This window comes from Brevundimonas sp., from assembly GCF_041688735.1.
Taxonomy (GTDB): domain Bacteria; phylum Pseudomonadota; class Alphaproteobacteria; order Caulobacterales; family Caulobacteraceae; genus Brevundimonas.
The window spans coordinates 1-54,893 of record NZ_JBDNHO010000015.1; the positions used below are offsets into that span (position 1 = coordinate 1).

A 54,893-nucleotide genomic window follows, 5' to 3' on the forward strand; every position below is an offset into this window, starting at 1 on the left:
ATCGAGAACATGTTCGGCAGGCTCAAGGACTGGCGGCGCATCCACACCCGCTACGACCGATGCGCACACACCTTCATGTCTGCCATCACTATCGCCGCCACGGTGATCTTCTGGCTATGATCAATGAGTCCTGAGCCTAGCAGGCGCGGTCGCCAACGGCGGCCTAGTTGTGGGGGATCCCGACGGCAATCCCGATCCGATCGGGGTCAGATAGAATTGTCTCGCTGAGGTCTTGAAGCAACAGGAGGGGCGGCCTCATTGGGCCGCCCCTCCGCTAAAGCCGCCTATGAAGTTCGCAGCGAGAAGTCGAAAGCCGTATGGGCACCGTTCGGGGCCGACACGTTAACCAGTCGGGTCGGAAATTCCGCCGATCCGGCTACCGATTAAGTTTAGCGGTACAATCGTCCGCTCCCCACCCAAAGCTGTCATTCGGAGAGTCCGCTTCCGGATTGGGCGCAAAGACGTAGCCGCCGGGTTTCAGCGGACCCCTTCCTCCACCCGCCAGGGGAGAAGGGAAACGGTGACGCTGACCCTCGCGAACATAGTCGGGTTGGCGCGAAAATCTTCCACTCGATCAACGCCCTGTCCCTTTCCAGAACTCTATTCCTGACCCCCCTGAAATCGCGCGCATAATTCCCTCATCCCGTCGGTGGGGAGGGCGTCGGATCCAACGCCCCGATGTCGGCGGGCTGTGGTCGAGCGAAGAAGCCCGGGGGATGGAGACTTCGGGGGTCCTTGTGGTCGGTGATGGATGCCGCCTGCCTGCTCGCCGCGCGCTGAAGGAGTGGACCGCCGACACCGTCATGTCCCTCCCGCGTCGACGACAGCAATGTCGGCGGCGGTGATCCGGTAAGGCCCGAAGCAAGGGCCGCCAGCCGGAGGGCGCGTGGAAAACGGCTACGCGGGGCGGTCTGTCTCGTCGAAACGGTAAATCTATCCAAGCACCGGGCGAGGCCCGGCCGCCCCGCGCCCTCCCCAACCGCTTGTCCGCCGGCGGCGCAAAGCCATGCCCGGAGAAAGGGCCCCGACCTATGCGTCACGTCGGTTCATTGTCCCGGAACGGACGGCGGCCTATCTTGCGGGCATGAGTATGCGCTGGACCCCCGAGAGCTGGAGACAGAAGCCCGTCACGCATATGCCGACGGACTATCCGGACGCGACCGCCCTGGCCCGCGTCGAGGACGAGTTGCGCGCCATGCCGCCGCTGGTCTTCGCGGGCGAGGCGCGTCGCCTGACGTCGAAACTGGCCGAGGTGGAAGCGGGCAAGGCCTTTCTGCTTCAGGGCGGCGACTGCGCCGAGAGCTTCAAGGAGTTCTCGACCGACAACATTCGCGACACCTTCCGCCTGATCCTGCAGATGGCCGTGGTCCTGACCTTCGCGGGCCGCAAGCCGGTCGTGAAGGTGGGGCGGATCGCCGGCCAGTTCGCCAAGCCGCGCTCGTCTTCGCTGGAGACGATCGGCGACCAGACCCTGCCCAGCTATCGCGGCGACATCATCAACGGCATGGCCTTCACCCCCGAAGAGCGCATACCCGATCCCCAGCGCCTGCTGCGCGCCTACAATCAGTCGGCCTCGACCCTGAACCTGCTGCGCGCCTTCGCCGGTGGCGGCTATGCCGACCTGTACAACATCCACCGCTGGACCATGGGCTTCGCGGCCGACAGCGCCTACGGCGCCAAATACCGCGATCTGGCCGACAAGATCACCGAGGCCCTGGCCTTCATGGAGGCCGTCGGCGTCACGCCCGAGAGCCATCCCGACCTGAGCCGCGTCGAGGTCTTCACCAGCCACGAGGCCCTGCTGCTGAACCTTGAAAGCGCCCTGACGCGTCTGGACGGCAATACCGGCGAATGGTTCGACACCTCGGCCCACATGGTCTGGATCGGCGAACGCACCCGCCAGCTGGACGGGGCCCACATCGAGTTCGCGCGGGGCATCAGAAACCCGATCGGCCTGAAATGCGGACCGACGATGGAGCCGGACGATCTGCTGGCCCTGATCGACGTGCTGAACCCCGACAACACCCCCGGACGCCTGACCCTGATCGGCCGCTTCGGCGTGGACAAGGTCGGCGATCGCCTGCCGCGCCTGATGAAGGCGGTGAAGGCCGAGGGCCGCCGCGTCGTCTGGTCGATCGACCCCATGCACGGCAATACGCTCAAGGCCGGCAACGGCTACAAGACCCGGCCGTTTGAGCGTATCCTGGGCGAGGTGCGAGGCTTCATCAACGTGGCCGAGGCCGAGGGCGTCCACCCCGGCGGCGTCCATCTGGAAATGACCGGCCAGAACGTCACCGAATGCATCGGCGGGGCCCAGGCCTTGACCGAGGATGACCTGTCCAACCGCTACCACACCCATTGCGACCCGCGCCTCAACGCCGACCAGGCGCTGGAGCTGGCCTTCCTCGTGGCCGAACGGCTGAAGGCCGGACGGCGTTCGCAATCAGAGGCGGCATAGTGGTCGCGGGCGTCGGCGGACCCGAAAATGACGCCACGCGCGGTCGCTGCGCCTATCAGGGCGCGCCGGGCGCGTTCAGCCACGAAGCCTGCACCGATCTTCGACCGTGGGACGAGGCGGTCGCCTACGACACCTTCGAAGCGGCGATCGACGCGCTCAAGGCGGGAGAGGTCGGCTGCGCCCTGATCCCGGTCGAGAATTCGACGATCGGGCGGGTCGAGCCTGCGGCGTCTCTGGTGGACAAGGCCGGGCTGACAATCGTGTCCGAGGTCTGGCGGCCGATCCGTCTGGCGCTGATGGCACCGAAGGGCACCAACCTGCGCAGCGTCAAGACCGCCGAAAGCCATCCCGTCGCGCTGCGGCAATGCCCCGATTCTCTTGCGGCCCTGGGGATCGAGCCGGTCGAGGCCTTTGACACGGCGGGCGCGGCCCGGGCCGTCGCTGAAGCCGGCGACCTGACCCGCGCCGCCGTCGCCCCGGCGCGGGCGGCGGAAGTCTACGAATTGTCGATTCTGCGCAACGACATCCAGGATTCGGCCGACAACCGCACGCTCTTTGTCCTGCTCAGCGCCGCACCGGGTTGACGGCGCACGATCCGTGCGTCCATTGAGGCTCATGGTCCATCCTCAAGCCCTCGCTGCGACGGCATTGACCCGCGTTTTCGCGGTGGCGGGCCTGTATCCCTACGGCTTTCGATACGCCGGCTGAGGCTTTCGGGACGTCGTCCTGACGGCCTCGCCGGCGACCGCCCCGCGACGGGGCGGCGGCTCGCAAAACCCCCACGCCGCATCGACATCCGAAAGCCTGATCCCGTGCCCCATGCCCTGACGACGTCCGCCCTCCAGCACATCCGGCCCGCCTTGCCCGACGTCTCCGCCGAACAGATGGCGCTCGCCGCCCTGCGTCACGAGATCGACCTGCTGGACGACCAGTTGCTCGACCTGTTCCAGAAACGACTGTCCATCGCCGCCCGTGTGGGCAAGGCCAAGGACGCCCCGCTCGGCCCTCATGTGAAACTTCGCCCCGACCGCGAACAGGCCGTGCTCGACCGGGTCCTCTCCCAGGCCGATCCCGACCATCGCGAGGCGGTCGAAAGCCTGTGGCGGCAGATCGTCGGCTGGGGTCTGGCCCGTCAGGGGCGGATGGCGGTGCAGGTCTGGTCGCCCGTCGAGCCGACGCGGGCCTTCGACGGCGCGCGACTGCGCTTTGGCGCGGCGGCCGACATGCGCGCCGTGCGCGATCCCCAGGCCGCCTTGGCCTGGGCGGCGGAAGGCCAGGGCGTCGCGGTGCTGGCCATCAACGCGGGCGACCCGTGGTGGATCGGCCTGCGCCGCGAATGGAGCATGCTCAGCGTCTTCGACGGGTTTGGCGGCGATATCCCGACGGCGCTGGCGGTCGGTCGCATCGATCCGGCGGCCCTGCCGACCGGCCGCCGCGTCATCGTCGACGTCGGTGGTGACGCGGGGGACGGCGGCGGCATCCCCCGTCGGGGACTGGACACCCACCATGGCTGGACCCTCTCGCTGACCGAAGCGGCCCTGTCCGTCGGCTGTGACGAAGGCTGCGTCGGAGCGATCGGCTAGAGCGAAATCGGTCTAGCCCGCCGCCATATTGTCGATCAGCCGCGTCCGACCCAGCCAGGCGGCGGCGAGGACGCGCGCGGGTCCGTCGACGATCCCGCCCTCAAACGGCCTCAGGTTTTCGGACTTTCGCACGGCGACATAGTCCACGTGCGAGAACCCGGCGTTCAGCAGGGCCTCCTGCGCCTCGCGCTCGACGTCGCCCACGGCTCGTCCGGTCATGGTCCGTGCGGCCGCCTCGGCCAGCACGCCGTTCAACCGGCGCGCGATCGTCTGCTCTTCACCGGTCAGGTAGGCGTTGCGCGAAGACAACGCCAGCCCGTGGCCGTCGCGGACGGTCGGCATGCCGACGATTTCGGTAGGGATGTCCAGATCGATCGCCAGCCGACGAACAACCATCAACTGTTGATAGTCCTTCTCGCCGAACACGGCCACGTCCGGTCTGACCTGATTCAGCAGCTTGGCGACCACCAGGGCGACGCCGCCGAACATCTCTGGCCTCGCCACGCCCTCCAGTCCCTCGGCGGGCGCGCCGACGGAAACCGTCGTGGTGGCGTCGGCCGGATACATCTCCTCGACCGACGGCGCGTACATCAGGGCGCAGCCCGCGCCCGCCAGAAGCTCCGCGTCTCGGGTCTCCTGTCGCGGATAGGCGTCCAGATCCTCGTGCGCGGCGAACTGGGTCGGATTGACGAAGACGCTGGCCACCACCCGGTCGGCGCGAAGACCGGCCTCCTGCACGAGGGCCAAGTGGCCGTCATGCAAAGCGCCCATGGTGGGGACGAAGCCCACGGTGAACCCCTGCCGCCGCCAGTCGCTCACGGTCAGGCGCAGGTCCGCGATTGTCCGCGCGACGGGAAGGGCAGTGTGAGAGGCCATGGTGAACAGATTAACCTATTGCCTTAAGCGTTTTTGTTAACCGAGCTTCAAATCCCGGCGTGCCAATCTCCGCCTTATGACGCCGAGCCTCTTGATCCGTCCAGTGCTGGCCTGTTTCGCGGTCGCGACCCTGTCCGCTTGTGGCATGGTCGACAGCGATCCACATCGGTTCGAGAACCTGGCCCAAAGCGTGGCCGCCATCCCACTCAACGGACAGGCCCCGACGCGCGCTGCGACCGCGCCCCTGAAGTCTGCGGCCGACACGGGTCTTCGCCCGGCGCTCCGGGTCGAGGTCATGGACCCCCACGCCCTGTGGGACGCTCGCGACGGTGGACTGGGCGGCATGGCCCTCGAGGCCGCGCCGCAAGTCATCGCCGCCGCCGCGCCCGCCGTGTCTGACGCCATCATCCAGCGGGTCTCGACCCGGATCGATGGGGCCGTCGCCCGTGCCGGACTGCGCCCAGCGGTTGAGGCCCGTCCGGCCGTCGCCGCCAAGGCTCACCCGCTGGTCCAGATCGGCGCCTATTCCAGCCAAGGTTCCGCCCGCGCCGCCTGGACGCGGTTGCAGAAGGGCACCGCCTCTGCCGCGCTCGACGGCCTGACGCCGGTGTTCGAAGTCGTCGAGATCGACGGCCGCCGCCTGACGCGCTTGAAGGTGCGGGTTCCGGCCTCCGGGGCCGCAGCCGTCTGCGCCGCCGCCGGCATCGATGACCCGTGGTGCCGCCGCGCCGCCTGACGACGGCAATCGTCCGCATCCACAGGCCTGAGCGCCGCATTGCGTTGACGTGGCGGCCTCGTCCGACGATTCTGCCGTTCGTGGATCGCGCGGCGAGTCGGCGGTCGCCAACAGCAAGAGTCTCCATGTCTGACCCCACGGTCATCGTCGTCGGTAATGAGAAGGGTGGTGCGGGCAAGTCCACGCTCGCCATACACATCGCCACCGGTCTGCTGCACGCGGGCCGGCGGGTCGCCGTCATCGACCTGGACCTGCGCCAACGGTCGATGGCGAAATTCTTCGCCAACCGCGCCGCCTGGATGGCCGCCAACGAACAGGTCCTGCCCATGCCGATCGAGCCCGACATGGGCGACGGCAAGACGTTGGCCAAGGCAGACGAGGCAGAGCAGACCCGTATTTTCGAGGCCGCCTTCGCCCACGCCCGCGCCTCGGCCGACGTCATCCTGATCGACACGCCCGGCGGCGACACCCTGCTGTCGCGCATGGCCCACGGCCTCGCCGACCAGATCGTCACCCCGATGAACGACAGCTTCGTCGACTTCGACCTGTTGGGTCACGTTGATCCGGTCACTCTCGATCTGATCAAGCCCTCGATCTATTCAGAGAGCGTCTGGGAGGCGCGCAAACACCGCGCGATCAGCCAGGGCCGCAACGCCACCATCGACTGGATCGTAGTCGTCAATCGTCTCGCAGTCGCCGCCGCCCGCAACCGTCAACGTCTGGAAGAGCGGATTGAGAAGCTGTCCCGCCGTGTCGGCTTCCGCATGGGCCCTGGCCTGCGCGACCGCGTCATCTATCGCGAGCTGTTCCCGTTCGGCCTGACCGTCGCCGACCTGTCCAACGACGTTCGTCCGGTCTCGGTCTCGCTGGCCCACGTCGCCGCGCGGCAGGAGATGCGCAGCCTGATGCTGGCCTTGGGTCTCGATAGCGGCACGCTCGACGCGCCGCTCGACGCGGCGGCGTGAGCCCGATCTGGCTGGCCCTGGTCGGCATAGCCGTCTGGGCGCTGGTTCGTCTGGGACGTCAGAGCGAGGGCAGGGGGCGTGGCCATTGGCGCATCACCGCCACCCTGTTCAGCGCCGTCATGCTGGCCGGCGGGGTTCTGCTGGCGTTTCGCGGCGCCTGGCTGCCGGCCGCCGGCCTGATCGGCGCGGCCTTGTGGCTGACGATCGCGTCGCGTCAGAGGGTCGTGGTTGCGCGGCCGACGGAGACCCTGTCCGAAGCCGAGGCGCGATCGATCCTCGGCGTGCCCGCTGATGCGACGCCACAGGCCGTCAACGCCGCATGGCGCCACCTGATGGGTCGCGCTCATCCGGATCAGGGCGGCACCGAAGGCCTCGCCGCCCGCCTCAACGCGGCCCGGGACAGGCTTTTGAAAAGGTGACCCCAAAAAACCCGCTTATCCCGCTTTGCACAGGGACGAGCGGTAGGGATGTCAGGGTGCCGGCTTGGCGGCCTTCTTCACAGCGGGCTTTTTGGCCGGGGTCTTGCTGGCGGCCGGCTTCTTCACCACCGCCTTCTTCGCCGGTGCCTTCTTGCCCTTTGACGGAGCCGTCGCAGCGCGCGCGGCCAGCAAGGGCAGGGCCTCCTCCAAAGTCAGGTCTTCCGGCACCATGCCCTTGGGCAGGGTGGCGTTGATCTTGCCCGACTTCACATAGGGACCGAACCGGCCCGCCATGACGTGGATCGGCTCGCCCGTCTCCGGGTGAGCGCCCAGGTCCTTCAGCGGCACCGTGGCGGTTCCGCGACCGGCGAACTTGTCCGCCCGCTTCTCGGCCAGCAGCACGACCGCGCGGTTCAGCCCGACCTCGAATACCTCGTCGATGTCCGCGACGTTGGCATAGGTCCCCGCGTGCAGGATGAACGGCCCGTAGCGACCCAGCCCGGCCGTGATCATCTTGCCGTCTTCCGGGTGCGCCCCGACCTCGCGCGGCAGGCCCAGCAGGCGCAGCGCCGGTTCCAGCGTTAGCGACGCCGGCGACCAGCCCTTGGGCAGGGATGACCGCTTGGGCTTCTCCTCGCCTGGCGGCGTGGTTTCCACATACGGCCCGAACCGCCCGATCTTCAGCGACACCGGCTGACCCGTGACCGGATCGACGCCCAGTTCCCGGTCGCCGCCGTCCGCGCCGCCATCGGCCGCGTCAGGAGACGCCACCGGCCGCGTGTATTTGCACTCGGGATAGCGGGAACAGCCGACAAAGGCACCGAACCGGCTGGTCTTCAGACTCAGTTGGCCCTGTTTGCACAGCGGGCACTCGCGCGGATCTGACCCATCTTCCCGGGCCGGGAAGATGTGCGGGCCCAACGACTCGTTCAGGGCGTCGAGGATGGCAGTGGTGCGCAATTCGCCGGCTGCGCTCGTCGCTGCGTGGAAGTCCGTCCAGAACTCGCGCAGCAGCACCTTCCAGTTCAGATCGCCCGCCGAGACCTCGTCCAGCCGGGTTTCAAGCGCGGCGGTGAAGTCATACTCGACCCATTTGGCGAAGAACTCCTCCAGGAAGGCCGTGACCAGCCGCCCCTTGTCCTCCGGATAGAAGCGGTTCTTGTCCATGCGGACGTATTCACGGTCGCGCAGCGTGGTCAGGATCGATGCATAGGTCGACGGACGACCGATGCCCAACTCTTCCAGCTTCTTGACCAGCGTCGCTTCCGAATAACGTGGCGGCGGCTCGGTGAAATGCTGATCGGTGCGGATCGCTTCCACCTTGGAAACCGCGCCTTCCTTCAGCGCGGGCAGGCGGGTCGTATCGTCCTCGTCCTCGGCGCCGTCCTTGGGTTTTTCGTCGCGGCCTTCCTCATAAACCGCCAGGAAGCCGTCGAAGGCCACGACCTGACCTGTAGCGCGCAGGCCGGTCTGGCCGCTCGGCTCCTCGATCTCGACCGTGGTGCGGTCCAGACGCGCCGACTCCATCTGGCTGGCGATGGTCCGCTTCCAGATCAGTTCGTACAGCCGCTGCAGATCGCCATCGAGGCGGAGGGTCTCGGGCGCGCGGGCCATGTTGGTCGGCCGGATGGCTTCGTGCGCCTCCTGGGCGTTCTTGGCCTTCGTCTTGTAATAGCGCGGCGTTTCCGGAACATAGGCCGGGCCGAACCGCTCGCCGATGACCTCGCGCGCCTGGGCGATGCCTTCGGGGCTGACCGAAAGGCCGTCGGTCCGCATATAGGTGATCAGGCCCCCCTGATCGTCGACACCTTCATACAGCTTCTGCGCTGCCTGCATGGTGCGTTGCGCTGTGAAGCCCAGCTTGCGCGAGGCTTCCTGTTGCAGGGTCGAGGTCATGAAGGGCGGGGACGGCGCGCGCTTGACCGGCTTCTTCTCGACCGAGGCGATGGTGAAGGTCGCGGCGGCGATGGCGTCGCGCGCCGCCGTCGCCATGGCTTCAGAGGTAATGTCCAGCCGTTGCACCCGCTTGCCCGCGTGCTTTACCAGTCGGGCGGTGAAGGGCGGACTGTCGGCGGCCATGTCGGCCTCGACCGACCAGTATTCCTGCGCCTTGAACCGCTCGATCTCCATCTCGCGGTCTACGACGATGCGCAGGGCGACCGACTGCACCCGACCGGCCGAACGCGCGCCCGGCAGTTTGCGCCATAGCACCGGCGACAGGGTGAAGCCCACCAGATAGTCCAGCGCGCGGCGGGCCAGATAGGCCTCGACCAGCTCCATGTCGAGCTGGCGCGGATTGGCCATGGCCTCCAGCACGGCGGACTTGGTGATGGCGTTGAAGGTGACCCGCTCGACGTGCGTGTCGTTCAGCACCTTCTTCTTGGTCAGGATCTCCAGCACATGCCAGCTGATCGCCTCGCCCTCGCGGTCGGGGTCGGTCGCCAGTATGACGCGGTCGGCCCGCTTGGCGACTTCAGCGATCTCGCTGAGACGCTTGGAGGCCTTGGCATCGATCTCCCAGCTCATGGCGAAATCGTCATCGGGCAGGACCGATCCGTCCTTCGACGGCAGGTCGCGGACGTGCCCATAGGACGCCAGGACGGTGAAGTCCGGGCCCAGATACTTATTGATGGTCTTGGCCTTTGCGGGGCTCTCGACGACGACGAGATTCATGCGGGGAGGGCGCTTTCAGCGAGGCCGGGAAGGGGCGGGAACGTGGTTGTCGCGGGGGCCGCTGTCAATCGGCGCCGCAAATCATCTGGCGGGATCAGCTGGAAACCAGCCCGCCGGGCAGCAGCGTGGCCCTACCGGCGAGGCTCAATTCGAGCAGGGCGGCGGCGACCGGGCCGATCGGCGCGTCCAGTGCGCGCGCCAGTTCGTCCCGAGGCGTCGGTGTTGGCGACAACAGCGCGGCGACTTTTCCCATCAAGGCTTCATCCACTTTGTCAGGCGCGCCGGCGAAGGGGTCGTCCGCCGCCGGCTCGCGCAGGGTTTGCAGGGTGGAGAAGGCGCGCTCCACGTCCTCAAGCCCCTCGCATAGGATCGCGCCCTGTCGGAGCAGTTCATTCGGCCCCCGTGAGCGCGGGTCCAGCGGCGAGCCCGGCACGGCGAAGACGTCGCGGCCCTGTTCCGCCGCCAGACGGGCGGTGATCAGCGAGCCGGACCTCAGTTCGGCTTCCACCACGATGACCCCGCGCGACAGGCCCGAAATGATGCGGTTGCGCCGCGGGAAGTCCTTCGCCTGGGCACGGGCGCCCACGGGGCTCTCTGAGACAATGCAGCCCTGTTCAGCGATCTGGCGGTACAGGTCGGCGTTGTCGGGAGGATAGACGTCGTCCACACCGCCGCCCAGCACGGCGACGGTCCCGGTCGCCAGCGCCCCGGCGTGCGCCGCCCCGTCGATGCCGCGCGCCAGGCCGGAGACCACCACATGCCCGGCCTCCCCGAGCTGCTGCGAAAGACCGCGCGCGATCCTCTGACCGCCCGCCGAGGCGATCCGCGCGCCGACCACGGCGATACAGGGGCGGTTCATCAGGCCGAAGTCGCTCAGCGTCCACAACAACGGCGGCGGCGGGTCCAGCGCGGCCAGCGGTTCGGGAAACTCCGGATCGCCCAGGACCATCAATCGGGCGCCGATGCGAGCGCCGGCCTCCAGTTCGGCTTCGATGGAGTCCAGGCTAGGGATCGCATGTCCGCTCGACCCGCCGCGCCGGATCAGATCGGGCAGGGCCTCAAGCGCACGCCGGGCACCGCTGAACCGGTCCAGCAGTTGTCGGAAAGTGACCGGTCCGACCCCTTCCGTCCGCGCCAGACGCAGGCGGGCGAACCGCTCGGCCTCGGGCAGAGCGGCGGGCGGCCTCACGGCGTCTTAGCTCCGATGCGGGGCTCCGTCCCCTTCAGCAGGCGGGCGATATTCTCATGGTGCCGAATCCAGATCAGCGCGGCCGTGAAGATCACCAGCAGCGGGATGGGCGAGGCGGCAGGCAGGCCCAGGGCTTCGACCGGCAGCAGGGCATATACGGGCGAGGCCGCAGTGGCGATCAGGGCCGCCAGCGAAGACATCCGCAACAGCGCCGCGACCAGCAGCCACGTCGCGCCCGCCAGCAGCCCCAGCGGCCAGGCCGCGGCCAGCAACAGGCCGAAGAAGGTGGCGACGCCCTTGCCGCCCCTGAACCCCAGCCAGACCGGAAACAGGTGACCGATAAAGGCCGAGCCGCCCGCGATCGCCGCCGCGACATCGCTGTCGAACAGGGCCTTGGCGACCAGAAACGCCACCGCGCCCTTGCCGGCGTCGAGGAACAGGGTCGCGATCGCCAGATCCTTGCGGCCGGTGCGCAGCACATTGGTCGCGCCGATGTTGCCCGAACCGATCTGGCGCACGTCTCCGGCCCCGCCCGCGCGGGTCAGGATCACGCCGAAAGGAATGGACCCCAGCAGGTATCCGCCCGCCGCCACGAGCGCGAGCGTCCCCCATTCGAGTGCTTCTGGTGGGCCGACCAGATCCTGCAAACTGATTCGCTCCCTCTTAGCGTGCGTCGTGGACGATGCGTCCGCCGACGATTGTGAGCAAGACCCGACCTTGCAATCGGCGTCCGTCGAAGGGGGAGTTCTTGGATTTGGACTTCAAGGCGTCGGCGTCGATGACGACCGGTGCGCCGGGATCGAACAGGATCAGGTCGGCGGGCGCTCCCTTGTCGAGGACGCCGGCGTCCAGCCCCAGCAAGGTTGCAGGACCCTGTGTCAGCGGCCGCAGAATGTCGAGAAGCTCCAGCCCGTCCTCATGGTGCAGGGTCAGGGCGGCGGGCAACAGGGTCTCAAGCCCGACCGCGCCCGGTACGGCTTCCGCGAACGGGCGGCGCTTGTCCTCGGCCGGAGCGGGCGCGTGGGCCGAAGTGATGGCATCAATCAGGCCGTCACGCACCGCCTCGATTAGCGCCTGCCGGTCGCTCTCGGGCCGCAGCGGCGGGTCCAGCCGGTAGAAGGTGCGATAGTCGCCGATGTCGATTTCGTTGAAACACAGATGGTTGATCGACACGGAGGCGGCGACCTCCAGACCCTTGGCGCGCGCGCGCGCCAGCGTCTCCAGCGCTCCCTCGGTCGAGATCTGGTCGACCAGGAACCTGGCGCCGGTCTGTTCGACCAGGGCCAGATCGCGCTCCAGCTGGATGCGTTCGGCGATCGCCGGGGCCGAGGCCAGTCCCAGACGCATCGCCAGTTCGCCCGACGTCGCCACGGCACCTTCGCTCAGCCACGGATCGGCCGGACGGCACGAAATGAGGGCGTTGAAGGCGGCGGCGTAGCTCATCAACCGTTGCAGGGTGCGGGTGTTGGCGATCACCGCGTCGACATCGGTAAAATAAAGCGCCCCAGCCTCGTCCATCAGGCCGATCTCGGCCATCCGCACCCCATCGCGCGCCTTGGTCGCCGCCCCGGCGGCGCGGACATTGACCAGACCCAGCGCGGCACCGCGCCGCTGGATGAATTCGATCATCGCTGGATCGTCGATGGCCGGGTCGGTGTCGGGCTGGATGACGATGGTGGTGACGCCGCCCGCCGCCGCCGACAGGCTGGCCGACTTGAGCGTCTCCTTGGGTTCTGCCCCCGGCTCGCCAGCCTTGACGCGAATATCGATCAGTCCGGGCGACAGGCACAGGCCCTGCGCGTCGACGACGTCTACTCCCTCGGGTGCGGTCGCGCCGTGGCCGCGGCCGACTTCGCGGATCCGGCCGTCCTCGATCAGCACGGAGCCGGGACCGTCATACTCGGACGCGGGATCCAGCAGGCGGGCGTTCAGGATGGCGATCACGCTCATGCCGCGCCCCCCTCGCGCCGGGCCGAGAGCGCGGCCAGCACCGCCATTCGCGCCGCGACTCCCATCTCGACCTGATCCTGGATCAGCGACACGGTCAGGTCGTCGGCGACGTCGGAATCGATCTCCACGCCCCGGTTCATCGGCCCCGGATGCATGACCTTTGCCCCGGGATTGGCCCAGGCCAGCTTTTCGCGGTCGAGACCCCAGAAGCGGAAATACTCGCGGGTCGAAGGCACCAGCGCGCCCTCCATCCGCTCCAGCTGGAGGCGCAGCATCATGACCACGTCGCAGCCCTTCAGCCCCTCGCGCATGTCGTGGAAGACCTCGCAGCCCCAGCGGTCGGCGTCGCCCGGCACCAGCGTGGGCGGCCCGATCAGCCGCACTCGCGCGCCCATCATCGACAGCATTGCCACGTTCGACCGTGCCACGCGGCTGTGGGCGATGTCGCCGCAGATCGCCACCGTCAGCGCACCCACGTCCCCGAACGCCCGGCGCAGGCTCAGCAGGTCCAGCAGCGCCTGGGTCGGATGCTCATGCCGCCCGTCCCCGGCGTTGACGACGGCGCAACCGACCTTCTGAGCCAGCAGGGCCGCCGCGCCCGAGGCCCCGTGGCGCACCACCAGGACATCCGGCTTCATCGCGTTCAGCGTGGCCGCCGTGTCAATCAGTGTCTCGCCCTTGGCGGCGGACGAGGTGCGCGGGCTGAGCGTCGTCACGTCGGCACCCAGCCGCTTGGCCGCGATCTCGAACGAAGCGCTGGTGCGGGTCGAGTTCTCGAAGAACAGGTTCATCACCGTGCGCCCGCGCATCAGGTCCAGCGACTTGGCGGATTGACGGTTGAAGTCGACGAAGGCGTCGGCCAGGTCCAGCAGGGGTGGGACGGTGGCGGCGTTCAGATCACCGGCGGCGAGGAAATGATCGCGTGGGAACGGGGACAACCGCTCCATGATCGTTTCGGTGAGGCGGCCCTCGGGCATGGCGATCTGGCTCATCGAGACCCGCCTATAGGGCTGAGTCCGCCAGAACGGAAGCGCCGCGTCCTCAGAGGTAGCCAAACACGGCCAGCAGGATCAGGATGGTGAAGGCGCTGACTACGGTCATCAGGGGCACGACCCCCGCCATCAGCCCCAGGGCGATGGCCCCGAGCCCCATCAGATCAAGCGTGGCCATCAGCAGGTCCGGTCGTGGCACGCCCGCCAGATTGAGTGCTGCCCCGGTTCCGCAGGCCCAGATGATCGGATTTCGAGCCAGCGACGTCAGGGCCAGCCGCCAGCCGCCGCCCTGACCCGCGCGCCACCGCGCCAACGCCAGCAGGCAAACCACGTTCAGCGCCGGGGCCAGCACGCCGAAAGCCACCGCCGCCGTTCCCAGCCCCTCTTCGCCGAACACCGCGCCCGCGACGGGCAGGAAGACAAAGCCGTACCAACGGATCACGCCCTGGCCCACGCTGGTGAAGGCCGGATCGCTGATCCGCAGCAGCGGTTTGGCCAGCACGGTCAGCAGGGCCACCGTCAGGGCCACCGCCACCGTGGCCATGGCCACGGGCCCCGCCCCCCCGCCCGCGAAGTCGGCCCGCCGCAGCGCCGGGATCAGAAAGGCCGGGCAGAAGACGAAATAGGTCAGCCGTTCGACCGCGCGCCAGCCGTCGTCGGTAAGGAAGTCCCGCTTCTTTCAGACCCCAACCCAGGGCGATCATGGCGAAGAACGGCACGATTCCGGTGAGCAGGACGCTTATCGCGGGGGCGGGCTCCGCAGCCGGTCCAGCGCCCCCTGCAGTATCCAGGCGGCCGCGGTGCGATCCACCACGTCGGCGCGGCGCTTGCGGGTCAAGTCCAGTTCGCCGATCAGGAAACGCTCGACCGCGCTGGTCGAGAGCCGCTCGTCCTGGAAGGCGCAGGGCACGGCGCGGATGCGTTGCAGGTTGCGGGCGAAGGCGCGGCACGACTGCGCCCGCGGTCCCTCGGTCCCGTCCATGTTCAACGGCAGGCCGATCACCAGCCCCGAGGCCTTGCGCCCGTCCATCAGCTTGAGCACCGCATGGGCGTCATCGGTGAATTTCGTCTTGCGGACCAGCGACAGCGGGCTGGCGATCATCCGGGTGGCGTCCGACGCGGCCACGCCGATGGTCTTCTCGCCGAGGTCCAGCCCCAGCCATGGCGTGCCCGGCGGAGTGGAGGCGGCGAGGTCTTCGAGCGATAGAACTGTCACGGCTTGGCGGTAGGACTGGCGAGCCGCCCTGTCAAAGCGCAAGGTGGACTATCGTCGATGGGGGAACATCCGATGAAGCCAGTCACCTTCCTTGTCGCGTTGGCGGGCCTCGCCGCCTGTGACGCCCAGGTCGAAACCCGCAAGACGGCCGTGCCCGCCGCCGAACAGTCGGCCCCGACCGCCGCCGCCGCGCCCCTGACCGCCGCCGGCCCAGCCGCTATTGTCCAGCCCGACGCCGACGAAGGCCAGCAATGGGCCGCCGCAGTGGTCGAACTGACCCCGCTGACGCGCCAGGGCGACCGGACCGTCAAACTGTTCGGCACGGCCGGTGGCGATCCGGCCATGAACGGCCTCTACACACACATCGCCTTCTTCGATGCTCCGGCCGAGGGCTGGCGCGTGTTCCGCATCGGCGACTTCCTCGATTATCGCTTGCTGTCCGAGGCCCCGGGCCGGGTCGATCTGGAGATCGACGAAAGCACCATGGACGAGGCGTCCGGCAACATCGGCAGCCGCACACTGCGTGTCATCGTCGGCTGGGCAGTCGCCACGGACGGTGCCGCGCCTGCCACGGTGACAGTCACACCGGCGCAATAGCGTCAGAATCCTTGTGAAACCGGGGCCGGAACGCTAATCCCGCCCGTTCTGGTTTTCGCCCAGAGTTCAAAAATGTGGAGGGCCGTATGGCCATCGACGCCGCGACCGTGCGCCGTGTGGCGCACCTCGCCCGCATCAAGACCCCCGAGGACCGGCTTGAGCCGCTGGCCGCCGAGCTGAACGGCATCCTCGCCTGGATCGAACAGCTCAACGAGGTCGACGTCGACGGCGTCGAGCCTATGACGTCGAATGTGGCCCAGCCCCTGCGCCTGCGCGACGACGTCGTCACCGACGGCGACAAGGTCGCAGACGTGCTCGGAAATGCGCCGCGGTCCGCCGACGGCTTCTTCGTGGTTCCGAAGGTGGTCGAATAGAATGTCCGACCTGACCAGACTGACCCTCAAGGCCGCGCTCGACGGCCTCAAGGCCCGCGACTTCTCTTCGGAAGAGATCACTAGGGCTTTCGTCGCCAATATCGACGCCGCCAACCCGCGTTTGAACGCCTTCATCGTCCAGACCACGGACAAGGCCCTCGCCATGGCCCGTGCCTCCGACGCGCGGCTGGCGAAGGCCGAGGGCGGGGCGCTGGAAGGCGCGCCGCTGGGGATCAAGGACCTGTTCTGCACCGACGGCGTCCAGACGACCGCCGGCTCCAACATGCTGCGCGGCTTCGTGCCGCCCTATGAGTCCACCGTCACCGCCAACCTGTGGCGCGACGGCGCGGTCATGCTCGGCAAGCTCAACATGGACGAGTTCGCCATGGGCTCGTCCAACGAGACCTCGGCCTTCGGTCCGGTCGTGAACCCATGGAAGTCAACCACTTCCAACGCCGACCTGACCCCGGGCGGCAGTTCGGGCGGCTCGGCCTCGGCCGTCGCCGGCGACCTTTGTCTGGCCGCCACGGCGTCGGACACCGGCGGCTCGATCCGCCAGCCCGCGGCTTTCACCGGCACGGTCGGGATCAAGCCCACCTATGGCCGCGCCAGCCGTTTCGGCATGGTCGCCTTCGCCAGTTCGCTGGATCAGGCCGGGCCGATCACGAAGACGGTCGAGGACGCCGCCATCCTGCTGCGCTCCATGTGCTCGTTCGACGTCAAGGACTCGACCAGCCTCGATGTCGAGACGCCGGACTGGACCCAGTCCCTGAACAAGGGCGTCAAGGGCCTGCGCATCGGCGTGCCGAAGGAATACGTCGTCGACGGCATGCCCGCCGAGATCCAGGCGCTGTGGGACCAGGGCGTGGCCTGGCTCAAGGCAGGCGGTGCCGAGATCGTCGAGATCAGCCTGCCGCACACCAAATACGCCTTGCCAGCCTATTACATCATCGCCCCGGCCGAGGCCTCGTCCAACCTGGCCCGCTATGACGGCATGCGCTTCGGCCACCGCGCCGAGGGTACGACCAGCCTGACCGACCTCTATGAGACCAGCCGCGCCGAGGGTTTCGGCAAGGAGGTCCAGCGCCGCCTGACCATCGGGGCCTATGTCTTGTCGGCTGGATTCTATGACGCCTATTACGTCCGCGCGCTCAAGGTCCGCCGCCGCATCGCCATGGATTTCGACGCGGTCTGGGACAGGGTCGACGCCATCCTGACGCCATCCACGCCGTCGGCCGCCTTCGCGCTGGGCGACAAGCAGATCGACCCGCTGCAGATGTATCTGAACGACATCTTCACCGTCACCGCCAACCTCGCCGGCCTGCCGGGTATTTCGGTGCCCGCGGGCGTGGACGCAGGCGGCCTGCCGCTCGGCCTCCAGGTCATCGGCAAGGCGCTGGACGAGGCGACCGTGTTCCAGGTGGCCAGCGCGCTGGAGGATGCGGCGGGGTTTGTCGCGAAGCCGGAGAAGTGGTGGTGAAGCCGAAAACTCCCTCTCCCTTCTGGAGAGGGAGTCGAGGTGAAGGCGTCTAATCCTACGCCGCCGGGAGCGCCTTGAGGTCAGTGTCGATCTTGTTGATCAGCTCTTCGGTGACAGCGCCTTGGGACATCGGAGCGATCTGGATCAGGGTGAAATTCTCGAACTGTGACAGTCCCGGAAATTCCGAAATACCCGGCATGTGCTTTTCCATGACAGCCTTGGTCTGCGGATTGGCGAGCAAAGCCTTGATCGGGCTGTTGATCGTCGGCCGGGCAGCAGCCGGTGCGGTCTGGGGCGCGGCGGGCGCCGTCTGGGCGGCGGCGGTGCCGGCGAGGGCGAGGACAGCCAGAGCGGCCGCGGCGGCGAAGGTCTTGGTCATGGTCTTGGTGAACTCCCGATGAGAGCCGGAGCAAAGCCGGTTTCCGTGACGAGCTCAAGACGGGAACTTTATCTGCGCGTCGCTCGGCGCTAGGACAGCGGCATGACCGACACACCGACCACCTCCAAACTTATCCGGGGCCGGACTGGCCCTTGGAAAATCGTCATGGGGCTGGAAATCCACGCCCAGGTGGCGTCCAAGGCCAAGCTGTTCTCGGGCGCGGCCGTGGGCTTCGGCGCGGGGCCGAACGAGCAGGTGTCACTGGTCGACGCCGGCTTTCCCGGCATGCTGCCGACCCTGAACGGCCACTGCGTCGAACAGGCGGTCCGCACCGGCCTCGGCCTCAATGCGCAGATCAACAGGCGCAGCCAGTTCGACCGCAAGAACTATTTCTACCCCGACCTGCCCACCGGCTATCAGATCAGCCAGCTTTATTTCCCCATCGTCGGCGAGGGCGTCGTCGAGGTCGAGGCCGAGGACGGCTCCTTCTTCAACGTCGGCATCGAACGCCTGCATCTGGAGCAGGACGCGGGCAAGCTGATCCACGATCTGTCGCCGACCGACAGCTACGTCGACCTGAACCGCGCGGGCACGGCCCTGATGGAGATCGTGTCGCGTCCGGACATCCGTTCTCCCGAAGAAGCCGTGGCCTACGTCAAGAAGATCAGGACCATCCTGATCTATCTGGGCACCTGCGACGGCGATATGGAGAAGGGCAATCTGCGCGCCGACGTCAATGTCTCGGTCTGCCGCGAGGGCCAGTATGCCAAATACAAGGCGACCGGCGACTTCAGCCATCTGGGCACGCGCTGCGAGATCAAGAACGTCAACTCGTTCCGCTTCATCTCCCAGGCGATCAACTATGAGGCCCGTCGCCAGATCGAGATTCTCGAAGAGGGCGGCAAGATCACTCAGGAGACTCGCCTCTATGACGCGACGGCCGGAGAGACTCGCTCGATGCGCTCCAAGGAAGAGGCGATGGACTATCGCTATTTCCCGGACCCCGACCTGCTGCCGCTGGAGCTGGAACAGGCCTGGATCGACGGCATCAAGGCCTCGCTGCCCGAACTGCCGGACGAGAAACGCCGCCGGCTGATGGCCGACTACGGCCTGTCGCAATATGACGCCGTGGTGCTGATCTCGGAACGGGCCAAGGCCGACTATTTCGAGGCGGCGGCCCAAGATACCGGGAGTGGGCGCAGGGACGCCAAGCTGGTGTCCAACTGGGTGACGAATGAGCTGTCCGCCCGCCTCGCCGCCGACAATCTGGACTTCTCGGAAAGCCCGGTCCCGGCGGCGCACGTCGCCGAACTGGTGGCCCTGATCGAGGAAGGCGTCATCTCGTCGAAGATCGCCAAGGAGGTCTTCGACCACGTCTGGGCCGGCGAAGGCTCGCCGCGTCAGGTGGTCGAGGCGCGCGGTCTGGTCCAGGTCAACGACACGGGCGCCATCGAGAAAGCCGTCGACGACATCATCGCCGCCAACCCCGACAAGGCCGCCGCCGTGGCCGAAAAGCCCCAGGCCCTCGGCTGGTTCGTCGGCCAGGTCATGAAGGCCACCGGCGGCAAGGCCAACCCGGCGGCGGTGAATGACATCCTGAAGGCCAGGCTGGGTCTTTAGGGCCGGGGCCCCCTCCGTCTCGCCGGCGACGCCGTCGATCCACCTCCCCCGACGGGGGAGGATTCAAGCCCGCATTCCTCCCCTAACGGGGGAGGGGGACCGCGCGAAGCGTGGTGGAGGGGGGTCCGCAGCCGTCACTCAAACAACTCCCCGCTCTCCGCTGCCCCCTCCACCGCCTCCCGCGCCAGCGCCCGGGTCACAGGCTTGTGCAGGGCGTCCAGCCGCTCGACCACTTCGGCCGCCGCCGCCGCCGAGCGGTCGATCCTGCGCAGCAGATAGGGCACGACGTCCTTCTGCGGGCGGATGCCCCGCTCAGCGAACCGGGCGTCCAGCATGGCCGCCAGCACAGCGTCGTCGGGCGCCTCTATCGGGATGGTCCGGACCGCGTCCAGCCGCGAGCGCATGTCGGGCAGGGCCACCGCCCAGCTCGACGGCCCGGACCGCGCCACCAGCAACAACGCCCCGCCCGGGGCCTGGGCGAGGTTGATCAGATGGAACAGGGTCTCGTCATCGACGTCGCAAGCCGGATCCAGCAGCACCGGCCGCCCGTCCAGCTCCATCGGATCGATCAGCGCCGCCTCGGCCCCGTGAATGGCCACCGCCCCGACCCGTTCGGCCCAGACCTGCGCCAGCCGGCTCTTGCCGCAGCCCGCCGGCCCGCAGATCGCCATCACCCCGCCGATCAGGTTCGGCCAGTCCGCCACCGCTTCCACCGCAGAGCGATTGCAGTCCGACACCACGAACCCGACCTCGCCCTCGGGCAGGTCGCGTTGCAGCGGCAGGCGCATCTGGTCAGCGGGTGTCGGGCGGGCGGTCATTGCGGAACAGCTATAGCAGACGTCGGTCGAGGTTCCGTCCCCGCCGGTGGACAATGCCTTTCGGCTGTGGAGACTTCGTGGGGAATTCGGAGACAATTTCCCGGATAATTTCAGCGACAGGGAAGACAAACAATAGCCTTGTCCATCATCTGGCCAACCTTGACTTTCCGGGGTGATGATGCGCCCTTCCGGCCTCCCGAATTGCGGCCCTCGCCGCCCCTGATCCAAGACGAACCGCCCATGCATGCCTACCGCTCCCACACCTGCGGCGCCCTGCGTTTGACCGATGCAGGCTCGAACGTCCGACTGTCCGGCTGGGTGCACCGCAAACGCGACCACGGCGGCCTGTTGTTCATCGACCTGCGCGATCACTACGGCCTGACCCAGCTGGTGCTGCACCCCGAGACGCCGGGCTTCGAGGCTGTCGAACGTTTGCGCGCCGAGAGCGTGATCAAGATCGACGGCGAGGTCGTGGCCCGTTCCGCCGACACGAAGAACGCCAACCTGCCGACCGGCGAGATCGAGATCCGCGTCAAAGCCGTCGAAGTCCTGTCGGAAGCCGCCGAACTGCCGCTGCCGGTCTTCGGCGAGCCGGAGTATCCCGAAGAAATCAGGCTCAAGCACCGCTACCTCGATCTGCGCCGCGAGACCCTGCACAAGAACATCGTCCTGCGCTCGCGGGTGATCTCCTCGATCCGCCAGCGCATGGTCGGCCAGGGCTTCCTCGAGTACCAGACGCCGATCCTGACGGCCTCTTCGCCCGAGGGCGCGCGCGACTTTCTGGTGCCGTCGCGCCTGCACCCCGGCAAATTCTACGCCCTGCCGCAGGCTCCGCAGCAGTTCAAGCAGCTGCTGATGGTCTCGGGCTTCGACCGCTATTTCCAGATCGCCCCCTGTTTCCGCGACGAGGACCTGCGCGCGGACCGCTCGCTGGAGTTCTACCAGCTCGACGTCGAGATGAGCTTCGTCACCCAGGAGGATGTGTTCGCCGCGATCGAGCCCGTCATGCACGGCGTGTTCGAGGAGTTCGCCGACGGCAAGACGGTCGATCCCTACCCCTTCGTCCGCATTCCCTACCGGGAGAGCATCTCGAGATACGGCACCGACAAGCCGGACCTGCGCAATCCGATCGAGATGCAGGACGTCAGCGCGCATTTCCGCGACGGCGGGTTCGGCCTGTTCGCAAAGATCCTGGGCGCTGATCCCAAGAATGCCATCTGGGCTATTCCCGCGCCGAGCGGCGGCTCGCGCGCCTTCTGTGACCGTATGAACTCCTGGGCCCAGGGCGAGGGCCAACCGGGCCTCGGCTACGTGTTCTGGCGTGCCGCCGACGACCAGAACCTGGAAGGCCCGGGCGGTCCGATCGCCAAAAACCTCGGTGACGAAAAGACGGCGGCCATCGCGGCGCAACTGGGTCTGAAGACCGGTGACTCGGCCTTCTTCGTCGCCGGCGACCCGTCCGTCTTCTACAAATTCGCCGGCAACGCCCGCACCAAACTGGGCCAGGACCTGAACCTGATCTCGGACGACGAGTTCAAATTCTGCTGGATCGTCGACTTCCCGATGTTCGAATGGTCCGAGGAAGAGAAGAAGGTCGACTTCTCGCACAACCCCTTCTCGATGCCGCAGGGCGAGATGGAGGCTCTGCAGACGCAGGACCCGCTGACCATCCTCGCCTATCAGTACGACATCGTGTGCAACGGCTATGAGCTGTGCTCCGGCGCGATCCGGAACCACAAGGCCGAGATTATGCTCAAGGCCTTCGAGATCGCCGGCTATGACGCCTCGGTGGTCGAGGACCAATTCGGCGGCATGCTCAACGCCTTCCGCTATGGTGCGCCGCCGCACGGCGGTCTGGCCCCCGGCATCGACCGCATCGTCATGCTGCTGGCCAACCAGACGGCCATCCGCGAGGTCATCGCCTTCCCGTTGAACCAGCAGGGACAGGATCTGCTGATGAACGCCCCGGCTGAAGCGGCCGAGCGTCAGTACAAGGAACTGCACATCCGCCCTGCATTGCCCCTCAAGGGGTAGCGGTCGGGGGGATTGGGTCCGACGGTCAGGGCTCAGTTGCCGGCGATGACCAGATTTCGGCCGCGCGGCGGCCGCGGGGGAGCTGGCGGCGCGGGCGGGACTGGGCCGAGGCGAATGACACTCACGCCCCGGCAGGTTCGCGCGGTGAGGCCGCCGGGCAGTCGGGTCGAGGCGTCGCCGCAGGCCCGTCCGATCTGCTCCTGCGACAGGCCGCGCGCGCCGCTCAGGTCGGTTCCGCGCACGTCCGTGCGGTTCATCCCTGCCCCGCGGAAGTCCGCTCCGGCGAAGCTGCCGCCCGTCAGACGCGCGCCGTTGAGCGTGGCGTCGCGGAAGGAGGCCGAGCGGAAGTCGCCGTTGGACAGGTTGGACATCGAGACTTCGCTGTCCGAGAAATCGGCCGAGCGGGCGTTGACGTTGGCCAGGGTTACGGCGGTCAGGTCGGCGTCGCTCAGATCCGCGCTGGCCAGCACCGCGCCGTTCAGGTTCGCGCCAACCAGCTCCGCGCCCGACAGATCGGCGCTGCTGAAGCGAACGCGCACCAGGGTCGCGCCCGTGGCGTCGACGCCGGACAGGCTGGCGCTGGTGAAATTGGCACCGGTGAAATTGCCGCCGACCATCTCGGCGCCGTCCATATTGGCGCGCGAGAAGTCGCTGCCCGAGAAATTCGAACCGATCAGCTCCGCCCCGCGCAGGTCGGCCCCGACCAGGGTAGCATTGGTGAAGCTGGCGCCGTGAAAGGCGGCACCGGTCAGGTCGCGGCCCGACAGCTCGCAGCGATTGCAGGAGCCGCCCAGCGAGATCATGCGGGCGACGTCGCGGTCCTGATAGCCGTATTGGAAGGAGACGTCGCCGGCCACGGCGGGCGCGCCGGACGCGAGGGTGGCCAAGGCGGCGCCGAGCGCCAAGGCGGCGGCAGGGCGGCGACGGATCGGGGTCGTGCAGAACTTGGTCACGACCCGCTCATGCCTCCAAATGCCCGTCGTCCCTACTTAAATCGCGGTAAGGTCGGCAGGCGCGATCATGGCTTTTCAGCAGCAAGGAATGAACAGACCGCCGGGCAGGCGCGTCGCTTCGTCGCCGCAGGCCTGGTTCAGGCGACCCTGGGTCAGTCCACTCGCGCGCACCAGGGACGCGCCCGAGAGATTGGCTCCGGTCAGGATGGCTCCCGAGAAGTCGACGCCTTCAAGATAGGCCCCGACGAAGCTGGAGCTGGAGAAGACGCCACCGTAGGCCTCGACGTCGCGCAGGTCGGCGTTGGAGAAGCGGGCCCGGTTCATCGTCGTCACGCTGAGGTCCGCCTGCCGCAACCGCGCGCCAGAAAGATTCAGGCCGCGCGCCTCCATCCCGGACAGGTCGGCTTGGAACAGATTGCAGCCGGCGCAGCTCGAGCCGCCGCGCCCGAGCGAAATCTGGCCCGCGTTCTGGGCGGTGGCCGGCAGGGCGGCCGCGAGAACCGCGAAAGCGAGGGCCATGGTCAGGACGGGTCTCATGGCGATGCGCTCGCTGTCTCGACCGTTCCCGGCAAGACGAAGGCATTCTGGAGAGCAATCCTTGACTAACCCTGCATCGAAGGCGCGGCCCCGCAGGTGTCGCAGATCCAGCCCGCGCCTCTCTGTTGCAGCGAGAAATCCCCGCACGCCGGGCAGGCGACCGCCTCGCTGGCCCCCAGAGTCGGCGCGGCCTGTTCCCGCTTCTGGCCGAAGGGCAGGACGACGAGATTGTCCGGCGCGGCGCCTCGGGCGAACCCCTTGGAGATGAAGCGTGCGGCGGGAACCGTCCCGGGCAAGCCGTCCTCGCCCTTTCCCGCCCCCAGTCCGTCGGCGTTCAGACCCTCCGGATCGACGTTGGCCAGCTCGTGGCGGTCCAGATAGGACACGCCCAGTTCGCGGAAGATGTAGTCGAGGATCGACGTCGCCGAGCGGATCGAGTCGTTGCCGGTGACGCGTCCGGCGGGCTCGAAGCGGGTGAAGACGAAGGCGTCCACGAACTCGTCCAGCGGCACGCCGTATTGCAGACCGATCGAGATGGCGATGGCGAAATTGTTCATCAGCGAGCGGAAGGCGGCCCCTTCCTTGTGCATGTCGATGAAAATCTCTCCGAGCTCGCCGTCGTCGTACTCGCCGGTGTGGAGATAGACTTTGTGCCCGCCGACGGCCGCCTTCTGGATATAGCCCTTGCGGCGATCGGGCAGTTTGCGGCGGGTGCGGTCGCGCTCGACGACCTTTTCCACCACGCGCTCGACCGGTTTGGCGTCCGGCTCCCACCGGCGTTCACGCGACGGCTCGACATCCGGAAGGTCAAGCAAAGGGCCGCACGGGGCCTGATATCGCTGCAGGCGCGCAGCGAGCCGACCGTCACGCGACGCGTCGCTCAGCGCCCGCGCGGCCTGACCGGTCGTGGCCTGCCACGGCAGAGGCCGCGCCGCGACGTCGGGAACGGCGCTGAAGGCTTCCAGCAGCTGGCGAATCCCGGCCTCGAAAGCGGTGGGCTCAGTCAGGGCATGCAGCAGGTTTTCCGGCGCGTTCTTCCAGGCAGACAGGTCTCCATACCCGAACGCCCATGTCGTGGCCGCGTCGATCTCCGTGGAATCGAACGCCAGCCGCGCCAGCAGTTCGGTTTCACCCTCCTCGACGCCCAGCACGTCGCGCAGGAAGCCGGGGTCCAGCACCGGCGCGCGCAAGCAGTCCTCCAGCCGTTCGACGTGGCCGAGCGCGTTTTCCACGCTCTCCAGTTCCAGATCGGTGAAGCCCCGACCCCGCAAGGTGGCATGATCGACGCCCGGAGCGTCGACGAGCGTGCGCCGCCCGAACAGATGGCGCTCGGCGTCGTCGACGTCGCCGCCCTTGCCCAGGATCGCTTGCGCGAATGAAGGCCGCAGGCGACGCGCCACCCCGCCGTCCGCCGTCTGCCAGGTCTCGACGGCCGAGAACGGCGAGAGACCCAGCCTGAGATCGGCCTCCGCGTCATCCACGAACAGGCCGACGGCGACGTCCTCCGCCGCTTCCCGCACAATCATCGCCACGCGCTCGACGAAGCCGGAGACGTCGTCGTGCAAAACGGCGAGATCGGCCAGACCGCCTAGGCCGATCACGACGAGTCCGGTCCGACGGCCGGCGAGGGCGCGGCTCCAGAGGCGCACAAGATCGGCCAGGGCGACGTCGAAGGCGTCTCCGGCCACGGCCGCGAGCGCAGGCAGGGACAGTACAGCGGCCGCCGAACGGGACGCGGTCTGGATGACCTCCGCCGTCTCCCGGGCAAAGGTCAGGATCAGGTCGCCGTCGATCGCTCCGGCCGCGGCGGTCAGCGCCTCCGGTGCGCCCGAAGCGATCAGGGCGCGGTCGGCCAGGGCGACGACGGGCAGCGCGGCAGGCGCCGGCAGGGGCGCAGTGGCGAACGAGTCTCCGGCGATGGCGCGCAGGATGTCCGCATCCTTCGCGCCGGCTTTTCGCGCGGACAGGGCGGCGCGGGCGAGGGCGGGATTGCGGGACGGATCGGCGCAATCCCCTTGCGGGCCTTCGCAACGCGATACGGCGTCCGTGACCCCGGCCAAGGCGTCGGAGGCGGCCTCGACGGCCGCGGACGCGAGCCGTTCAGCACGCCGGCGGGCCATGACGGCCTCAAGCGCCCGGACCGCGCCCGGATCGGACAGGTCGAGGATGCCGGACAGCGTGCCGCTCGTCCGGGCGGGCGTCGCGATTCCCAGGATCAGCGTCGCAGCCAGATGCGTGGCCTCGACCTGCGACAGGCCTAGGCGCGAGCTCCACGACGCCGCCATCTGACCCAGCGGATCATCACCGGCGCACTCGAGGCCGAGATCGTCGGTGAGGTCCAGCCAAGCCTCGATCTGGGCGTCCGTCCAAGACTCCGGCGCGGCCACGACCGCGACGTGGTCGGCGCGTTCGATCTCGCGGTCGGGTCGGGGCGTCAGAGCGGCGAGGGAGGCGAAGGAAAAGCGCATGCGGTGGTCTCGGCGTGGCCGGTAGGCCAGCCTAACGGCGGTCGCGGGTTCTCTGCAATAAATCTGGAGTGTCCGGGGTGGGTTACCCCCAAGATGTTGAGGGCAACACCGTCGTGAGAGCGCTGGACTGAGTGCTGCGAGGTTTCTATGATCGGGTCCGACGCGCGGACTCGCTCCGCGATCCCGAAACGACTGGATTTCCCCACGTGTTAGGCAAGATCTTCGGCTGGACCAGCGGGGCGACGCTCGGCACTCTTTTCACCATCGCCAAGCGCGGGGAACTCGTCGGCACCGACGAGTTCGGCAACCGCTATTACCAGTCGCGCGACACCAAAAGCTATGACGGACGCCGTCGCCGTTGGGTGGTCTACAACGGCTATGCCGACGCGTCGAAGGTGCCGCCGGACTGGCACGGATGGATGCACTACACCTACGACGAACTGCCGACCGAGCACCCGCTTCCGCGGCGAGCCTGGGAGCAGGACCACCTGCCCAACCTGACCGGCACGCCCATGGCCTGGCGTCCACAGGGTTCGCTGTCCGGCGAGGGCAAGCGCCCGCCCGCGACCGGCGACTACGAAGCCTGGCGTCCGGAATGAACCGCAAGGGGCCCATCGTCGCGGGGGCGGCCGCGATGGCGCTGCTGGCGTCGGGCGCCGTCGTTGCGTCGGCGCTGAACGACCTGCCGCAGGACGCCGTGCCGATCCCCAATCCGACGGCCGGACTGAACACCCAGCCGGCGACGCCACCCGAGCCCGCACCGGAGGCGGCTCCGGCTCCGGCCGCGCCGATCGCCATCACGCCCGTGGGACCGACCATTCCGGCCGCAGTGGATCCCGTCGTCGGCGACGATGCGGTGGTCGCAGAGGAAGACGCCGGGGTCGCGGAGAAAGCGGTGGTGAAGGCCGAGGCGCCGGTCGCGCCCTCGCGCCGCCAGCGTGGTCGCGTCGCCATCATCGAGGCCGTGGACAAGATCACCGGCGTGCCGATGCGGTTTGAGGTCGAGGTCGACGGCCGTCCGGTGCGTTTCCAGAGGTCGCTGATCATCAAGGCCCGCGCCTGCGAGGTGTCGGCCTCGGATGAGCAGGTCGGCGATGCGATTGCCTATCTTGAAGTCAGCGTGCAGCCGCGGGGCGTGATCCGCGCCGCCGAGCCGCGGCAGATCTTCAGGGGCTGGATGTTCGCCTCGTCACCGGCCGTCAGCGGCTTGCAGCACCCGATCTATGACGCCTGGGTCGTCGGCTGCAAGGCATAGAAGATGGCCTCGGCCCCGGTCATCGGTTCGAACAGGGATCGCGCGTTCGGGCGTAACGCGCGAACGGACTTCAGCACTTTCAGATAGGTGGCCTGAGGCGTTGCGACGGCGCCGAACTGGCTGAGATGTTCAGTCTGGAACTGGGCGTCCAGCAGCCGCCAGCCGCCTCGCTTCAGCCGCGCCACAAGATGCACCAGGGCGACCTTGGACGCGTCGCGTTCGCGGCTGAACATGCTCTCGCCGAAGAAGGCCCCGCCCAAGGTGACGCCGTACAGGCCGCCGACCAGCCGCTCGTCCCGCCAGCACTCGATGCTGTGGGCCTGACCGCGCGCGTTCAGCTCGAGATACAGGCGACGGATCGGGCCGTTGATCCAGGTGTCCTCGCGTCCCGTGGTCGAGGCGGCGCAGGCGTCGAGAACCGCGCCGAAGGCGGTGTCGACGCGAATCTGAAAGGGATCGCCGCGCGTGGTCCGCTTCAGGCGGGTCGGGATGTGAAAGCCATCCAGCGGAATGACGCCCCGCTGCTCCGGCTCGACCAGGAAGATGCGGGGATCGTCGCGGGCCTCGCCCATGGGGAAGACGCCGGTCGCATAGCAGTTCAGCAGTTCATCGGGCCCGAAGGTGCCGAAAGGGTTGCTGGCGCTGAAGCCTTGGTCTTCCACCGGGTCTAGGCTGCGCCCTTCCGGCGTTTGGCCCAGTTCTCCAGCCAGTGAATGTCGTAGTCGCCGGACAGGATATCCGGCTCCTGCAGAAGTTTCTGGAAGAGGGGAATGGTGGTGTCGATGCCGCCGATGACCATCTCGTTCAGGCTGCGTTTGAGACGGGCGATGCACTCCTCGCGGTCGCGGCCGTGGACGATCAGCTTGCCGATCAGGCTGTCGTAATAGGGCGGGATCGAATAGCCGGCGTAGATTGCGCTATCCAGCCGCACGCCCAGGCCGCCCGGGGCGTGGAAGTCGGTGATGGTGCCGGGCGAAGGGGTGAAGGTTTCGGCGTTTTCGGCGTTGATCCGGCATTCGATGGCATGGCCGTTGAAGGTCACGTCCGACTGCTCGAACGACAGCGGCAGGCCGGCGGCGATGCGGATCTGCTCGCGAACCAGATCGACGCCGGTGATCATTTCCGTAACCGGATGCTCGACTTGCAGGCGGGTATTCATTTCGATGAAGAAGAACTCGCCGTCCTCCCACAGGAATTCGATGGTGCCGACGCCGAGGTAGCCGATGCTGGCGATTGCCTTGTTGACCGTCTCGCCGATGGCGACCCGTTCAGCCGCCGACAGGGCGGGCGAGGGGGCCTCTTCCATGATCTTCTGGTGGCGGCGTTGCAGCGAGCAGTCGCGCTCGCCCAGATGAACGACGTTGCCGTGGCTGTCGGCGATGACCTGAAGCTCGATGTGGCGCGGCTTCTGGAGGTAGCGCTCCATGTAGACGGCGCCGTTGCCGAAGGCGGCGGTGGCCTCGGACTGGGCCGTCTGGACGGCCTCGACCAGATCATCAGCGGTCAGGGCGACCTTCATACCGCGTCCGCCGCCGCCGGCGGCCGCTTTCACGATCAGGGGGAACCCGATGTCCTTCGACGCCGCGATGGCGTCCTCGATGGTCTCGACCTCACCGGCCGAGCCGGGCACGCAGGGGATACCCGCCTCCAGCACCGTCTGTTTGGCGGCGATCTTGTCGCCCATGACCCGGATGTGCTCGGGCTTGGGTCCGATGAAGGTCATGCCGTGGGCTTCGACAATCTCGGCGAAACGGGCGTTCTCGGACAGGAAGCCATAGCCGGGGTGGATCGCCTGGGCCCCGGTGATCTCGGCGGCGGCGATGATCGAGGGGATGTTGAGATAGGATTTGGCCGCCGGGGCCGGGCCGATGCAGACGCTCTCGTCGGCCAGCCGAACCCACATGGCGCCGCGGTCCGCCTCGGAATGAACGGCGACGGTGGAGATGCCCATCTCCTTGCACGCGCGATGGATGCGCAGGGCGATTTCGCCGCGGTTGGCGATCAGAACTTTCGTGAACACGGGCTCAGGCTTCCAGCAGGACGAGCGGCTCGCCGAACTCGACCGGTTGGGCGTCGCCGACCAGGATTTCCTTCACGACGCCGTCGCGGGGGGACTGGATCGGATTCATCGTCTTCATGGCCTCGATGATCAGCAGGGTCTGGCCCTTCTTGACCGTGTCGCCGGCCTGAGCGAACGGCGCCGCTTCGGGCGAGGCCTGCAGATAGACGGTGCCGACCATCGGCGATTTCACCTCTTCGCCCTGTTTGGCGACGATGGTGGCGGGGTCGGACGGCATGGACACCGGCGCGGCTGCGGCAGGCGCGGGGGCATGGACGACGGGAGCCGGGGCGTACTGGACCGGGGCCGCCATGGTAATCTCGCGAGCCACGCGGATCTTCAGATCGCCGCGCTCGACCTCGATCTCGGTCAGGTCGGTGTCGTTCAGGATGTCGGCGAGGCCGCGCACGAGGGCGGTGTCAATGTCGTCGCTCTTGAGCCTGGGCGCGGGCGTTTTGGGATCGGCCATCGGTCTTTGTGCCTCTTTACGTCGTCGTGTTCGAACGGCCCGCGGTCTGGCTGCGTTCCCGCGCCAGCTTCAGGGCGGCCTTGACGGCCAGTTCGTAGCTGAATGAGCCGAAGCCCGAAACCACGCCCGCCGCGACGGGCGAGACATAGGAGCGATGCCGGAAACGCTCGCGCGCGGCCGGGTTCGACAGATGGCATTCGACGATCGGGATCGTCAGGGTCTTCAGTGCGTCCAGCAGGGCCACCGAGGTGTGGCCGTAGCCGGCCGGGTTGATGACGAGGGCGGAGGCCTGTTCGCGGGCCTCATGCACCCGGTCGATCAACTCGCCCTCGTGGTTGGTCTGGTGGAAGACCACGGCGACCGTCCCGGCGGCAAGTTCGCACAGCGCCTTCACGTCGGCCAGCGTCTCATGGCCATAGATGTCGGGTTCGCGGACCCCAAGCAGGTTGAGGTTCGGGCCGTTCAGGACATAGAGGACGGTTTGATCGGGCATGCGCTCGAGGATGATGCGGCTTCGCGCCGGAATCGGACGGGCCTTTTAGCTGAGGCGTGGCGGTAATCAAACCGAACGCTTGCAAGATTGACCTAAGGGCATCGGACGGAATGTCCAAACGCTCGCGTCATGCATCTGGCGCTCGTCGCGGGATTGCGGCAAGGGGCGCGCTGCAAAGCCTGTGGAGACTGCCTTGGAACGGCTCAGACAGCTGGTGACGTCGCCCCGCACCGAGCGGTTCATCCTCGCCCTGATCATTCTCAATGCGATCACCCTCGGTCTCGAGACCAGTCCCTGGGTGATGGCGCGGTTCGGGTCGGTGCTGGGGTGGTTCGACAAGGCGGTGCTGGCGATCTTCGTGGTAGAGGTGGTCGCCCGGATCGCGGTGCACCGCGCGGCCTTCTTCCGGGACCCGTGGAGCCTGTTCGACTTCACCATTGTGGCCATTGCGCTGGTTCCAACCTCCGGTGCCTTCTCGGTGCTGCGCGCGCTGCGCATCCTGCGGGTGCTGCGGATGATCACCCTGGTGCCGTCGCTGCGCCGGGTGGTCGGGGCGCTGATCAGCGCCCTGCCGGGGATGGGGTCGATTACCCTGCTGCTCGGGCTGATCTTCTATGTGGCCTCGGTCATGGCCACCAAGCTGTTCGGCGGCGACTTCCCGCAGTGGTTCGGCTCGATCCCGGCCTCGGCCTATTCCCTGTTCCAGATCATGACGCTGGAGAGCTGGTCGATGGGAATCGTGCGGCCGGTTATGGAGGTCCACCCCTACGCCTGGATGTTCTTCGTGCCCTTCATCCTGTGCACGACCTTCACCATGCTCAACCTGTTCATCGGCATCGTCGTCAACGCCATGCAGAGCGAGCATGAGGAAGAGGCCAAGGCCGAGCGGCACAAGCTGGAGGTTGACCTGCGCCGGGCCAGCGATGAGCGCCAGCAGGTCCATGCCGAGGAAATGGCCGACATGGCCGCCCTGCGCGGCGAGATCGCCGAGCTGAGGCGGGCGATCGGTGATCTGGCCTCCAGCCTGCCGGCGCGGGGTGGCTAGGCGCGCCTGTGGCGGTGTAGAAGGCGGCTCCCCCGCTTCAGAGGACGGTTGCTTGCCCCGGATTCAAGTCAATGGCGAATCGCGCGCGGTCTCGGCGGTCACCATCCTGGCGCTGGTCGAGGAGCTCGGGCTGGACGTCCGCAAGGTGGCGGTCGAGCGTAATCTTGAGATCGTGCCGAGGTCGCTGCATGGGGCGACGGCGCTGGCCGAGGGTGACCGGATCGAGCTGGTGCAGTTCGTCGGCGGGGGGTGAGTGTCGATCGTCGCCAAAAGTCTTTGTCTAAAGCCTTGCCGTGAACTGTCATGGAACCTTACAGAGGGTCATGGACCGCGAGATCAAAACCGCTCTGGGAGTCGCCGCCGGCATCGCCGGGCTGGCGATTGCCTTCATATTTCTGATCCGGTACGTCGTTCCGGCGGTGCTGGAGGCGCCTTTCTCCGGCAGTCTGATCACGGCGTCGGTGCTGGGTATCGCGGGCATTCTGGTGCTGGTCTGGGCCGGTTCGTGCCTGTGGGCCTGGGCCGTCAATTCATTGAAGCGTTGAGGAGCGGATAGCGGATGTCGAATTTCGGGTCGAATATGTCGAACATCAAACTGCCGATCGGCGGCGGGGGCGGATCGCCGCAGCGGGTGATTTCCCTCGTCACTTTGATCGGCCTGCTGATTGTCATCGGGACGATCTCGGTGAGCTCCTGCAGCGTGACGGTCGAGAGCGGCTTCATGGGGATCAAGACCACCAAATTCGGCCCCAACCCCGGTGTCCAGCGCACGGAGCTGGGCCCCGGCTTCCACTGGGAAGGCATTGGCGAGAAGATTCGCACCTATCAGACGCTGCAGCGGACCTACAGCTATACCCGTGAAGCCAACGCCGACGGCGGCACCAACGAAGAGATCACCTTCTCCGACGTTCTCGGCCTGCCGATGACGGCGGACGTGGCCCTGACCTTCCGTGTCCAAGAGGATAAGGCGGCTGACCTGTTCGCGACGTGGCGGCAGGAGTTCGACGCCTTCATCGACGGGCCGCTGCGGACCTCGGTGCGCGCCGCAATCGCGCGGGAGACCGAAAAGCTGCCGGTCGCCTGCAACGCCCAGCAGTCGGCGACGCCGAACACCCAGCCGATCGCGCCCGGCGCGCCCGTGGCGACCCCGGGCACGCCCGACGCTGAAGACTGCCCGGGCCAGCTGATCGGTCCCGGACGCCAGATCGTGCTGCAAAGAGCGATGCAGGCGCTGCAACGCGAATGGACGCCGCAGGGGCTGGAGATCATCCGCATGGAGTGGGTCGGGTCGATCCGTTATCCGGAGACGGTGCTGGCGGCGATCCAGTCGCGCACCACCGCAGAGCAGAACACCCGCGCCGCCCTGGAGCGGGTCAATCTGGAGCGGGCCAACGCCGAGGCGCAGATCGCCCAGGCGCGGGGTCAGGCCGAGGCCAACCGGCTGCTGGCCGAATCGATCCGGTCGAACCCGGAAGTGGTGCGGCTGCGCGAGATCGAGCGGACCCTGGGCATCTGTCCGCTGAGCGCCGATACCTGCGTGGTGGGGTCGGATATCAACATCTCGGCCCTGGTCGCGGCGCGGGACGGGCGGGCGGCGGCGGGTCGATAAGGCTCGCGAGGGGCTTCGACTTGAGGGGCTGACGGGCTAAACCCCCGTCATGACCAAGCCCCATGACACCTGGACCGTCGCCGGCCGGACCTTCACCTCTCGGCTGATCGTCGGCACCGGCAAATACGCCGACTACGCCCAGAACGCAGCGGCGGCGGAGGCGGCGGGGGCCGAGATCGTCACCGTGGCGGTGCGGCGGGTGAATTTGAGCGATCCGTCGCAGCCGATGCTGGTCGATTACGTCAAGCCGGACCGGTTCACCTTCCTGCCCAATACGGCGGGGTGTTTCACCGGCGAGGACGCGGTGCGGACGCTGCGGCTGGCGCGCGAGGCGGGCGGCTGGGGTCTGGTCAAGCTGGAGGTGCTGTCGGACACGGCGCACCTGTATCCGGACATGATCGAGACGCTGCGGGCGCTGGACCTGCTGGTCAAGGACGGCTTCGACGTCATGGTCTACTGCACCGACGACGTGGTCATGGCCCGGCGGCTGGAAGAGGCCGGAGCGGCGGCGATCATGCCGGCGGCGGCGCCGATCGGCTCGGGCCTTGGCATCCAGAACCGGGTCAATATCCGGCTGATCGTGGAACAGGCGACCGTGCCGGTTCTGGTTGACGCAGGGGTCGGCACGGCGTCGGACGCGACCATCGCCATGGAGCTGGGCTGCGACGCGGTGCTGACCAACACGGCCATCGCCGGGGCGCGCGACCCGATCCGCATGGCGCGAGCGATGAAACATGCGGTCATCGCCGGGCGGGAGTCCTATCTGGCCGGGCGGATGGCCAGGCGGATGTACGCGGACGCCAGCTCGCCGCTGGGCGGGCTGATCTGAGTTTGCACTGCCGTCGCGAAAAAAAACGGTGCAAACAGTGCAATGAGTCCAATGCGGCCAGTTTTGCGGCTCCTCAAACCGGAAGGGGAAAGCAGTATCTCATGGGTGCAGGCTGGGGCGGGTTCAGGACGCTGTGATTTCTGAAGTGTGCGCAGAATCAGGGGGTTGGCTGCGCGAGACGTGAAGACAGCCGATGGATTGGCAGCGGATCGTCAGGGGTTTCCTTCTCCCTTTGGGAGACGGTGGCGCGCAGCGCCGGATTATTGTCGGATGGGAGAAGCGGCCAAGCCGCCCCCGACAGCCGCCCCTCGCCCTTTCGCGCAAGGACGACGCCCCGGATCAGGTCGGGGACGCCGTGCGCTCAAGCCCTCTCCCCATGGGAGAGGGACTCGGTTAGAGCATCCCTTTATTCCGGTACAGACTGACCGACCATGCACGACATCCGCGCCATTCGAGACCATCCCGCCGCTTTCGTCAGCGGCTGGTCGTCGCGTGGGGTGGAGGGGGCGGAGGCCATGGTCGAGGAGCTGTTGCGGCTGGATCGTGAGCTGAGGGCGGCGCAGACGGCGGGGCAGGACGCCCTGGCGCGGCGCAATGCGGCGTCCAAACTGATCGGCGCGGCGATGGCCAAAAAGGACATGGCCGAGGCCGACCGGCTGAAGCTCGAGGTCGAGAGCCTGAAGGGCGAGATCGCGGCGGCGGAGGCGGTGGAGGCCGAGGTCGGCAAGCGGCTGCGCGACCAACTGGCGGCGCAGAAGAATCTGGCGGCCGACGACGTGCCCGAGGGCGAGGATGAGGCCGGCAATGTGCTGGTCGGTCAGCCGTGGGGAACGCCCCGCGAGGGTGGACCGACGAAGGATCACGCCGATCTGGGCGAGGCCATGGGCCTGCTGGATTTCGAGGCGGCGGCGAAGATGTCGGGCTCGCGGTTCGCGGTGCTGAAGGGCGGGCTGGCACGGCTGGAACGGGCCATCGGCCAGTTCATGCTGGACGTGCAGACAACTGTGCACGGCTATCTGGAGGTCAATCCGCCGTATCTGGTGCGCGATGAGGCGATGTTCGGGACAGGGCAACTGCCGAAGTTCAAGCCTGACCTGTTTAGCACATTTGATGCGGACCGCTTTTGGTCCGACTACGATCAAGCTCGGGCTGGCCAAGCCGCCGAGTTCAGAGAACGGATGCCCTCCAAAATCACGATGGAGGAGATGAATTCTGCGTGGATTGGACGGCAAGTTGAGTGGCGCAAGAAGTACGAAGCGAGGGAATACGATTCGCTGTTTCTCATTCCCACCGCCGAAGTGTCCCTGACCAATCTCGTGCGCGAGCAGATCCTGTCCGAGAGCGAGCTGGCCACCCCCATGCGGATGACCGCCCTGACGCCCTGTTTCCGGGCCGAGGCGGGGTCGGCGGGGCGGGACACGCGCGGGCTGATCCGGCAGCACCAGTTCCACAAGGTGGAGCTTGTATCGATCTCAAGGCCCGAGGATTCCGAAGCCGAGCATGAGCGGATGGTGCGCTGCGCCGAGGTGGTGCTGGAGAAGCTGAACCTGCCGTACCGCCGCATGCTGCTGTGCAAGGGCGATATGGGCTTTTCGGCGAAGAAGACCTTTGATCTGGAGGTCTGGCTGCCGTCGCAGGGGACGTATCGCGAGATCAGCAGCTGTTCGAACTGCGGGGACTTCCAGGCCCGGCGGATGGACGCGCGGTTCAAGCGGGACGGTGAGAAGAAGACCGAGTTCGTGCATACGCTGAACGGCAGCGGACTGGCGGTCGGTCGGACGCTGGTGGCGATCATGGAAAACTATCAGGACGAACATGGGCGGATCGCGGTGCCGACCGCTCTGCTGCCCTATATGGGTGGGGTGACGCACGTGGGCGGGGTTCAATAGTTTCCGCTCATCCCCGCTTTCGCGGGGATGAGCGGAGATAAAGAGGTTCAGATGTTGAAAATACTGACCATGACCGCCCTGCTGGCTCTCGGGGCCTGCGCCAGCGGGCCGTCGTCGAACACCTATGTCCACGCGGCCGGAGACACCAGCTTCACCGGCTGGGTGCGCTTCAGCGAGGGCGAGTTCCAGCTGTATGCCGATCAGGACCAGGTGCTGCAGCCGTTCTCGCGGCCGTGCCTGTCCGGCGCTGCGCCGCGTGACATCATGCGGATGTCGGGTGACCTGTCCAACGCCAAGGTCCGGATCAGCGGCCGGACCGCGCCGTGGTCGCAGGCTTCCAGCGACCGGATCGAACATGCCGGGTCGGTGATCCGCAACGAATGCGGCGGCAGCTTCGTGGTGCTGGCCGACGACATCCGTCCGGCGAGCTGACATGACGCCTTGCGCTATCGTCCTGTGGACTCTTTGAGCGGAGCGGCATGCGTATCCTGCTGACCAACGACGACGGCATCGAGGCCGGGGGGCTGGCCTGTCTGGAGCGGATCGCGCGGACCCTGTCCGACGATGTCTGGGTGGTGGCGCCGCAGGAGGAACAGTCGGGCAAGGGCCGGGGGATGACCCTGACCGAGCCGCTGCGCGTCAACCGGCTGGGCGACAGGCGGTTCGCGGTGACGGGAACGCCGACCGACTGTATCGTGCTGGCGGTCGGGGATCTGATGCCCGAGAAACCCGATCTGGTGCTGTCGGGGGTCAACCGCGGCCATAACGTCGGCGAGGACTGCTCCTATTCGGGGACGGTGGCGGGGGCGCTGCAGGGGATGGCGTTCGGCATCCGCTCGATCGCGCTGTCGCAGTCGCTGGAGCGGTTCCATGACGATGTGGTTGTCCACTGGGAGACGGCCGAGGCCTATGCGCCGGCCATCATCAGCCGGCTGCTGGTTCAGCCGTGGCAGGACGGGGTGGTGATGAACCTGAATTTCCCGGCCCGGCCGCCCGAGGATGTGACCGAGGTGGAGGTGACGCGCCAGGGCTTCCGCGGCATCGGCGAGATGCATGCGGTCAAGCGCGTCGATATGCGGGGACGCGACTATTACTGGATGAGCTTTCGCGGGTCGAAGCGGGACCATGCGCCGGGTACCGACCTGCGGGCCATGGACGAGGGCAAGATCTCGGTTACGCCGCTGCACATCGACCTGACCCACGCGCCGAGCATCCATGATCTGAAGGGCGTGCTGGGCGGGGCTCCGCCGAAGACGGTGGTGGCGTGAGAGTCATCCCCCCTCGGGGGAGGGGAACCGCGCGTAGCGTGGTGGAGGGGGCTAGACCCATCCACGAACGGTTGCGGTTAGCCCATCCACCATCCTTCGGATGGTCCGGTCGTCGGATCGGTTCCACCGATCCTTCCTCCACCCCCGACGGGGGTGGATTTAGATGAAACTGAACGACGATCGCGCAGGCCGGCTGATCCTGGGGCTACGGCAGCAGGGGGTGACGGACACGCGCGTGCTGGCGGCGATGGAGTCGATCGACCGGGCCGTCTTCGTGCACGAGAAATTCCTCGATCAGGCGTGGGAGGATCAGGCCCTGCCGATCGACTGCGCCCAGACGATTTCACAGCCCTATATCGTCGGCCTGATGACCCAGGCGCTGGACGTGCAGCCGCGCCACCGGGTGCTGGAGATCGGTACGGGCAGTGGCTACCAGGCCGCGGTGCTGAGCCGGCTGGCGCGCTATGTTTATTCCATCGAGCGCTATCGCAGCCTGCTGACCGAAGCCGAGGCGCGGCTGAAGGCCCTGAAGATCGACAATGTGATCACGCAGCATGGCGACGGCGGCCTGGGCTGGCCGCAGCAGGCGCCGTTCGACCGGATCATGGTGACGGCGGCGTCTCCCGGCGAGCCGACGGAACTGCTGCATCAGCTGAAGCCGGGTGGGGTGCTGGTCTGTCCGGTGGGGCGGACCTCGGTGCAGATGCTGCATCGCTATGTGGGGCAGGAGGACGGCTCGTTCCGGCGCGAGAGCCTGAGCGAGGTGCGGTTCGTGCCACTGGTCGAGGGCACGGCCAAAGAGGGTTGAGGGGGTTTGGCACCACGATCGGGCTTCGTCCCGATTGAGCGCGGTTGTGGCGCTATCGGGCTTCGCTCTGGCTGAGCGCGGTTGTGGCGTTAACCTTCGCGCCCAACTTTGGCGCGGTTTGCGGGGTCTGGTGGTATGGGGCAGGCGATGAATCGGAGTGGGCGGATGAAACGGATCAAGTCTGGTATGCGGGCCCTGGCCGTCATGGGGGCGATCGGCCTGCTGGCGGCGTGTTCCAGCTATCCGGCCGAGCCGCGCTATTCGATCTATGCCGATGGCCCCGCGGCGCCCGTGGCCGCTCCGACCTATTCGCCCGCCATGCCCGCGCCGTCAGGCGAAGGTGTGCGGGGGGCGACCCGGCCCGAGACCGAGGTCGCGCCGCCGATCGGCGCGCCGGTCGAGGCGATCGAAGGCGGGGCCCTGTCGGCGCCTGTGAACACCGCGCCGCGCCGGGCTTATTCGAACGACGTGGCGCCGGCCGCCGGTCCGGCTTCGGAAGGTTATTCCACGCCGCCGCCGCCCGCGCGCGGGACGGCCGTGGCGGCCGGAGCGGCCTATCAGATTCAAGCCGGCGACACGATTTCCGGCATCGGCCGGCGCTTCCAGACGCCGGTGCAGGCGCTGATTGACCTGAACGCCCTGGGGCCGCGCGCCGCCGTGACACCGGGCCAGAGGATCGTCCTGCCGGGCTATGCGGTGGACATCGGCGGCGATCCCTATGCGACCGGGCCTTCGCCCATGGGCGTCGTCGTGCCCTTCGAAGCCGCGCCTCCGCCGCCTCCGCCGCCGCCTCCACCGCCGACCGCGATGGCCAGCCTGCCGCCACCGCGCGCGCCGGCGGCGACGGTCGCCACCAACCCGACGCCGACCGGGCCCGCCGCCACGACCGTGGCGCTGGACTGGCCCGTGCGCGGCGAGATCGTGCGGCGCTTCGGGCCCGTCGGCCTGGGCGAGCGCAACAACGGCATCAACATCGGCGCTCCGGCCGGGGCCGAGGTCCGCGCGGCGGCCGAGGGGCGCGTCGGCTACGTCGGCGACGATCTGGCGGGGCAGGGGCTGACGGTGCTGATCGTGCACCGCGATGGCTGGCGCTCGGTCTATGGTCATCTGGGTTCAGCCACGGTACGCGACGGTGACAACATCCGTGCGGGCCAGCAGATCGGCACGGTGGGCAATACGGCGGGCGACTGGCGACCCTCGATTCGTTTCGAGACCTGGCGCATGCGCGGCGACGAACCGATGGCGATCGATCCGTTGACGGTCTTGCCGCAGTAGCGCGCCGAGGCGCGTTGCAATGTCACCCGGCGCGCCCTAGGTTCCGCGCCTCATTTTAAAGGGCGCGCCAGGCGGCGGGTCCGACGCATGCGGAGACTATCGTGCAGGAACTTCTCGCGGGGCCGTTCGGGACCCTGATCTTCTTCGTCCCCGTCATCATCCTGTTCTACTTCATGATGATCCGCCCCCAGCAGAAGCAGATGAAGGCGCACCGGGAGATGATCGGCGCGCTGAAGCGGGGCGACACCGTCGTCACCTCCAACGGCATGATCGGCAAGGTCACCCGCGTCGAGAATGACGAGGCCATGGTCGAGATCTCCCAGGGCGTGAACGTCCGCGTGGTAAAGTCCATGATCACCCAGGTCCGCGACCGCACCGCCGTCGCCGCCAACGACACCAAGCAAGTCTCCAAGGCCTGACCACGGCGCTCTGAAAGGTCGGGGAAGCCCGCATGATCCATCTGTCGCGCTGGAAGGTGATCCTTCTGAGCCTGTCGCTCGCGTTCGGGATTTTCTTCGCCTATCCGAACCTGCTGAGCGCCGAGCAGAGGGCCGCCCTGCCGGGCTGGCTGCCGAAGACCGGCCTGAGCCTCGGGCTTGATCTGAGCGGCGGGTCCTATCTGTTGCTCGACGTCGACGTGGCGGCCATGCGCGAGAAACGCCTGGCCAACCTCGGCGAGGACGCCCGCACCGTTCTGGAAGAAGCGAACATCGTCACCTCGGGTATTGTACGCGACGGGTCCGGGACGGTCGTCACCCTGGCTGATCCGAGCCAGATGGATCTGGCGCAAGAGACGATGCGCGCCCTGATCAGCGCGGGCACCAGCGGTGTCGCCGATCGCACGGTTCGGCGTCTCGACGCCAACCGCATCCGCTATGCCTTCACCGATCAGGCGATGTCCTCGATGGCGTCGGACGCCGTGACCCAGTCCATCGAGGTGGTGCGTCGCCGGATCGACTCGCTGGGCACGCGCGAACCCTCGATCACCCGCCAGGGCTCGGAGCGAATCGTGGTCCAGGCCCCGGGCGAAAGCGATCCGTCGGAGCTGGAACGCATCATCGGTCAGACGGCCCAGCTGACCTTCCAGCTGGTCGACGTCGAGAACTCTGTCGAAGAGGCCCTCGCCGGCTTCCCACCGCCGGATTCCGAGATCATTCCCGACGCTTCGGGCCTCCCCTATCTGGTCAGGAAGCGTATCCTCGTCTCGGGCGAGAACCTGACCAAGGCCGAGGTGACGGCCGACGAGAACAACCGGACCGCCATCGGCTTCCGCTTCGACCCCCCCGGCGCGCGTCGCTTCGGCGAGGCGACGGCGGCGAACATCGGCAAGCCCTTCGCCATCGTCCTGGACGGCAAGGTGATCTCGGCCCCGAACATCAACAGCGCCATCACCGGCGGCTCGGGCATCATCCAAGGCAGCTTCTCGATCGAGGAAGCGTCCGAGATGGTGAACCTGCTGAACGGCGGGGCCCTGCCGGCACCGCTGAAGGTCGAGGAGCGCCGCGTCGTGACCGCCGAACTGGGCGCCGACGCGGTCGCCGCAGGTATGCTGTCGACGATCATCGGCTTCGCCATCATCGTGGTCTTCATGTTCCTTTCCTACGGCCTCCTGTTTGGCGGCATCTCGGTGACCGGCCTGCTGCTGAATGGTCTGCTGATCGTCGCCGTCATGTCCTTCGCAGGGGCCAGCCTGCCCCTGCCGGGCATCGCCGGCCTGATCCTGACCTTCGCCGTGGCCGTGGACGCCAATGTGTTGATCTATGAACGGATGCGCGACGAGGCGCGGGCCGGACGCAGCGTGATCGCGTCGCTGGACGCCGGCTTCAACAAGGCCATGGGCACGATCATCGACGCCAACCTGACGACCCTGGTTGCGGCGCTGATCATGTTCATCTTCGGCGCCGGGCCGGTGCGCGGCTTCGCCTGGACGCTGACTATCGGCGTCTTCACCTCCATGCTGTCGGCCGTGCTGGTCGCCCAGGTGGGTCTCGCGTGGTGGCTGAAGGTCGCCAAGCCCAAAAAACTGCCGATCGCGGAGTGATGGCGATGTCCTGGTGGCCCCTTATCAAAATCCTGCCGGTCAAGACGAACCTGAAGTTCGTTTCGTTCGCCAAATACGCCGCCGTCCTGTCGGCCGTGCTGGTGATCGCCTCGCTGGTCGGCGTGTTCAAGCCCGGCCTGAACATGGGCATCGACTTCCGCGGCGGTGCGGCCATGGAAATGAGCAAGCCGACGGGGCAGGTGCTCGATCTCGGCGCCGTTCGCGGTGCTGTGGGTGAACTGGGCCTGGGCGACGTGCAGGTGCAGGGCATCGACGACGATTCCAGCGCCATCGTCCGCTTCCAGGTGCCCGACGACGTGCCGCAGGTCGACGTGGTCGAGCGCGTGCAGACCGCCATCAATACGGCCGTCGGCGATGTGACCTATTCCGGCGTCAGCGTGGTCGGGTCCAAGGTTTCGGGCGAGCTGTTCCGGTCCGGACTGATGGCGCTGGGAGCGGCTGTCGTGCTGATGTTCGCCTACATCTGGTTCCGGTTCGAGCCGCAGTTCGGCTTCGGCGCCATCGCCGGTCTGCTGCACGACGTCATCCTGGTGTTCGGCCTGATCGTCCTTCTGCGGCTGGAGTTCGGCCTGAACATGGTCGCGGCGATCCTGACCGTTATTGGCTATTCGATGAACGACACGGTCGTGGTGTTCGACCGGCTTCGCGAGAACCTGCGCAAATACAAGACCATGCCACTGGGCGAGGTTATCGATCTGACCATCAACGAGATCCTGACCCGAACCATCATCACCGGCCTCACGGCCGTCATGGTGCTGGCGGCGCTGGCCTATTTCGGTGGCGAGGCCCTGTACGGCTTCTCCATCGCCCTGATGTTCGGCATCGTCGTCGGCACCTATTCGTCGATCTACGTCGGCGCGCCGATCATCCTGCTGTGGGGCGTCAAGCGCGGCGACCGCAATCCGGACGACATCAAACCCATCAAACTGGGCATGGCGAGCCGGCCCTAGAGCGAAATCGGTCTTGATGGATGCAGTCCATCAAGGCTCAGATTTCGCTCCAGCATGATTCTGGACCATTTTCTGGATTCAGGTCGATTCGACCTGAAGCGAAAATAGTCCAGGGGCGGTTCTCCCTCCCCACACGGGGGAGGGAGAGCTATGCTTTCGCTGATAACGAATCGCGCCCGGGGAGGGGCCGACCATGGTCAAGCTGCTGTCGAACTTTCGCACCACCATACTGCTGAGCCTCGTGCTCGCGGGGGTGATGATCTATGCCTTCGGCCAGATCTCGGAACGCTCGCTGGGCGATCCGACCTTCTGGCAGGCGGTATTCCGCTGGATCCATGTCGTTTCGGGCATTCTGTGGATCGGGCTGCTGTACTATTTCAACTTCGTCCAGATCCGCGTCATGCCGTCGATACCGGCCGAGCTGAAGCCCGCCGTGTCCAAGCACATCGCGCCTGAGGCCCTGTTCTGGTTCCGCTGGTCGGCGCTGGTGACGGTGCTGGCGGGCGTGGGCGTCATGCTGTTTCGCGGTCACGTCTATTCCGCCGAAGTCATGACCTTCGGCATGGCGGGCGGCATGGTCCAGGGCGACCAGCAGTATGCGCTGATGGGCATCGGCGTCTGGCTGGCCCTCATCATGTTCCTGAACGTCTGGGGTATCATCTGGCCGAACCAGAAGCGCGCCCTGGGCATCGTGGTCGTCGATGACGACGCCAAGGCCCGGGCGGCGCGCATCGCCATGCTGGGCAGCCGCACCAACCTGCTGCTGTCGCTGCCGATGCTGACCTCGATGGCGATGTACCAGACCCTGTTTGGCTGATCCCGGCTCTACCCTCGACGAACAGGTTCGCGCCGTCGCTCCCGATCGCTGGCTGTCGAGCCGGTTCGTCCCGGACCCGATCGCGCGCGCCGACCTGATCGCGCTCTATGCCTTCGAGGCCGAGCTGCTGGCCATTCCCAAGCGTGTCACCCAGCCGCTGCTGGCCGAGATGCGCTTTACCTGGTGGTCCGAACAGATGGACGGACTGTTCGCGGGCCTGCCGCGCAAGGGGCATCCGGTGCTGGAGGCGCTGGGCAAGGCGCAGGCGCGGCGGCCGATGGACCGCGGCGTGTTCGACCGCCTGATCGAGGCGCATATCGGTCGCGTGCAGGGGCAGTCGCACGATCTGGAAGCCTTCTACGGTGGGCCGATGCGCGAGGCGGCCCGCCTGCTGGGCGCGGACGATCCTGACCAGGCCACGGCCGCCGGACGGGTCTGGGGCCTGTCGCAGACCGGGCGGCACGATGAGGCCAGGGCCGGGTTGGCGGACGCCGATCGGTCGGCGCGAAGCCTGCCGGTGGCGGCCTTTCCAGCCGTCCTGCCCGCGACGCTGGCCCGCGCGCCCGACGCCGGACCGGCGAGCAAGCGGGGGCGCCTGCTATGGGCGACACTTCGCGGGCGACTGTGACGCCGACAGTATGAGCGCCTCCACGGCGGTTTCCATCCAGCGACGATGACGACTTTGCGATCGCTTCCTCGCAGGCCATATGAACCCCATGGCGCGAATGGGTGAAAGGACAGGACGGCGGGGCAGCTCGGTGGCCAAGGCGGGGGACGCCGGAGCGACCCGGGCCGGCGATGACGGCCCACCGATCATGCAGGCGCTGGCCGACCTGTTTCGACTGGTCCAGAGGTCGAACGCGCCGCAACTTCGTCTCAGGCTGATCGGGGCCATCGGCATGACGCTGGCCGGCAAGGCGCTGGGCGTTCTGGCGCCGCTGGTGCTGGGCGCGGCTGTCAACCGGCTGGCGGAGGGGCAGGGCGCGGCGGTGGGCATCGCCTGGGGCTTCGGCGCCTTCGCCGTCGGCTGGGCCATCGTGCGCCTGATCTCGGCTATAGCGCCCAACGCGTCTGACGTCGTGTTCGCGCCGGTCCGGTCGGCGGCGCAACGGACGGCGGCAGCGGAAACCTTTGCCCATGCTTTGAGCCTGTCGCTGGATTTCCACCAGACCAAACGGTCCGGGTCGCTGTCGCGGATCATGGATCGTGGCGCGCGGGCGGTGGATTTCCTGATGCGTATCCTGGCCTTCAACCTGGTGCCCACGGGGGTCGAACTGGTGCTGGCCGCGGGGGTGCTGGCCGTTGCCTATGACTGGCGGTTCGGGGCTGTCGCGGTGGCGGTCGTGGCGGTCTATACGGTCTCGACCTTCGCCCTGTCGAACTGGCGGATCGAGCACCGGCGCGAGATGAACGCGGCCGACACCGAGGCAGCCGGCGTCTCGGTGGATGCCCTGCTGAACTATGAAACGGTGAAGTCCTTCGGCGCAGAGGCGCGGGCGGCGCGGGTCTATGACGACGCCCTGGGCGACTACACGCGGGCCGCGCTCAAGGCCAACAGCTCTCTGGCCCTGCTGAACGTGGTCCAGGCCGTGATCATGAACATCGGTCTGGGCCTGATGGCGGTGATGGCCGGGTTCGAGGCCGCGGCGGGCCGGATGGGGCCAGGCGACGTGACCGCCGCCGTGCTGATCATGATCTCCCTGTATGCGCCCTTGAACATCCTGGGCTTTGCTTATCGTGAAATCCGCCAGTCTTTCATTGACATGGAGGAGATGCTGAAGGTGACGCGTCAGACGCCGCAAGTGGCCGACGCGCCCGATGCGACGCCCCTGCCGCGCCCGACCGACGCGCGTGGCGCGGCTCTCGCGTTCAAGGATGTGGCCTTCCGGCACGATGCGCGCGCCAACGGGCTGTCGGACATCAGCTTCGCCGCAGCCCCGGGCACGACCACGGCTCTGGTCGGGCCGTCCGGCGCGGGCAAGTCGACCATCGTCAAATTGGCCTTGCGCCTGCTGGACCCCCAGGAGGGGCGCGTCCTGATCGACGGCATGGACGCGCGGCAGGCGACGCAGGAATCGCTGCGCGCGGCGGTGGCACTGGTGCCGCAGGACGTGGCCCTGTTCAACGACAGCATTCGCGCCAATATCGGTTTCGCCCGGCCCGACGCGGACGAGGCGGCGATCTGGGCTGCGGCGGAGGCGGCCGAACTGGCCGACTTCATCCGCGAACTGCCCGAAGGCATGGAGACGCGCGTCGGAGAGCGCGGTCTGAAACTGTCTGGGGGCGAGCGTCAGCGGGTGGGCATAGCTCGCGCGCTGCTGGCCGACCCCTGCATCCTGATCCTGGACGAGGCGACCAGCGCGCTGGACAGCCGGACCGAGGCCGCGATTCAGAAGACGCTGCGCAAGGCGCGCAACGGCCGCACGACCCTGGTCGTCGCGCATCGCCTGTCGACCGTGGCCGACGCGGACCAGATCCTGGTGCTCAAGGCGGGACGTATCGTCGAACGGGGCGCGCACCACGAACTGGTGGCGCGGCTGGGCGGAGAATATGCGGCACTGTGGCGCAAGCAGACGCGCGGCGCGAAGGTCGACCGTCAGCCCGTGTGATTGACCTTGCGGGCGACCATGTCGGTCAGCTGGGCCCGGACCACGTCGCGCTCGGCGCGGGCCTCGGCCGGAAGCACCATCAACAGGCGCAAGGTCTTCACGTGCACCTCGATGATGCGCCAGTCCATGGCCCCGCGCGCCTGGGCCGTATCGACGATGTCGCACAGACCCTTGGTCACCGCGCAGATGTCGTCCAGCTCGAACGGAGCGGCGGCGTCGATCACCGCATTGGCAGAGCGGTAGACGCCGTCCAGCCTCATGCCGAAATCCTCCGGGCAGGACGGGGGCGGCAGCTCTGATAGTTCGTTGATGTGGAGGGCGAGCTCGACCATGGCCTTGGCGCGGAGGTCTTCAAGGTTCTTGCGGGCCCGGGTCAGGGCGACGCCCACGCTGACTCCGCCGGCGCTGTCGATCATCTTGCCCAGAGCGGACTTGCGGCGAGCGTGGGTAATCACGGTCACGGGTTGACGTCCCCGGCTGCGGTGGCGGCCTTTTCAGCCTCGAAATTCACGCGACGGATCACGTCGGCGCGGCGTTCTTCTCCTGGTGGATCGCCTGGACGGAAGCGGCGATCAGGACCGAGATATTCTCCGACCTCGAGGAACGGACGGCCGTCGCGAGCCACCCAGACGATGCGCTCCAGCAGGCTCGAGGCGCTGAACGGTTTGGTGACGACGAAGTTGGCTCCGCAATCCCGCGCGCGGCCGACGTTGGAGCGGCGAATGTGGGCGGCAGTCAGAATGACGGGAACGAAGGCGTTCGGCTGTCGACCGGAGCGGCGCAACCAGTGGACCAGGTCGTAGCCGCTCATGACGGGCATTTCGCTGTCGACCAGCAGCAGGTCGATGTCCTGCTCGTTCAGGATTTCCATGGCGTCGGTCGCGCTGCGACAGGAATAGCGGACGCGGATTCCGAAACCGAGAAGGGCGCTGGCGGTGATTTCTGCGGCGAAGGATGAGTCATCCACCACCATGGTGACCGCTTCGGTGAGGTTGATGATCGCGCTTTCACGCAGGGCCTCGCCCAAGCCGCTCATACTCGTGTCCCTGCCAGAATCGAATGCACATAACTTATCGCGTGCGCCGACCGTGTCACGCAACCGTCGTCGGAAGGTTAACTGTCAGGACGCCCTGCCGATGGCGTAGAAGCGATCAGCGCGGGCCTTGCGCAACTGGTCGGGCGACAGGCCGGACAAGGCCTTCAGTTCCTCCGCCAGGACGTCGCCGACCGATTCGATGGCGGCTTCGCGGTCGGCGTGCGCGCCACCGAGGGGTTCCGGTATGATCCGGTCCACGATCTTGAGCTCGACCAGATCCGGAGCGGTGATCTTCATGGCCATGGCGGCGTCGCGGGCACGGGTCCCATCGCGCCACAGGATACCGGCGGCGCCCTCGGGCGAGATCACCGAATAGATGGAATGCTCCAGCATCAGCACCCGGCCCGCGGCGGCGATGGCGATGGCCCCGCCGGAGCCCCCTTCGCCGGTGATGGTGGCGATCGAGGGCACGCCCAGCGTCAGGCAGCGCTCGGTCGAACGGGCGATGGCTTCGGCTTGGCCGCGTTCCTCTGCGCCGAGGCCCGGATAGGCACCGGCGGTGTCGACGAAGGTCAGGACCGGCAGGCCGAACCGCTCGGCCATGTCCATCAGGCGCACGGCCTTGCGATAACCCTCGGGCCGGGCCATGCCGAAATTGTGCACCACGCGGGTCTGGGTGTCGTGGCCCTTCTCATGGCCCATCAGCACGACCGGGGCACCCCGGAACTGGGCGAGGCCGCCCAGAATGGCCTGGTCGTCGCCGAACTGGCGGTCGCCCTTCAGCTCGACGAAGTCGGTGAACAGTCCCTCGACATAGTCGACGAAATGCGGCCGCTGCGGGTGGCGCGCGACCTGGGTCTTCATCCACGGGTCGAGGCCGGCGTAGATCTTCTTGCGCAGTTGCTCGGCCTTCTTGCGCAGGCCGTCGACCTCGGCGTCGAACGAGCCCGAGGTCGCGGAGAGCAGGTTCAGCTCTTCGATCTTCGCTTCCAGATCGGCGATCGGCTTTTCGAAATCGAGGTAATGGGTGGCCATCAAGGCGTCCGGTACAGGCGCGCGCGACTGCGCGGCGGAAGGCGGCGGAAACTAGTGGCCCTGACGCCGGGGGGCAAGCGGCGGTTCAGAAGGCCTTGGGCAGGCCTGCCTGTTTAAGGATTGCATTGGCCATATGGCAGAGCGGTTTCGCAGGCACGGTGACGGATTGCCGGCTTGGGCAGCGCCGCTGCTCATGGCTGCCTTTGCCGCCGATGGCCCGCGTATATTCGGCGACGCTCAACAACCGCGTGAGGTCCCGATAGTAGTCGGAGACCATTTCAGGCGGCTTGGGTGAGCTGCCGGACAGCCTCGAAGCGGATGGGCGTAGGCTCGTGAATGCCCAGGTTCTCGGCCAAGAGATCCGGTCCAAAATGGCGGATCAAATCCTGAAACTCCTCAAGCGTGTCAGCCTGGAGCACCAATCCTGGAATATTGGATTCGCTGCACCAGACCTCAGCCTCGGGGTCCCAGATCGCCTTGACGTAAAAGGATTGGCTCATCTCCCGATTATGCGCCGTCAGTCGTCACGCGCCAAGGGGTGGTTGTCCCGCACCACCTGAGCCAGGCGGTCGGTGGCGACGTGGGTGTAGATCTGGGTCGTGGCGATGTCGGCGTGACCCAGCAGGGTCTGGACCACGCGCAGGTCTGCCCCGCCCTCCAGCAGGTGGGTGGCGAAGGCGTGGCGCAGGACGTGGGGGCTGACACGGGCCGGGTCAATGTTGGCCGCGATGGCGGCCTGATCCAGCACCTGGGCGAAGCGGCGGGGGGTCAGGTGGCCCTTGGCCGAGGCGGAAGGGAACAGCCACGGACTGTCCGGAGCGCCCGGCTTTCGGCCCGCGTCGCGCGCGACCAGCCAGCCCTTCACGGCCTCGCGGGCGGAGGCGTTCAGGGGAGCCAGTCTTTCCTTGCCGCCCTTGCCGCGCACGATCAGCCACGCCGGATCGCGGCGCACGGCCTCGACCTTGAGCGACAGCAGTTCGGAGACGCGCAGGCCGGAGGCGTAGGCCATTTCCATCAGGGCCAGCAGGCGAACCCCCGCAGCCCCGTCGCGGGCGGCGGCGGCAGCCAGCAGGCGCTCCATTTCGTCGCGGGTCAGGACGTGGGGCAGGGGGCGGCCCTGTTTCGGCGCGTCGAGCCGGCGCGAAGGATCGCCCTGACGCCAGCCCTCGCCAAGGGCGAAGCGGTAGAACTGCCGGACCGCCGAGCGCCGCCGGGCTTGCGTCGCGGCGGACAGGCCCCGCGCGGACAGGCTGGCGTACCACGCCTCGACCGCCGTCTCGTCCGCCGTCATCAGCCCGCCGGAACCCGCGTCGGCGTCGGCCAGATCGCGGCCATAGGCGGACAGGGTGTGGGGCGAAGCGTCGCGTTCGACCGCCATCATCTCCAGAAAGGCCTCGATCTGGTGCGTCGTCATGGGAACCTGCGCTTTGCCGCGCTGCCGCATCGTGTAGAGGGTGGTCGGGTCATGTGCTCGTGCCTGCCCCGCATTTCGCCGCCGTCCCGCTGCCCGCCGAGAGGCCGGTCGTGAGCGATGCTGGGGCGATTCCGGTCCATCACCGCACCATAGCGCTGGTCGGGCTGATGGGCGTGGGCAAATCCACGGTCGGGCGAAGGCTGGCCAGGCGGCTGGACCTGCCGTTCGCGGACGGTGACGTCGAGATTGAGGCAGCGGCGGCGATGACCGTGTCCGACATCTTCGCGCGGCTGGGCGAGTCCGAATTCCGCGCGGGCGAGGCGCGGGTGATGAAGCGGCTGCTGGAGGGACCGCGCATGGTGCTGGCCACCGGCGGCGGGGCGGTCCTGAATCCCGAGACGCGGGCGTTGCTGAAGACGCGCGCGGTGACCGTCTGGATGCGGGCCGATCTGGAGACGGTGTCGCAGCGTGTCCAGCGGCGCGACACCCGGCCGTTGCTGCGGGGTCGCGATCCGCTCGAAGCGCTCAGGGCCATGGCTGAGGTGCGCTACCCGGTCTACGAGACCGCCGACCTGATGGTGGATGTCGCCACGGGAGCCCACGCCCAAGCGGTGGAGGCTATCGTTTCGGCGCTGGAGGCGCATCTGGCTGCGGAGGCGAAGGCGTGACGACGACGATTGAGGTCAGCGGCGGTAATTTCCGGCCTTACGAGGTGATCGTGGGTCGTGGCCTGCTGGCCCAACTGGGTCCGCGCGTTGCGGCGCTGGCGCGGGGCCGCACGGTCGTGATCACTGACGAGACGGTGGCCACCCTGCATGGCCCGGCCGTTCTGGCGTCGCTGGCGGCGGCGGGCGTCAAGGCGCGGCTGCTGACGGTGCCACCGGGCGAAGGGTCGAAATCCTTCGCCGAACTGGAGCGGTTGATCGACCGCATGCTGGCCATCGGGCTGGACCGGAAGGATGTGATCGTGGCGTTGGGCGGCGGCGTCGTCGGCGACCTCGCCGGGCTGGCGGCGGCGCTCTACATGCGCGGCATCGATTTTGTGCAGGTCCCGACGACGCTATTGGCTCAGGTGGATTCATCGGTCGGCGGCAAGACGGCGATCGATACGCCGCGAGGCAAGAATCTGGTCGGTGCTTTCCATCAGCCGCGGCTGGTACTGGCCGACATCGATGTGCTGGCGACCTTGCCCGAACGGCAACTGCGCTCGGGCTGGGCCGAGGTACTGAAACACGGGATGATCTGCGACGTGGCCTTCTTCGACTGGCTGGCCGGTGAGGGCGCTGTCGGGTCCAAGGGCGAACCCGAGGCCCTGCATCGGGCCGTGGTCCGCTCGGTCGAGATCAAGAGCGCCATTGTGGGCGAGGACGAAAAGGAGGCGGGGCGGCGCGCCCTGCTGAACCTCGGCCACACCTTTGGCCACGCCATCGAGGCGGAACTGGGCTTCGACGAGGACGTGCTGACCCATGGCGAGGCCGTCGCGCTGGGCTGCGCCATGGCGTTCCGCTTCTCGGCCGTGCGGGGACTCTGCGCCGCTGCCGACTCCGAACGGGTTGAAGCGGTGATCGCTGACGCCGGACTGCCGACACGGCTGGAGCATGCCGGTGCCTTCAGCGCCGACCGTCTGCGGGCGCGCATGGCCAGCGACAAGAAAGCGGAGGGCGGGAGGCTGACGCTGATCCTGGCGCGCGCCATCGGCGACGCTTGCGTGGACAAGGCAGTGGATCGCGCCGCCGTGCACGAATTCCTCAAGACGGAGGGCGCGGCTTAATCCCGGCTCGTATTACGCTGGCCTCCGAGCCGCTGGAGAACCGGTTTGTCCGGCTTGATCCATTCACCTCGGCGCTGGAGGCCGAGGTGCGCGCGGCGCTGGATTGTGACGCGGCGTCCTGGGACATCATGGTGGGGGCCGCCTATGGCCCGCATTTCGACGGCTGGTGGCGCGGTGCCCTGAACGCCATGGAGCAGGGGACGCGGATCGCCTGGGCCGTCAGACGCACGTCCGACGGGGCGGTGGTCGGCACGACCAGCTTGCAGGAGATCAAGCCGGATCATCGCCGCTGCGAAATCGGATCGACCCTCTATCGGCCGGAGGCGCGGGGCGGCGCGGTCAATCCATCCTGCAAACGCCTGCTGCTGGGCCAGGCCTTCGACGCCGGTGCGGTGCGGGTGGAGCTCATCACCGACGCCATCAACCCCGCCAGCCAAGCCGCCATCCGCAAACTGGGCGCGCGCGACGAGGGCGTGTTGCGCAAGCACAAGATCACCTGGAAGGGCCGCATCCGCGACACCGCCCAATTCGCCATCCTCGACGAAGACTGGCCCGAGGTCCGCGATCGGCTGGACGCGCGGCTGGCCGAATTCTAGTCGATCGCGCGGCAGTCCGTGGGCTCGCGCCCGTCGGCGACCCAGTTCGCCATCGCGCCTTCGCCATGCAACTCATAGCCGGAGGCCCTGTACCAGATGCCGTCGGCGGCCCGCTCCTGATACAGGTCGACCGCCGCGCCACTGGAGTTCCGAACCGTGGCCATGCCGCGCGGATTGTCGAAGTCGACCGACAGGCGCTCGCCGTTGTTGCAGAGATAGACGGTGCGGATGATGCGGTTCAGGGCGCGGTCCTGAACCTCGGCACCGGTCCGGCGACGCGCGGTCTGGGCCTGTTCCGCCCGTTCGCGAACGGCCTCGCCATCCGTGGGAGCTTCAGCGGGCTTTTCGCCGCCACAGGCGGAGAGCAGCAGGGCCGCCACAACGGGGAAGAGCGCCAAACGCATACAATCAAGCCTTGCCATTGTGCCGTTCGCCGGTTCAACGCGTCGTGTCGAGCCGCGTTCCTTTGCGCCGGGCACGGAAGAAGGCGCGCAACAGCTCTGCGCCCTGCGACGCCAGGATGCCACCCGTGTTCTCTGGCCGCCAATGACAGGTCGGCTGGTCGAAGAAGCGGGGGCCATGCGCCACGGCGCCGCCCTTGGGATCGTCCGCGCCCCAGACCAGACGGCCGATGCGGGCGTGGCTGATCGCCCCGGCGCACATGGCGCAGGGCTCAAGCGTGACATAGAGAGTCAGGCCGGTGAGGCGATAATTGCCCCGTTTCGCCGCCGCTGCGCGCAGGGCGACGATCTCGGCGTGAGCGGTGGGGTCGTGGGCACCGATGGGGCCGTTGCGGCCTTCGGCGACCACTTCGCCGGTCGATTCGTCGACGATCACGCAGCCGACGGGCGTCTCTCCGGCGTCGGCCGCCGCTTGCGCACAGGCCAAGGCCATGTGCATGAACCGCTCATCATGGTCAGCCATCCTCGCGACAACGACAAGAAGCCTAGGCCGCGTCAAGACGACAGCCGCGACGGGCCGCGGAAACCCTTCGCCAAGGGCCCGCCCAAGGCGGGCGGCAAGAGCTTTTCCAAGGACGGAAAGCCCGGTCTGAAAGCCGACGAAGGCCCCAAGCGCAGCGAGCGGGTCGCCAAGGCCATGGCCCGCGCGGGCATCGCCTCGCGGCGCGAGGTCGAGCGGCTGATCGGCCTTGGCAAGGTCGCCGTGAACGGCAAGATCCTCGACACGCCCGCTGTGCTGGTCACGCGCGACGACGTCATCACCGTCGACGGCAAGCCGATCGGCTCGGCCCAGGCCACGCGCGTCTGGCGCTATAACAAACCCGCCGGCCTGATGACCTCACACAACGATCCCGGCGGACGTCCGACGGTGTTCGACGCCCTGCCGAGCGGCCTGCCGCGCGTGATCTCGGTCGGTCGTCTCGACCTCAACACCGAAGGCCTGCTGCTGCTGACCAACGACGGCGAGCTGAGCCGCGCGCTGGAGCTGCCGACGACGGAACTGGTGCGCCAGTATCGCGCCCGTGCCCGGGGGCGGGTTTCGCAGTTGCAGCTGGATTCGCTGAAGGAGGGCGTCACCGTCGACGGCATCCGCTATGGCCCGATCGAGGCGACGCTGGACAAGGCCAAGGAGAGCGAGGGCAATGCGCCCGCTAATCTGTGGATCAGCGTCTCCATCACCGAGGGCAAGAACCGCGAGGTCCGCAAGGTGCTCGAGCACATGGGCCTGACGGTGAACCGGCTGATCCGGCTGGCCTATGGGCCGTTCCAGCTGGGGACGCTGCCGACGGGCTCGGTCGAGGAAGTCGGGCCGCGGGTGATCCGCGAGATGCTAGCCCAGCATATCCGCCCCGAGAACCTGCCCGAGGGCAATACTGTGCAGACGCCCGCGCCGCAGCCCGGGCGTCGCACCACGGCTCCGATCCACAAGGGCGCGTCGGGCTCGGCCATGTCGGATCCCTCGCGCAAGCCCAGCCGTACCCGCGCCGCCGGGGCCGCCACCGACGCCGCCGCCGAACGGGCCGCCCGCCCGCCCAAGAAGGCGGGCTGGGCCAAGGCCGCACCGAGGTTCGAGCATCCCAAGAAGAATTTCACCCCCCGCGCCCGGCCCGAGGGCGCGGATGCCGCAGGCGAGCGTCCCAAACGCGTCTTCAAGCCGCGCGAGGATCAGTTCATCGACAAGCCACGGGGCGACGCGCGCACGGGGGCGCGTCCGACCGCGAGGTCCGACGACCGGCCGGGCGACAAACGCCCCTTCAACCGCAAGCCGGACGGCAAGCCGCCGTTCGCGGGCAAGCCCGGCGGTTCGCGCCCCGCTGGCTTCACCAGACCCGGCAGCCCCCGTCCGGGCGCCGGTCCGGCCGGCGGGCGCGGCAGCCCGCGCGGTCCCCGCTCCAAGGGCTGATCCGTGCGCATCGTCGCGGGAGCATTCAGAGGCCGTTTGCTGGTCGCGCCTGAGGGGCAGGGCACGCGCCCGACCTCGGACCGTGCGCGCCAGGCGGTGTTCAATGTGCTGGAACACGCGGCGTGGGCCGAGCCGCTGGCGGGGTTGCGGGTCATGGACCTGTTCGCCGGGTCGGGGGCCTTGGGGTTCGAGGCCATGAGCCGAGGCGCCGTCTTTTGCCTGTTCGTCGAGACCGATGAGGACGCGCGCGGCGCGATCCGCGAGAACGCCGACGCGTTCGGCATCATGGGCGCGACGCGGGTGCATCGGCGCAGCGCCATCGACCTGGGTTTGCGCCCCGGATCGGACGGAGAGGCCTTCGACCTGGCCTTTCTGGACCCGCCGTACCGCAAGGGGATGGGCGAGCAGACGCTGGCCCGACTGCTGGAAGGAAACTGGTTGAGGCCCGGTGCCGTCGTGGTGTTCGAGCGCGGCTCGGACGAGCCCGAGATCGATACGCCCGGCTATGAATGGCTCGATGCCCGAGACTACGGCGCGGCGCGGGTGCTGTTTCTGAGGGTCGCCGCCTGAGCAACTGCTGCGACATCAGCGCGTTGGATGGATCTGGCCAATACCGCCGCTTGCGCCGACAGTGATGTCTGCTCGAGCGGCCGCAATGGTCGGCTGAAGGGGTCCCGGATGAAACGCCGCATACTGGCCTTGCTGATGATCCTCATGGCGGCAGGAACACCCGCCATGGCGACCGAGGAACCCGTCTTCACCCAGGTTCTCAAGGAGGGCGCGTTCGAAATCCGCGACTATGTTCCGACCGTCGTGGCCGAGGTGACCGTGTCCGGCAGCCAGGAACGCGCCTCCAGCCAGGGTTTCCGGATTCTCGCGGGATACATCTTCGGGGGCAATACGCGGCGCCAGTCCATCGCCAT

61 protein-coding genes (1 of these 61 running past the window's edge) are annotated in these 54,893 nt (G+C 67.6%); 36 read left to right on the plus strand and 25 right to left on the minus strand.

Annotated features, from left to right (window positions below; translation table 11 throughout):
- The 4 genes from ACESMO_RS01765 to ACESMO_RS01780 form a co-directional block, all read left to right on the plus strand.
- Positions 1 to 120, plus strand: a 120-nt coding sequence (locus ACESMO_RS01765; protein WP_372706167.1) for a transposase, incomplete at its 5' end; no start/stop codon positions are given.
- Positions 121 to 1,084: 964 nt separating this feature from the next.
- Positions 1,085 to 2,458, plus strand: coding sequence for a class II 3-deoxy-7-phosphoheptulonate synthase (locus tag ACESMO_RS01770; protein ID WP_372706462.1), 1,374 nt, complete (start codon positions 1,085 to 1,087; stop codon positions 2,456 to 2,458).
- The gene (locus ACESMO_RS01775; RefSeq protein WP_372706463.1) at positions 2,458 to 3,042 is read left to right on the plus strand and encodes a prephenate dehydratase domain-containing protein; all 585 of its coding nucleotides are present in this window, start codon (positions 2,458 to 2,460) and stop codon (positions 3,040 to 3,042) included. Before ACESMO_RS01770 ends, ACESMO_RS01775 begins: the two co-directional genes overlap by 1 nt.
- 228 nt (positions 3,043 to 3,270) lie before the next feature.
- On the plus strand, positions 3,271 to 4,041 hold the full coding sequence (locus tag ACESMO_RS01780) for a chorismate mutase (protein WP_372706464.1): 771 nt from the start codon (positions 3,271 to 3,273) through the stop codon (positions 4,039 to 4,041).
- Between the two features lie 12 nt (positions 4,042 to 4,053).
- Here ACESMO_RS01780 and panC read toward each other — a convergent pair whose 3' ends face one another.
- Positions 4,054 to 4,917: a pantoate--beta-alanine ligase gene (gene panC / locus ACESMO_RS01785; protein WP_372706465.1), complete on the minus strand. Its 864-nt coding sequence runs from the start codon at positions 4,915 to 4,917 to the stop codon at positions 4,054 to 4,056.
- 76 nt (positions 4,918 to 4,993) lie between these two features.
- Here panC and ACESMO_RS01790 point away from each other — a divergent pair, with 76 nt between their 5' ends.
- The 3 genes from ACESMO_RS01790 (at position 4,994) to ACESMO_RS01800 (ending at position 7,037) form a co-directional block, all read left to right on the plus strand.
- Positions 4,994 to 5,653: an SPOR domain-containing protein gene (locus tag ACESMO_RS01790; RefSeq protein WP_372706466.1), complete on the plus strand. Its 660-nt coding sequence runs from the start codon at positions 4,994 to 4,996 to the stop codon at positions 5,651 to 5,653.
- A 125-nt stretch (positions 5,654 to 5,778) separates the two neighbouring features.
- A complete protein-coding gene (locus ACESMO_RS01795) occupies positions 5,779 to 6,618 on the plus strand; it encodes a division plane positioning ATPase MipZ (protein ID WP_372706467.1) in 840 nt (279 codons plus the stop codon).
- The gene (locus ACESMO_RS01800; RefSeq protein WP_372706468.1) at positions 6,615 to 7,037 is read left to right on the plus strand and encodes a molecular chaperone DnaJ; all 423 of its coding nucleotides are present in this window, start codon (positions 6,615 to 6,617) and stop codon (positions 7,035 to 7,037) included. Before ACESMO_RS01795 ends, ACESMO_RS01800 begins: the two co-directional genes overlap by 4 nt.
- A gap of 51 nt (positions 7,038 to 7,088) precedes the next feature.
- Here the strand turns inward: ACESMO_RS01800 and topA are convergent, their stop codons facing one another.
- From topA to ruvX, 7 genes are all read right to left on the minus strand, one after another.
- Positions 7,089 to 9,710: a type I DNA topoisomerase gene (gene topA / locus ACESMO_RS01805; RefSeq protein WP_372706469.1), complete on the minus strand. Its 2,622-nt coding sequence runs from the start codon at positions 9,708 to 9,710 to the stop codon at positions 7,089 to 7,091.
- Positions 9,711 to 9,804: 94 nt separating this feature from the next.
- The gene (dprA, locus tag ACESMO_RS01810; protein WP_372706470.1) at positions 9,805 to 10,899 is read right to left on the minus strand and encodes a DNA-processing protein DprA; all 1,095 of its coding nucleotides are present in this window, start codon (positions 10,897 to 10,899) and stop codon (positions 9,805 to 9,807) included.
- On the minus strand, positions 10,896 to 11,546 hold the full coding sequence (gene plsY, locus ACESMO_RS01815) for a glycerol-3-phosphate 1-O-acyltransferase PlsY (protein WP_372706471.1): 651 nt from the start codon (positions 11,544 to 11,546) through the stop codon (positions 10,896 to 10,898). The genes dprA and plsY overlap by 4 nt, the downstream gene beginning before the upstream one ends.
- 16 nt (positions 11,547 to 11,562) lie before the next feature.
- Positions 11,563 to 12,849 (minus strand): dihydroorotase, encoded by a 1,287-nt coding sequence (pyrC, locus tag ACESMO_RS01820; RefSeq protein WP_372706472.1) that lies wholly within the window; start codon positions 12,847 to 12,849, stop codon positions 11,563 to 11,565.
- Complete coding sequence (locus ACESMO_RS01825; protein WP_372706473.1) at positions 12,846 to 13,841, minus strand: aspartate carbamoyltransferase catalytic subunit; 996 nt, start codon at positions 13,839 to 13,841, stop codon at positions 12,846 to 12,848. Before ACESMO_RS01825 ends, pyrC begins: the two co-directional genes overlap by 4 nt.
- Before the next feature lie 49 nt (positions 13,842 to 13,890).
- Positions 13,891 to 14,391 carry an AEC family transporter gene (locus tag ACESMO_RS01830; protein ID WP_372706474.1) on the minus strand — a complete coding sequence of 167 codons (501 nt, stop codon included), beginning with the start codon at positions 14,389 to 14,391 and terminating at the stop codon, positions 13,891 to 13,893.
- Between the two features lie 189 nt (positions 14,392 to 14,580).
- Positions 14,581 to 15,057, minus strand: coding sequence for a Holliday junction resolvase RuvX (gene ruvX / locus ACESMO_RS01835; RefSeq protein WP_372706551.1), 477 nt, complete (start codon positions 15,055 to 15,057; stop codon positions 14,581 to 14,583).
- A 72-nt stretch (positions 15,058 to 15,129) separates the two neighbouring features.
- On the opposite strand from ruvX, the gene ACESMO_RS01840 reads away from it, so the two are divergent.
- The 3 genes from ACESMO_RS01840 (at position 15,130) to gatA (ending at position 17,508) form a co-directional block, all read left to right on the plus strand.
- Positions 15,130 to 15,654, plus strand: a complete 525-nt coding sequence (locus ACESMO_RS01840; protein WP_372706475.1) for a hypothetical protein — start codon at positions 15,130 to 15,132, stop codon at positions 15,652 to 15,654.
- Positions 15,655 to 15,740: 86 nt separating this feature from the next.
- Complete coding sequence (gene gatC / locus ACESMO_RS01845; RefSeq protein WP_372706476.1) at positions 15,741 to 16,028, plus strand: Asp-tRNA(Asn)/Glu-tRNA(Gln) amidotransferase subunit GatC; 288 nt, start codon at positions 15,741 to 15,743, stop codon at positions 16,026 to 16,028.
- Position 16,029: 1 nt separating this feature from the next.
- Entirely contained in the window at positions 16,030 to 17,508 is a 1,479-nt protein-coding gene (gatA, locus tag ACESMO_RS01850) for an Asp-tRNA(Asn)/Glu-tRNA(Gln) amidotransferase subunit GatA (RefSeq protein ID WP_372706477.1), read from the plus strand.
- A gap of 55 nt (positions 17,509 to 17,563) precedes the next feature.
- Here gatA and ACESMO_RS01855 read toward each other — a convergent pair whose 3' ends face one another.
- Complete coding sequence (locus ACESMO_RS01855) at positions 17,564 to 17,887, minus strand: hypothetical protein (protein ID WP_372706478.1); 324 nt, start codon at positions 17,885 to 17,887, stop codon at positions 17,564 to 17,566.
- A 102-nt stretch (positions 17,888 to 17,989) separates the two neighbouring features.
- Between ACESMO_RS01855 and gatB the strand changes: the two genes are divergently transcribed.
- Positions 17,990 to 19,507: an Asp-tRNA(Asn)/Glu-tRNA(Gln) amidotransferase subunit GatB gene (gatB, locus tag ACESMO_RS01860; protein WP_372706479.1), complete on the plus strand. Its 1,518-nt coding sequence runs from the start codon at positions 17,990 to 17,992 to the stop codon at positions 19,505 to 19,507.
- A gap of 134 nt (positions 19,508 to 19,641) precedes the next feature.
- Here the strand turns inward: gatB and ACESMO_RS01865 are convergent, their stop codons facing one another.
- Entirely contained in the window at positions 19,642 to 20,325 is a 684-nt protein-coding gene (locus tag ACESMO_RS01865) for a chromosomal replication initiator DnaA (RefSeq protein WP_372706480.1), read from the minus strand.
- A gap of 240 nt (positions 20,326 to 20,565) precedes the next feature.
- On the opposite strand from ACESMO_RS01865, the gene aspS reads away from it, so the two are divergent.
- On the plus strand, positions 20,566 to 22,359 hold the full coding sequence (aspS, locus tag ACESMO_RS01870; RefSeq protein ID WP_372706481.1) for an aspartate--tRNA ligase: 1,794 nt from the start codon (positions 20,566 to 20,568) through the stop codon (positions 22,357 to 22,359).
- 32 nt (positions 22,360 to 22,391) lie between these two features.
- Here aspS and ACESMO_RS01875 read toward each other — a convergent pair whose 3' ends face one another.
- The 3 genes from ACESMO_RS01875 to ACESMO_RS01885 form a co-directional block, all read right to left on the minus strand.
- Positions 22,392 to 23,312 (minus strand): pentapeptide repeat-containing protein, encoded by a 921-nt coding sequence (locus ACESMO_RS01875; RefSeq protein WP_372706482.1) that lies wholly within the window; start codon positions 23,310 to 23,312, stop codon positions 22,392 to 22,394.
- A 75-nt stretch (positions 23,313 to 23,387) separates the two neighbouring features.
- Positions 23,388 to 23,849 carry a pentapeptide repeat-containing protein gene (locus tag ACESMO_RS01880; RefSeq protein ID WP_372706483.1) on the minus strand — a complete coding sequence of 154 codons (462 nt, stop codon included), beginning with the start codon at positions 23,847 to 23,849 and terminating at the stop codon, positions 23,388 to 23,390.
- Between the two features lie 65 nt (positions 23,850 to 23,914).
- Positions 23,915 to 26,317 (minus strand): TSCPD domain-containing protein, encoded by a 2,403-nt coding sequence (locus ACESMO_RS01885; RefSeq protein ID WP_372706484.1) that lies wholly within the window; start codon positions 26,315 to 26,317, stop codon positions 23,915 to 23,917.
- Positions 26,318 to 26,523: 206 nt separating this feature from the next.
- On the opposite strand from ACESMO_RS01885, the gene ACESMO_RS01890 reads away from it, so the two are divergent.
- Together ACESMO_RS01890 and ACESMO_RS01895 are read left to right on the plus strand one after the other, a co-directional pair.
- Positions 26,524 to 26,916: an NADH:ubiquinone oxidoreductase subunit NDUFA12 gene (locus tag ACESMO_RS01890; RefSeq protein ID WP_372706485.1), complete on the plus strand. Its 393-nt coding sequence runs from the start codon at positions 26,524 to 26,526 to the stop codon at positions 26,914 to 26,916.
- A complete protein-coding gene (locus ACESMO_RS01895; RefSeq protein WP_372706486.1) occupies positions 26,913 to 27,572 on the plus strand; it encodes a DUF2155 domain-containing protein in 660 nt (219 codons plus the stop codon). Before ACESMO_RS01890 ends, ACESMO_RS01895 begins: the two co-directional genes overlap by 4 nt.
- Here the strand turns inward: ACESMO_RS01895 and aat are convergent.
- From aat to aroQ, 4 genes are all read right to left on the minus strand, one after another.
- On the minus strand, positions 27,539 to 28,144 hold the full coding sequence (gene aat / locus ACESMO_RS01900; protein WP_372706552.1) for a leucyl/phenylalanyl-tRNA--protein transferase: 606 nt from the start codon (positions 28,142 to 28,144) through the stop codon (positions 27,539 to 27,541). The two genes, ACESMO_RS01895 and aat, sit on opposite strands and share 34 nt — an antisense overlap.
- 95 nt (positions 28,145 to 28,239) lie before the next feature.
- Complete coding sequence (gene accC / locus ACESMO_RS01905; protein ID WP_372706487.1) at positions 28,240 to 29,592, minus strand: acetyl-CoA carboxylase biotin carboxylase subunit; 1,353 nt, start codon at positions 29,590 to 29,592, stop codon at positions 28,240 to 28,242.
- A gap of 4 nt (positions 29,593 to 29,596) precedes the next feature.
- The gene (gene accB / locus ACESMO_RS01910) at positions 29,597 to 30,100 is read right to left on the minus strand and encodes an acetyl-CoA carboxylase biotin carboxyl carrier protein (RefSeq protein WP_372706488.1); all 504 of its coding nucleotides are present in this window, start codon (positions 30,098 to 30,100) and stop codon (positions 29,597 to 29,599) included.
- A 16-nt stretch (positions 30,101 to 30,116) separates the two neighbouring features.
- Positions 30,117 to 30,593, minus strand: a complete 477-nt coding sequence (gene aroQ, locus ACESMO_RS01915; protein WP_372706489.1) for a type II 3-dehydroquinate dehydratase — start codon at positions 30,591 to 30,593, stop codon at positions 30,117 to 30,119.
- Between the two features lie 193 nt (positions 30,594 to 30,786).
- On the opposite strand from aroQ, the gene ACESMO_RS01920 reads away from it, so the two are divergent.
- The 16 genes from ACESMO_RS01920 to ACESMO_RS01995 all read left to right on the plus strand — a co-directional run bounded on the left by ACESMO_RS01920 (position 30,787) and on the right by ACESMO_RS01995 (position 45,754).
- Entirely contained in the window at positions 30,787 to 31,638 is an 852-nt protein-coding gene (locus tag ACESMO_RS01920; RefSeq protein WP_372706490.1) for an ion transporter, read from the plus strand.
- 52 nt (positions 31,639 to 31,690) lie between these two features.
- Positions 31,691 to 31,891, plus strand: a complete 201-nt coding sequence (gene thiS / locus ACESMO_RS01925; RefSeq protein ID WP_372706491.1) for a sulfur carrier protein ThiS — start codon at positions 31,691 to 31,693, stop codon at positions 31,889 to 31,891.
- 70 nt (positions 31,892 to 31,961) lie between these two features.
- Positions 31,962 to 32,183, plus strand: coding sequence for a hypothetical protein (locus ACESMO_RS01930; protein WP_372706492.1), 222 nt, complete (start codon positions 31,962 to 31,964; stop codon positions 32,181 to 32,183).
- 14 nt (positions 32,184 to 32,197) lie between these two features.
- Complete coding sequence (locus ACESMO_RS01935; RefSeq protein WP_372706493.1) at positions 32,198 to 33,247, plus strand: SPFH domain-containing protein; 1,050 nt, start codon at positions 32,198 to 32,200, stop codon at positions 33,245 to 33,247.
- Between the two features lie 49 nt (positions 33,248 to 33,296).
- Entirely contained in the window at positions 33,297 to 34,076 is a 780-nt protein-coding gene (locus ACESMO_RS01940; protein ID WP_372706494.1) for a thiazole synthase, read from the plus strand.
- A 431-nt stretch (positions 34,077 to 34,507) separates the two neighbouring features.
- On the plus strand, positions 34,508 to 35,965 hold the full coding sequence (gene serS, locus ACESMO_RS01945; protein WP_372706495.1) for a serine--tRNA ligase: 1,458 nt from the start codon (positions 34,508 to 34,510) through the stop codon (positions 35,963 to 35,965).
- A gap of 51 nt (positions 35,966 to 36,016) precedes the next feature.
- Positions 36,017 to 36,397, plus strand: coding sequence for a hypothetical protein (locus ACESMO_RS01950; protein ID WP_372706496.1), 381 nt, complete (start codon positions 36,017 to 36,019; stop codon positions 36,395 to 36,397).
- A gap of 47 nt (positions 36,398 to 36,444) precedes the next feature.
- Positions 36,445 to 37,233, plus strand: a complete 789-nt coding sequence (gene surE / locus ACESMO_RS01955) for a 5'/3'-nucleotidase SurE (RefSeq protein WP_372706497.1) — start codon at positions 36,445 to 36,447, stop codon at positions 37,231 to 37,233.
- 163 nt (positions 37,234 to 37,396) lie between these two features.
- Positions 37,397 to 38,041, plus strand: a complete 645-nt coding sequence (locus ACESMO_RS01960) for a protein-L-isoaspartate(D-aspartate) O-methyltransferase (protein ID WP_372706498.1) — start codon at positions 37,397 to 37,399, stop codon at positions 38,039 to 38,041.
- A gap of 165 nt (positions 38,042 to 38,206) precedes the next feature.
- Positions 38,207 to 39,316, plus strand: coding sequence for a peptidoglycan DD-metalloendopeptidase family protein (locus ACESMO_RS01965; RefSeq protein ID WP_372706499.1), 1,110 nt, complete (start codon positions 38,207 to 38,209; stop codon positions 39,314 to 39,316).
- A gap of 101 nt (positions 39,317 to 39,417) precedes the next feature.
- Positions 39,418 to 39,735 carry a preprotein translocase subunit YajC gene (gene yajC, locus ACESMO_RS01970; RefSeq protein ID WP_372706500.1) on the plus strand — a complete coding sequence of 106 codons (318 nt, stop codon included), beginning with the start codon at positions 39,418 to 39,420 and terminating at the stop codon, positions 39,733 to 39,735.
- Positions 39,736 to 39,767: 32 nt separating this feature from the next.
- Positions 39,768 to 41,357: a protein translocase subunit SecD gene (gene secD / locus ACESMO_RS01975; protein ID WP_372706501.1), complete on the plus strand. Its 1,590-nt coding sequence runs from the start codon at positions 39,768 to 39,770 to the stop codon at positions 41,355 to 41,357.
- The gene (gene secF / locus ACESMO_RS01980; protein ID WP_372706502.1) at positions 41,357 to 42,328 is read left to right on the plus strand and encodes a protein translocase subunit SecF; all 972 of its coding nucleotides are present in this window, start codon (positions 41,357 to 41,359) and stop codon (positions 42,326 to 42,328) included. Before secD ends, secF begins: the two co-directional genes overlap by 1 nt.
- Before the next feature lie 193 nt (positions 42,329 to 42,521).
- Entirely contained in the window at positions 42,522 to 43,145 is a 624-nt protein-coding gene (locus ACESMO_RS01985; protein WP_372706503.1) for a hypothetical protein, read from the plus strand.
- Positions 43,138 to 43,773, plus strand: a complete 636-nt coding sequence (locus tag ACESMO_RS01990; protein ID WP_372706504.1) for a squalene/phytoene synthase family protein — start codon at positions 43,138 to 43,140, stop codon at positions 43,771 to 43,773. The genes ACESMO_RS01985 and ACESMO_RS01990 overlap by 8 nt, the downstream gene beginning before the upstream one ends.
- 97 nt (positions 43,774 to 43,870) lie before the next feature.
- Positions 43,871 to 45,754: an ABC transporter ATP-binding protein/permease gene (locus ACESMO_RS01995; protein ID WP_372706505.1), complete on the plus strand. Its 1,884-nt coding sequence runs from the start codon at positions 43,871 to 43,873 to the stop codon at positions 45,752 to 45,754.
- Here the strand turns inward: ACESMO_RS01995 and ACESMO_RS02000 are convergent.
- The 6 genes from ACESMO_RS02000 to ACESMO_RS02025 all read right to left on the minus strand — a co-directional run bounded on the left by ACESMO_RS02000 (position 45,742) and on the right by ACESMO_RS02025 (position 49,239).
- Entirely contained in the window at positions 45,742 to 46,215 is a 474-nt protein-coding gene (locus tag ACESMO_RS02000; protein ID WP_372706506.1) for a chemotaxis protein CheE, read from the minus strand. The genes ACESMO_RS01995 and ACESMO_RS02000 overlap by 13 nt on opposite strands.
- The gene (locus ACESMO_RS02005; protein ID WP_372706507.1) at positions 46,212 to 46,790 is read right to left on the minus strand and encodes a response regulator; all 579 of its coding nucleotides are present in this window, start codon (positions 46,788 to 46,790) and stop codon (positions 46,212 to 46,214) included. The genes ACESMO_RS02000 and ACESMO_RS02005 overlap by 4 nt, the downstream gene beginning before the upstream one ends.
- A gap of 84 nt (positions 46,791 to 46,874) precedes the next feature.
- Entirely contained in the window at positions 46,875 to 47,825 is a 951-nt protein-coding gene (locus ACESMO_RS02010) for an acetyl-CoA carboxylase carboxyltransferase subunit alpha (protein ID WP_372706508.1), read from the minus strand.
- An 85-nt stretch (positions 47,826 to 47,910) separates the two neighbouring features.
- Positions 47,911 to 48,102: a type II toxin-antitoxin system HicA family toxin gene (locus ACESMO_RS02015; protein ID WP_372706509.1), complete on the minus strand. Its 192-nt coding sequence runs from the start codon at positions 48,100 to 48,102 to the stop codon at positions 47,911 to 47,913.
- 1 nt (position 48,103) lies between these two features.
- Complete coding sequence (locus ACESMO_RS02020) at positions 48,104 to 48,325, minus strand: DUF1902 domain-containing protein (RefSeq protein WP_372706510.1); 222 nt, start codon at positions 48,323 to 48,325, stop codon at positions 48,104 to 48,106.
- 17 nt (positions 48,326 to 48,342) lie between these two features.
- Positions 48,343 to 49,239 (minus strand): tyrosine recombinase, encoded by an 897-nt coding sequence (locus tag ACESMO_RS02025; RefSeq protein WP_372706511.1) that lies wholly within the window; start codon positions 49,237 to 49,239, stop codon positions 48,343 to 48,345.
- 110 nt (positions 49,240 to 49,349) lie between these two features.
- Here ACESMO_RS02025 and ACESMO_RS02030 point away from each other — a divergent pair, with 110 nt between their 5' ends.
- The 3 genes from ACESMO_RS02030 to ACESMO_RS02040 all read left to right on the plus strand — a co-directional run bounded on the left by ACESMO_RS02030 (position 49,350) and on the right by ACESMO_RS02040 (position 51,606).
- The gene (locus tag ACESMO_RS02030; protein WP_372706512.1) at positions 49,350 to 49,907 is read left to right on the plus strand and encodes a shikimate kinase; all 558 of its coding nucleotides are present in this window, start codon (positions 49,350 to 49,352) and stop codon (positions 49,905 to 49,907) included.
- Positions 49,904 to 51,010, plus strand: coding sequence for a 3-dehydroquinate synthase (gene aroB, locus ACESMO_RS02035; protein ID WP_372706513.1), 1,107 nt, complete (start codon positions 49,904 to 49,906; stop codon positions 51,008 to 51,010). The genes ACESMO_RS02030 and aroB overlap by 4 nt, the downstream gene beginning before the upstream one ends.
- 86 nt (positions 51,011 to 51,096) lie before the next feature.
- On the plus strand, positions 51,097 to 51,606 hold the full coding sequence (locus ACESMO_RS02040; RefSeq protein ID WP_372706514.1) for a GNAT family N-acetyltransferase: 510 nt from the start codon (positions 51,097 to 51,099) through the stop codon (positions 51,604 to 51,606).
- Here ACESMO_RS02040 and ACESMO_RS02045 read toward each other — a convergent pair.
- Positions 51,603 to 52,010 (minus strand): MliC family protein, encoded by a 408-nt coding sequence (locus tag ACESMO_RS02045; RefSeq protein WP_372706515.1) that lies wholly within the window; start codon positions 52,008 to 52,010, stop codon positions 51,603 to 51,605. The two genes, ACESMO_RS02040 and ACESMO_RS02045, sit on opposite strands and share 4 nt — an antisense overlap.
- A 34-nt stretch (positions 52,011 to 52,044) precedes the next feature.
- Positions 52,045 to 52,530, minus strand: coding sequence for a tRNA adenosine(34) deaminase TadA (gene tadA / locus ACESMO_RS02050; protein WP_372706516.1), 486 nt, complete (start codon positions 52,528 to 52,530; stop codon positions 52,045 to 52,047).
- Between tadA and ACESMO_RS02055 the strand changes: the two genes are divergently transcribed.
- The 3 genes from ACESMO_RS02055 to ACESMO_RS02065 all read left to right on the plus strand — a co-directional run.
- Entirely contained in the window at positions 52,519 to 53,970 is a 1,452-nt protein-coding gene (locus ACESMO_RS02055) for a pseudouridine synthase (RefSeq protein ID WP_372706517.1), read from the plus strand. The genes tadA and ACESMO_RS02055 overlap by 12 nt on opposite strands.
- 3 nt (positions 53,971 to 53,973) lie before the next feature.
- Positions 53,974 to 54,540, plus strand: a complete 567-nt coding sequence (gene rsmD / locus ACESMO_RS02060) for a 16S rRNA (guanine(966)-N(2))-methyltransferase RsmD (protein WP_372706518.1) — start codon at positions 53,974 to 53,976, stop codon at positions 54,538 to 54,540.
- A gap of 108 nt (positions 54,541 to 54,648) precedes the next feature.
- Positions 54,649 to 54,893, plus strand: partial view of a heme-binding protein gene (locus tag ACESMO_RS02065; protein ID WP_372706519.1) — the beginning only. The gene runs 370 nt beyond the window's last position; the window shows 245 of its 615 coding nt (coding positions 1–245); its start codon is at positions 54,649 to 54,651; its stop codon lies off the right edge, out of view.

Excerpts from the sequence above, each read along its gene's own strand:
- ACESMO_RS01770 (WP_372706462.1), top strand. The coding sequence starts at position 1,085 with ATGAGTATGCGCTGGACCCCCGAGAGCTGGAGACAGAAGCCCGTCACG.
- panC (WP_372706465.1), bottom strand. The coding sequence starts at position 4,917 with ATGGCCTCTCACACTGCCCTTCCCGTCGCGCGGACAATCGCGGACCTG.
- ACESMO_RS01790 (WP_372706466.1), top strand. The coding sequence starts at position 4,994 with ATGACGCCGAGCCTCTTGATCCGTCCAGTGCTGGCCTGTTTCGCGGTC.
- ACESMO_RS01795 (WP_372706467.1), top strand. The coding sequence starts at position 5,779 with ATGTCTGACCCCACGGTCATCGTCGTCGGTAATGAGAAGGGTGGTGCG.
- topA (WP_372706469.1), bottom strand. The coding sequence starts at position 9,710 with ATGAATCTCGTCGTCGTCGAGAGCCCCGCAAAGGCCAAGACCATCAAT.
- pyrC (WP_372706472.1), bottom strand. The coding sequence starts at position 12,849 with ATGAGCGTGATCGCCATCCTGAACGCCCGCCTGCTGGATCCCGCGTCC.
- ACESMO_RS01825 (WP_372706473.1), bottom strand. The coding sequence starts at position 13,841 with ATGAGCCAGATCGCCATGCCCGAGGGCCGCCTCACCGAAACGATCATG.
- ACESMO_RS01840 (WP_372706475.1), top strand. The coding sequence starts at position 15,130 with ATGAAGCCAGTCACCTTCCTTGTCGCGTTGGCGGGCCTCGCCGCCTGT.
- gatC (WP_372706476.1), top strand. The coding sequence starts at position 15,741 with ATGGCCATCGACGCCGCGACCGTGCGCCGTGTGGCGCACCTCGCCCGC.
- gatA (WP_372706477.1), top strand. The coding sequence starts at position 16,030 with ATGTCCGACCTGACCAGACTGACCCTCAAGGCCGCGCTCGACGGCCTC.
- ACESMO_RS01855 (WP_372706478.1), bottom strand. The coding sequence starts at position 17,887 with ATGACCAAGACCTTCGCCGCCGCGGCCGCTCTGGCTGTCCTCGCCCTC.
- gatB (WP_372706479.1), top strand. The coding sequence starts at position 17,990 with ATGACCGACACACCGACCACCTCCAAACTTATCCGGGGCCGGACTGGC.
- ACESMO_RS01865 (WP_372706480.1), bottom strand. The coding sequence starts at position 20,325 with ATGACCGCCCGCCCGACACCCGCTGACCAGATGCGCCTGCCGCTGCAA.
- aspS (WP_372706481.1), top strand. The coding sequence starts at position 20,566 with ATGCATGCCTACCGCTCCCACACCTGCGGCGCCCTGCGTTTGACCGAT.
- ACESMO_RS01880 (WP_372706483.1), bottom strand. The coding sequence starts at position 23,849 with ATGAGACCCGTCCTGACCATGGCCCTCGCTTTCGCGGTTCTCGCGGCC.
- ACESMO_RS01885 (WP_372706484.1), bottom strand. The coding sequence starts at position 26,317 with ATGCGCTTTTCCTTCGCCTCCCTCGCCGCTCTGACGCCCCGACCCGAC.
- ACESMO_RS01895 (WP_372706486.1), top strand. The coding sequence starts at position 26,913 with ATGAACCGCAAGGGGCCCATCGTCGCGGGGGCGGCCGCGATGGCGCTG.
- aat (WP_372706552.1), bottom strand. The coding sequence starts at position 28,144 with ATGGGCGAGGCCCGCGACGATCCCCGCATCTTCCTGGTCGAGCCGGAG.
- accB (WP_372706488.1), bottom strand. The coding sequence starts at position 30,100 with ATGGCCGATCCCAAAACGCCCGCGCCCAGGCTCAAGAGCGACGACATT.
- aroQ (WP_372706489.1), bottom strand. The coding sequence starts at position 30,593 with ATGCCCGATCAAACCGTCCTCTATGTCCTGAACGGCCCGAACCTCAAC.
- ACESMO_RS01930 (WP_372706492.1), top strand. The coding sequence starts at position 31,962 with ATGGACCGCGAGATCAAAACCGCTCTGGGAGTCGCCGCCGGCATCGCC.
- ACESMO_RS01935 (WP_372706493.1), top strand. The coding sequence starts at position 32,198 with ATGTCGAATTTCGGGTCGAATATGTCGAACATCAAACTGCCGATCGGC.
- ACESMO_RS01940 (WP_372706494.1), top strand. The coding sequence starts at position 33,297 with ATGACCAAGCCCCATGACACCTGGACCGTCGCCGGCCGGACCTTCACC.
- serS (WP_372706495.1), top strand. The coding sequence starts at position 34,508 with ATGCACGACATCCGCGCCATTCGAGACCATCCCGCCGCTTTCGTCAGC.
- ACESMO_RS01950 (WP_372706496.1), top strand. The coding sequence starts at position 36,017 with ATGTTGAAAATACTGACCATGACCGCCCTGCTGGCTCTCGGGGCCTGC.
- surE (WP_372706497.1), top strand. The coding sequence starts at position 36,445 with ATGCGTATCCTGCTGACCAACGACGACGGCATCGAGGCCGGGGGGCTG.
- ACESMO_RS01960 (WP_372706498.1), top strand. The coding sequence starts at position 37,397 with ATGAAACTGAACGACGATCGCGCAGGCCGGCTGATCCTGGGGCTACGG.
- ACESMO_RS01965 (WP_372706499.1), top strand. The coding sequence starts at position 38,207 with ATGAAACGGATCAAGTCTGGTATGCGGGCCCTGGCCGTCATGGGGGCG.
- secD (WP_372706501.1), top strand. The coding sequence starts at position 39,768 with ATGATCCATCTGTCGCGCTGGAAGGTGATCCTTCTGAGCCTGTCGCTC.
- secF (WP_372706502.1), top strand. The coding sequence starts at position 41,357 with ATGGCGATGTCCTGGTGGCCCCTTATCAAAATCCTGCCGGTCAAGACG.
- ACESMO_RS01985 (WP_372706503.1), top strand. The coding sequence starts at position 42,522 with ATGGTCAAGCTGCTGTCGAACTTTCGCACCACCATACTGCTGAGCCTC.
- ACESMO_RS01995 (WP_372706505.1), top strand. The coding sequence starts at position 43,871 with ATGGGTGAAAGGACAGGACGGCGGGGCAGCTCGGTGGCCAAGGCGGGG.
- ACESMO_RS02005 (WP_372706507.1), bottom strand. The coding sequence starts at position 46,790 with ATGAGCGGCTTGGGCGAGGCCCTGCGTGAAAGCGCGATCATCAACCTC.
- ACESMO_RS02010 (WP_372706508.1), bottom strand. The coding sequence starts at position 47,825 with ATGGCCACCCATTACCTCGATTTCGAAAAGCCGATCGCCGATCTGGAA.
- ACESMO_RS02015 (WP_372706509.1), bottom strand. The coding sequence starts at position 48,102 with ATGGTCTCCGACTACTATCGGGACCTCACGCGGTTGTTGAGCGTCGCC.
- ACESMO_RS02020 (WP_372706510.1), bottom strand. The coding sequence starts at position 48,325 with ATGAGCCAATCCTTTTACGTCAAGGCGATCTGGGACCCCGAGGCTGAG.
- ACESMO_RS02025 (WP_372706511.1), bottom strand. The coding sequence starts at position 49,239 with ATGACGACGCACCAGATCGAGGCCTTTCTGGAGATGATGGCGGTCGAA.
- ACESMO_RS02045 (WP_372706515.1), bottom strand. The coding sequence starts at position 52,010 with ATGCGTTTGGCGCTCTTCCCCGTTGTGGCGGCCCTGCTGCTCTCCGCC.
- ACESMO_RS02055 (WP_372706517.1), top strand. The coding sequence starts at position 52,519 with ATGGTCAGCCATCCTCGCGACAACGACAAGAAGCCTAGGCCGCGTCAA.
- tadA (WP_372706516.1), bottom strand. The coding sequence starts at position 52,530 with ATGGCTGACCATGATGAGCGGTTCATGCACATGGCCTTGGCCTGTGCG.